55 protein-coding genes (1 of these 55 cut by a window edge) are annotated in these 56935 nt (G+C 44.3%); 25 read left to right on the forward strand and 30 right to left on the reverse strand.

Annotated elements, in window-relative coordinates; all coding sequences use genetic code 11:
- Positions 1 to 384 precede the first annotated feature (384 nt).
- The gene (locus AAA938_RS18280; RefSeq protein ID WP_338230213.1) at positions 385 to 1299 is read left to right on the forward strand and encodes a helix-turn-helix transcriptional regulator; all 915 of its coding nucleotides are present in this window, start codon (positions 385 to 387) and stop codon (positions 1297 to 1299) included.
- An 80-nt stretch (positions 1300 to 1379) separates the two neighbouring features.
- Here the strand turns inward: AAA938_RS18280 and AAA938_RS18285 are convergent, their stop codons facing one another.
- From AAA938_RS18285 to AAA938_RS18300, 4 genes are all read right to left on the reverse strand, one after another.
- Entirely contained in the window at positions 1380 to 2894 is a 1515-nt protein-coding gene (locus AAA938_RS18285; protein WP_338230214.1) for a DUF4301 family protein, read from the reverse strand.
- Positions 2895 to 2994: 100 nt separating this feature from the next.
- Entirely contained in the window at positions 2995 to 3750 is a 756-nt protein-coding gene (locus tag AAA938_RS18290; RefSeq protein WP_338230215.1) for a LytR/AlgR family response regulator transcription factor, read from the reverse strand.
- Positions 3747 to 5459 carry a sensor histidine kinase gene (locus AAA938_RS18295; protein WP_338230216.1) on the reverse strand — a complete coding sequence of 571 codons (1713 nt, stop codon included), beginning with the start codon at positions 5457 to 5459 and terminating at the stop codon, positions 3747 to 3749. The genes AAA938_RS18290 and AAA938_RS18295 overlap by 4 nt, the downstream gene beginning before the upstream one ends.
- 112 nt (positions 5460 to 5571) lie before the next feature.
- Entirely contained in the window at positions 5572 to 6768 is a 1197-nt protein-coding gene (locus AAA938_RS18300) for a histidine kinase (RefSeq protein ID WP_338230217.1), read from the reverse strand.
- Positions 6769 to 7107: 339 nt separating this feature from the next.
- On the opposite strand from AAA938_RS18300, the gene AAA938_RS18305 reads away from it, so the two are divergent.
- From AAA938_RS18305 to AAA938_RS18315, 3 genes are all read left to right on the forward strand, one after another.
- Entirely contained in the window at positions 7108 to 7938 is an 831-nt protein-coding gene (locus AAA938_RS18305) for a hypothetical protein (RefSeq protein WP_338230218.1), read from the forward strand.
- A 58-nt stretch (positions 7939 to 7996) separates the two neighbouring features.
- Positions 7997 to 8662, forward strand: a complete 666-nt coding sequence (locus AAA938_RS18310) for a curlin repeat-containing protein (protein WP_338230219.1) — start codon at positions 7997 to 7999, stop codon at positions 8660 to 8662.
- 406 nt (positions 8663 to 9068) lie between these two features.
- A complete protein-coding gene (locus tag AAA938_RS18315) occupies positions 9069 to 10124 on the forward strand; it encodes a hypothetical protein (RefSeq protein WP_338230220.1) in 1056 nt (351 codons plus the stop codon).
- A gap of 4 nt (positions 10125 to 10128) precedes the next feature.
- Here AAA938_RS18315 and AAA938_RS18320 read toward each other — a convergent pair whose 3' ends face one another.
- Genes AAA938_RS18320 through AAA938_RS18330 form a run of 3 tightly spaced genes read right to left on the reverse strand, consistent with a single transcriptional unit; the run spans position 10129 to position 12406 of the window.
- On the reverse strand, positions 10129 to 10998 hold the full coding sequence (locus tag AAA938_RS18320; protein WP_338230221.1) for a 5-oxoprolinase subunit C family protein: 870 nt from the start codon (positions 10996 to 10998) through the stop codon (positions 10129 to 10131).
- Entirely contained in the window at positions 10995 to 11651 is a 657-nt protein-coding gene (locus AAA938_RS18325) for a 5-oxoprolinase subunit B family protein (protein WP_338230222.1), read from the reverse strand. Before AAA938_RS18325 ends, AAA938_RS18320 begins: the two co-directional genes overlap by 4 nt.
- 29 nt (positions 11652 to 11680) lie before the next feature.
- Positions 11681 to 12406 (reverse strand): LamB/YcsF family protein, encoded by a 726-nt coding sequence (locus AAA938_RS18330; protein WP_338230223.1) that lies wholly within the window; start codon positions 12404 to 12406, stop codon positions 11681 to 11683.
- Positions 12407 to 12505: 99 nt separating this feature from the next.
- Here AAA938_RS18330 and AAA938_RS18335 point away from each other — a divergent pair, with 99 nt between their 5' ends.
- The gene (locus tag AAA938_RS18335; RefSeq protein ID WP_338218539.1) at positions 12506 to 12634 is read left to right on the forward strand and encodes a 30S ribosomal protein THX; all 129 of its coding nucleotides are present in this window, start codon (positions 12506 to 12508) and stop codon (positions 12632 to 12634) included.
- A gap of 32 nt (positions 12635 to 12666) precedes the next feature.
- Here the strand turns inward: AAA938_RS18335 and AAA938_RS18340 are convergent, their stop codons facing one another.
- Together AAA938_RS18340 and AAA938_RS18345 are read right to left on the reverse strand one after the other, a co-directional pair.
- On the reverse strand, positions 12667 to 12966 hold the full coding sequence (locus tag AAA938_RS18340; protein WP_338230224.1) for a hypothetical protein: 300 nt from the start codon (positions 12964 to 12966) through the stop codon (positions 12667 to 12669).
- 174 nt (positions 12967 to 13140) lie between these two features.
- Complete coding sequence (locus AAA938_RS18345; RefSeq protein ID WP_338230225.1) at positions 13141 to 13698, reverse strand: YdeI/OmpD-associated family protein; 558 nt, start codon at positions 13696 to 13698, stop codon at positions 13141 to 13143.
- A 70-nt stretch (positions 13699 to 13768) separates the two neighbouring features.
- Here AAA938_RS18345 and AAA938_RS18350 point away from each other — a divergent pair, with 70 nt between their 5' ends.
- Both AAA938_RS18350 and AAA938_RS18355 read left to right on the forward strand, forming a co-directional pair.
- Complete coding sequence (locus AAA938_RS18350; RefSeq protein WP_338230226.1) at positions 13769 to 14920, forward strand: methionine aminotransferase; 1152 nt, start codon at positions 13769 to 13771, stop codon at positions 14918 to 14920.
- A gap of 5 nt (positions 14921 to 14925) precedes the next feature.
- Positions 14926 to 15783, forward strand: a complete 858-nt coding sequence (locus tag AAA938_RS18355) for a DUF1684 domain-containing protein (protein ID WP_338230227.1) — start codon at positions 14926 to 14928, stop codon at positions 15781 to 15783.
- Positions 15784 to 15828: 45 nt separating this feature from the next.
- Here AAA938_RS18355 and AAA938_RS18360 read toward each other — a convergent pair whose 3' ends face one another.
- Positions 15829 to 16857 carry a sugar phosphate isomerase/epimerase family protein gene (locus tag AAA938_RS18360; RefSeq protein WP_338230228.1) on the reverse strand — a complete coding sequence of 343 codons (1029 nt, stop codon included), beginning with the start codon at positions 16855 to 16857 and terminating at the stop codon, positions 15829 to 15831.
- Positions 16858 to 17089: 232 nt separating this feature from the next.
- Between AAA938_RS18360 and AAA938_RS18365 the strand changes: the two genes are divergently transcribed.
- Genes AAA938_RS18365 through AAA938_RS18375 form a run of 3 tightly spaced genes read left to right on the forward strand, consistent with a single transcriptional unit; the run spans position 17090 to position 19757 of the window.
- A complete protein-coding gene (locus AAA938_RS18365; protein WP_338230229.1) occupies positions 17090 to 17956 on the forward strand; it encodes a TraB/GumN family protein in 867 nt (288 codons plus the stop codon).
- A gap of 13 nt (positions 17957 to 17969) precedes the next feature.
- Positions 17970 to 19016, forward strand: a complete 1047-nt coding sequence (locus AAA938_RS18370) for a sensor histidine kinase (RefSeq protein ID WP_338230230.1) — start codon at positions 17970 to 17972, stop codon at positions 19014 to 19016.
- Between the two features lie 21 nt (positions 19017 to 19037).
- Complete coding sequence (locus tag AAA938_RS18375; protein ID WP_338230231.1) at positions 19038 to 19757, forward strand: LytR/AlgR family response regulator transcription factor; 720 nt, start codon at positions 19038 to 19040, stop codon at positions 19755 to 19757.
- 9 nt (positions 19758 to 19766) lie between these two features.
- Here AAA938_RS18375 and AAA938_RS18380 read toward each other — a convergent pair whose 3' ends face one another.
- The 4 genes from AAA938_RS18380 to AAA938_RS18395 form a co-directional block, all read right to left on the reverse strand.
- Complete coding sequence (locus AAA938_RS18380) at positions 19767 to 20855, reverse strand: formylglycine-generating enzyme family protein (RefSeq protein ID WP_420915752.1); 1089 nt, start codon at positions 20853 to 20855, stop codon at positions 19767 to 19769.
- Positions 20856 to 20904: 49 nt separating this feature from the next.
- Positions 20905 to 21921 (reverse strand): hypothetical protein, encoded by a 1017-nt coding sequence (locus AAA938_RS18385; RefSeq protein WP_338230232.1) that lies wholly within the window; start codon positions 21919 to 21921, stop codon positions 20905 to 20907.
- Between the two features lie 322 nt (positions 21922 to 22243).
- Complete coding sequence (locus AAA938_RS18390) at positions 22244 to 22789, reverse strand: ferritin (protein WP_338230233.1); 546 nt, start codon at positions 22787 to 22789, stop codon at positions 22244 to 22246.
- A gap of 98 nt (positions 22790 to 22887) precedes the next feature.
- Entirely contained in the window at positions 22888 to 24234 is a 1347-nt protein-coding gene (locus AAA938_RS18395; protein WP_338230234.1) for a M28 family metallopeptidase, read from the reverse strand.
- A gap of 66 nt (positions 24235 to 24300) precedes the next feature.
- Here AAA938_RS18395 and AAA938_RS18400 point away from each other — a divergent pair, with 66 nt between their 5' ends.
- From AAA938_RS18400 to AAA938_RS18415, 4 genes are all read left to right on the forward strand, one after another.
- Positions 24301 to 24816 carry a DinB family protein gene (locus tag AAA938_RS18400; RefSeq protein ID WP_338230235.1) on the forward strand — a complete coding sequence of 172 codons (516 nt, stop codon included), beginning with the start codon at positions 24301 to 24303 and terminating at the stop codon, positions 24814 to 24816.
- Between the two features lie 3 nt (positions 24817 to 24819).
- On the forward strand, positions 24820 to 25617 hold the full coding sequence (locus AAA938_RS18405) for a PhzF family phenazine biosynthesis protein (RefSeq protein ID WP_338230236.1): 798 nt from the start codon (positions 24820 to 24822) through the stop codon (positions 25615 to 25617).
- A 3-nt stretch (positions 25618 to 25620) separates the two neighbouring features.
- On the forward strand, positions 25621 to 26340 hold the full coding sequence (locus tag AAA938_RS18410) for a potassium channel family protein (RefSeq protein WP_338230237.1): 720 nt from the start codon (positions 25621 to 25623) through the stop codon (positions 26338 to 26340).
- Between the two features lie 86 nt (positions 26341 to 26426).
- On the forward strand, positions 26427 to 27911 hold the full coding sequence (locus AAA938_RS18415; protein WP_338230238.1) for a S10 family peptidase: 1485 nt from the start codon (positions 26427 to 26429) through the stop codon (positions 27909 to 27911).
- Between the two features lie 65 nt (positions 27912 to 27976).
- On the opposite strand, the gene AAA938_RS18420 is transcribed toward AAA938_RS18415, so the two are convergent.
- Positions 27977 to 28858 carry a glutamate--tRNA ligase family protein gene (locus AAA938_RS18420; protein WP_338230239.1) on the reverse strand — a complete coding sequence of 294 codons (882 nt, stop codon included), beginning with the start codon at positions 28856 to 28858 and terminating at the stop codon, positions 27977 to 27979.
- Positions 28859 to 28987: 129 nt separating this feature from the next.
- Here AAA938_RS18420 and AAA938_RS18425 point away from each other — a divergent pair, with 129 nt between their 5' ends.
- Positions 28988 to 29656 carry a DUF6503 family protein gene (locus tag AAA938_RS18425; RefSeq protein WP_338230240.1) on the forward strand — a complete coding sequence of 223 codons (669 nt, stop codon included), beginning with the start codon at positions 28988 to 28990 and terminating at the stop codon, positions 29654 to 29656.
- Positions 29657 to 29713: 57 nt separating this feature from the next.
- A complete protein-coding gene (locus AAA938_RS18430; RefSeq protein ID WP_338230241.1) occupies positions 29714 to 30445 on the forward strand; it encodes a peptidase associated/transthyretin-like domain-containing protein in 732 nt (243 codons plus the stop codon).
- Here the strand turns inward: AAA938_RS18430 and AAA938_RS18435 are convergent.
- Positions 30442 to 30948: a DUF4442 domain-containing protein gene (locus AAA938_RS18435; RefSeq protein WP_338230242.1), complete on the reverse strand. Its 507-nt coding sequence runs from the start codon at positions 30946 to 30948 to the stop codon at positions 30442 to 30444. The two genes, AAA938_RS18430 and AAA938_RS18435, sit on opposite strands and share 4 nt — an antisense overlap.
- A 240-nt stretch (positions 30949 to 31188) precedes the next feature.
- On the opposite strand from AAA938_RS18435, the gene AAA938_RS18440 reads away from it, so the two are divergent.
- Positions 31189 to 31977, forward strand: a complete 789-nt coding sequence (locus AAA938_RS18440) for a M48 family metallopeptidase (protein ID WP_338230243.1) — start codon at positions 31189 to 31191, stop codon at positions 31975 to 31977.
- Between the two features lie 303 nt (positions 31978 to 32280).
- Here the strand turns inward: AAA938_RS18440 and AAA938_RS18445 are convergent, their stop codons facing one another.
- Both AAA938_RS18445 and AAA938_RS18450 read right to left on the reverse strand, forming a co-directional pair.
- A complete protein-coding gene (locus AAA938_RS18445) occupies positions 32281 to 33087 on the reverse strand; it encodes an exonuclease domain-containing protein (RefSeq protein ID WP_338230244.1) in 807 nt (268 codons plus the stop codon).
- Position 33088: 1 nt separating this feature from the next.
- Positions 33089 to 34444 (reverse strand): UDP-N-acetylmuramate--L-alanine ligase, encoded by a 1356-nt coding sequence (locus AAA938_RS18450; protein WP_338230245.1) that lies wholly within the window; start codon positions 34442 to 34444, stop codon positions 33089 to 33091.
- Between the two features lie 135 nt (positions 34445 to 34579).
- Here AAA938_RS18450 and AAA938_RS18455 point away from each other — a divergent pair, with 135 nt between their 5' ends.
- The 3 genes from AAA938_RS18455 to AAA938_RS18465 all read left to right on the forward strand — a co-directional run bounded on the left by AAA938_RS18455 (position 34580) and on the right by AAA938_RS18465 (position 37936).
- A complete protein-coding gene (locus AAA938_RS18455; RefSeq protein WP_338230246.1) occupies positions 34580 to 35287 on the forward strand; it encodes a lycopene cyclase domain-containing protein in 708 nt (235 codons plus the stop codon).
- Between the two features lie 75 nt (positions 35288 to 35362).
- Positions 35363 to 36934 (forward strand): replicative DNA helicase, encoded by a 1572-nt coding sequence (dnaB, locus tag AAA938_RS18460; RefSeq protein ID WP_338230247.1) that lies wholly within the window; start codon positions 35363 to 35365, stop codon positions 36932 to 36934.
- A gap of 3 nt (positions 36935 to 36937) precedes the next feature.
- Positions 36938 to 37936, forward strand: coding sequence for a zinc-binding dehydrogenase (locus AAA938_RS18465; protein WP_338230248.1), 999 nt, complete (start codon positions 36938 to 36940; stop codon positions 37934 to 37936).
- Between the two features lie 2 nt (positions 37937 to 37938).
- On the opposite strand, the gene AAA938_RS18470 is transcribed toward AAA938_RS18465, so the two are convergent.
- A complete protein-coding gene (locus tag AAA938_RS18470) occupies positions 37939 to 38268 on the reverse strand; it encodes a tetratricopeptide repeat protein (RefSeq protein WP_338230249.1) in 330 nt (109 codons plus the stop codon).
- 74 nt (positions 38269 to 38342) lie between these two features.
- Here AAA938_RS18470 and AAA938_RS18475 point away from each other — a divergent pair, with 74 nt between their 5' ends.
- The 4 genes from AAA938_RS18475 to AAA938_RS18490 all read left to right on the forward strand — a co-directional run bounded on the left by AAA938_RS18475 (position 38343) and on the right by AAA938_RS18490 (position 42055).
- Positions 38343 to 39080, forward strand: coding sequence for an electron transfer flavoprotein subunit beta/FixA family protein (locus AAA938_RS18475; RefSeq protein WP_338230250.1), 738 nt, complete (start codon positions 38343 to 38345; stop codon positions 39078 to 39080).
- A 35-nt stretch (positions 39081 to 39115) separates the two neighbouring features.
- Positions 39116 to 40084, forward strand: coding sequence for an electron transfer flavoprotein subunit alpha/FixB family protein (locus tag AAA938_RS18480; RefSeq protein WP_338230252.1), 969 nt, complete (start codon positions 39116 to 39118; stop codon positions 40082 to 40084).
- A gap of 5 nt (positions 40085 to 40089) precedes the next feature.
- Complete coding sequence (locus AAA938_RS18485; RefSeq protein ID WP_338230253.1) at positions 40090 to 40689, forward strand: bifunctional nuclease family protein; 600 nt, start codon at positions 40090 to 40092, stop codon at positions 40687 to 40689.
- A gap of 82 nt (positions 40690 to 40771) precedes the next feature.
- Positions 40772 to 42055: a NupC/NupG family nucleoside CNT transporter gene (locus tag AAA938_RS18490; protein ID WP_338222225.1), complete on the forward strand. Its 1284-nt coding sequence runs from the start codon at positions 40772 to 40774 to the stop codon at positions 42053 to 42055.
- Positions 42056 to 42278: 223 nt separating this feature from the next.
- Here AAA938_RS18490 and AAA938_RS18495 read toward each other — a convergent pair whose 3' ends face one another.
- The 3 genes from AAA938_RS18495 to mnmA form a co-directional block, all read right to left on the reverse strand.
- The gene (locus AAA938_RS18495) at positions 42279 to 43739 is read right to left on the reverse strand and encodes a M28 family peptidase (protein WP_338230254.1); all 1461 of its coding nucleotides are present in this window, start codon (positions 43737 to 43739) and stop codon (positions 42279 to 42281) included.
- 45 nt (positions 43740 to 43784) lie between these two features.
- A complete protein-coding gene (locus AAA938_RS18500) occupies positions 43785 to 44501 on the reverse strand; it encodes a pseudouridine synthase (RefSeq protein ID WP_338230255.1) in 717 nt (238 codons plus the stop codon).
- Positions 44502 to 44665: 164 nt separating this feature from the next.
- Complete coding sequence (gene mnmA / locus AAA938_RS18505) at positions 44666 to 45877, reverse strand: tRNA 2-thiouridine(34) synthase MnmA (protein ID WP_338230256.1); 1212 nt, start codon at positions 45875 to 45877, stop codon at positions 44666 to 44668.
- A 170-nt stretch (positions 45878 to 46047) separates the two neighbouring features.
- Here mnmA and arfB point away from each other — a divergent pair, with 170 nt between their 5' ends.
- Positions 46048 to 46467, forward strand: a complete 420-nt coding sequence (gene arfB / locus AAA938_RS18510; RefSeq protein WP_338230257.1) for an alternative ribosome rescue aminoacyl-tRNA hydrolase ArfB — start codon at positions 46048 to 46050, stop codon at positions 46465 to 46467.
- On the opposite strand, the gene AAA938_RS18515 is transcribed toward arfB, so the two are convergent.
- The 8 genes from AAA938_RS18515 to AAA938_RS20320 all read right to left on the reverse strand — a co-directional run.
- Complete coding sequence (locus AAA938_RS18515) at positions 46468 to 47349, reverse strand: hypothetical protein (protein WP_338230258.1); 882 nt, start codon at positions 47347 to 47349, stop codon at positions 46468 to 46470. It abuts the gene before it with no gap.
- A gap of 54 nt (positions 47350 to 47403) precedes the next feature.
- A complete protein-coding gene (locus AAA938_RS18520) occupies positions 47404 to 48093 on the reverse strand; it encodes a PepSY domain-containing protein (protein WP_338230259.1) in 690 nt (229 codons plus the stop codon).
- 41 nt (positions 48094 to 48134) lie between these two features.
- Positions 48135 to 48593: a CHY zinc finger protein gene (locus AAA938_RS18525; RefSeq protein WP_338230260.1), complete on the reverse strand. Its 459-nt coding sequence runs from the start codon at positions 48591 to 48593 to the stop codon at positions 48135 to 48137.
- Positions 48594 to 48782: 189 nt separating this feature from the next.
- Positions 48783 to 49361 (reverse strand): DUF3347 domain-containing protein, encoded by a 579-nt coding sequence (locus AAA938_RS18530; RefSeq protein WP_338230261.1) that lies wholly within the window; start codon positions 49359 to 49361, stop codon positions 48783 to 48785.
- Positions 49362 to 49385: 24 nt separating this feature from the next.
- Positions 49386 to 51158, reverse strand: coding sequence for an efflux RND transporter periplasmic adaptor subunit (locus AAA938_RS18535; protein ID WP_338230262.1), 1773 nt, complete (start codon positions 51156 to 51158; stop codon positions 49386 to 49388).
- Positions 51159 to 51166: 8 nt separating this feature from the next.
- The gene (locus AAA938_RS18540; RefSeq protein WP_338230264.1) at positions 51167 to 52675 is read right to left on the reverse strand and encodes a TolC family protein; all 1509 of its coding nucleotides are present in this window, start codon (positions 52673 to 52675) and stop codon (positions 51167 to 51169) included.
- A 4-nt stretch (positions 52676 to 52679) separates the two neighbouring features.
- A complete protein-coding gene (locus AAA938_RS18545) occupies positions 52680 to 56510 on the reverse strand; it encodes an efflux RND transporter permease subunit (RefSeq protein WP_338230265.1) in 3831 nt (1276 codons plus the stop codon).
- Between the two features lie 84 nt (positions 56511 to 56594).
- Positions 56595 to 56935: the 3' portion of an HYC_CC_PP family protein gene (locus AAA938_RS20320; RefSeq protein ID WP_420915753.1), read on the reverse strand. It continues 73 nt past the right edge of the window; the window shows 341 of its 414 coding nt (coding positions 74-414); its start codon lies off the right edge, out of view; it ends in the stop codon at positions 56595 to 56597.

The raw sequence follows: 56935 nt of genomic DNA on the forward strand, positions 1-56935 counted from the left end.
CTGACCGGTATATTTCTTCCAAATCTCAACTTTTGAGTAATTCCCCGAAAGATACTCTTTGATCATTTCTTCCCGTTCAGCCCAACTCAGAGATCCTATTCCTCTTGTTTTTTGTTCTTTTTGTCGTTTCATAGTAGTTTACTTTGTGTAAACTCAATTCAGGACAAGTCAGGTGGATAGAGGAAATGAATCCCCCTTATCACCTTTAAGGAAGGGTGAGTTGGTTCCCGATAATAGTCAAATTTTCTGTTTATAAACAAGCCAAGGATAGAACTAAATCAACTTCCCATTCTTAAACCAAAGGCATTTTTTACCGACAATAACTGTCAATTCCAATCAAGGTCTCCCGGTCTTTAGTTACTTTAGTCATCAATTGTCAAGACTATGGCCAAATCCTCTCCAATCGAACAGCAGAAAATCCTCAGGGTATTTAAATTAATCAACCTCCTGCAGGGTACTATAGGAAAAACCGTGCATCGTTTGGCGGAACTCCTTGAAACAGACGAGCGAACGATTTACCGATACTTCAAGCTCTTGGAAGCTTTGGGATTTGTCGTAGTTAAGGAGTTTAGCAAGTACAAAATCCAGGAAAGGCCGGAGTATCTGCCTCAATCTTCCACTTACAGCACATTCTCCCAAGAGGAAAGTCAGTGGTTGCAGACACTGATCGATAGCCAAGGCAAAGGCAACTTGCTCAAGGACTCTATTCTCCAAAAGCTACAACTCAAGTCTGAGGTCAAAACAGGCACCGAACTTCTATTCAAAGCCAATCTTGGCAGATTTGTGGATTTGATCGGGCAGGGATTGGCTGCAAAAAAGCAGATTTGGCTTAAGGAATATTACAGTCTCAGCAGTGATACGGTATCTGATCGCTTGGTCGAACCCGTGGGTTTTTCACAGGATTATGAAAATATCCATGCCTTTGAAGTGGAGAGCAAGTCCATGAAGGTTTTCAAAATCGAAAGAATCGGGGATGTGGTTCTGTCTTCCACGGCTTGGGCTTTTGAGAAAAAGCACGAGTTGCCCGAACAGCCGCTTTTTGGTTTTTCTGGAAAAAGAGAATTTTATGTCAAGTTGAAGCTTAGCAAGAAGGCATTCCAACTCATGCAGGAAGAGCATCCCAATGCCCGCCCGTTTATGGGAGTGAAAAACCGGAATCACTACTTTTTCGAAGGAAATATCCCTCAGTTGCCCGGATTGGGCAGGTTTATTCTCGGCTTACCCGGAGAGATTAAGGTGGAAGAAGGGGAGGAAATGAAGGCTTATCTGAAAGAACAGCTGGAAAAAGGGCTGTTTTAAATTTTCAATGGCCAATGATCAATTTCCAATACATGTCAAACATCCTTGAAAATTGATCATTGAGTTTGCTCATTGATTATTTATCCCTGATGCTCCTCTCTTAGGAGATCGTTGACCGTTTTTACCGGATTGAAGGTAATCAGAGGTACTTCCACAAAGAGGGTATTCCAACCTGCCATGGCTCCATTCCAAAGCCCGGGCAGCTCCAAAGCTTTCAATTCCCGGCCACTTTTGGATTTTTCGGTGATAAAACCGGTTTGCATATCTCTAAACTTCAGCAAATCAAATTCCCGCCCATGATAATCTCGGGTTCCGCAGACCAAATCCACCGGATTAAAGTGTGTCGAAGCCATCATATGGGCTTTTGACTCCGGGTCATTGAGGTCGATTTGTGCGGTTTCGAGGATTTGCAGGCTGTAGGAACCATCTTTTTCCTCGATCCAGAAAGGTCCTCCGCCTGGTTCTCCGGTATTTTTCACCATACCGCAGACACGGATCGGGCGATTGAGCTTGTCTTTCAAATATTCGGCAAGTTCATGCATATTTTCCGAGGAAACGGAAGGAGGGACTTGCCCGCCCAAATCCTCATTATAGACTTTTATTGCCATCGCCAAAGACTCGTGATTGACGCCTTTTTCCAATGCTCTCAGGGCATCAAAGATTCTTTCCTGCACCTCCAAAAGCAATCCTGCGATGGCCATTTTGTAGGTTTTGGTTGGTTCTTTCAGTCGGTCAGGGACGACATTGTCAATGTTTTTGATGAAAATCAGGTCAGCCTTGATGTCGTTGAGGTTTTCCAGAAGAGCCCCATGACCTGCAGGTCTGAAAAGTAGACTGCCATCGTCCTCCAAAAAGGCTGTATTGTCCATATTCACCGCAATGGTGTCGGTGGTCTTTTTCTGCTGGGAATAGCTTACTTCAAACTCCAAACCTGAAGCAGCTTTGATCGCTGGTAATACCTTGGCTATTTCTGCCTTGAATTTTGACTCATGCTCGGGAGAGACGGTGAAGTGAATTTTGACCTTTTTTCCTCTTCCTACGGCATATTGTACCCCCTCGATCAGATGTTCGTGAGCTGGAGTTCGGTTTTCTGAAGGGTAGCGATGAAAGCGAAGCAGGCCTTTGGGAAGACTTCCGTAGTCCAATCCCTCATGTAGCAATAGTGCCGCCACGATGGCCCGATACATTCCTGCATCCAAGCATTCCTGAAGGGTGTTTCCTTGGGCCTGAAGGGCCTCATCCAGGTCTTCCGCGAAGGCAAATTTTCGGATGTTTTCTATGAATTTCTTGGTAAAGGCGCTTTTTTCCAGATCTCCATCTCCGTCCAAAAAGGAAAAAAGGTCTTTGAACATACGTGATGCAGCACCGGATGCCGGGACAAACTTCACGATTTCCTTCTTGGCTGCCTGGGCAGGGTAGGTCTCTGTGTAATGCTTTAATTCCTGATCACCGAGTACCTTGATTCCATGTCCGGGAGTGGCGGGAGCATGAATTTTGAGAAAAGGGAAGCCATTTTTGAAATTGTCAATCTGCTGGGCGACTGTTTCAGGGTCCATTCCCTGAGCAAGGATCTTTTGGGTTAAGGTGATATCCATGGTTGTATGGGTTTGAAAAGTTTCCGCTTAAGATAGTGGACTTGGAGTCGAAGCTCAAGAAATCTTCGGCTTTTTGTACCAAAAATTCCATGGAAATGATTCAGAATCCCATTCTCTTCAGAAATTCATCTTTTTTGGATGGAGAAAGGCTGACCTGTCGCTCATTGCTCATCAGAATGTATCCTCCTTCGGATCGGACATACTTTTTGACTTTGTCCAGATTGATCAAAAAACTATTGTGTACCCGCATGAAAGAATGGCCTTGGAGGATGTTTTCGTACTCTTTCAGATTTTTGCTTACGAGTAGCTTTCTGCCGTCTTCCAGAAAAAAGCTGGTATAGGCCCCGTTAGCTTCGCAAAAAAGGATTTCCCGTGTGGGAATAAATTCTACTCCCTCAGCCGTAGAAAGAGAAATTTTATGGTTTTCCGGAGCAGGTGTTTTGAGATTGGTGAGGAGGTTTTCCAGTAGTTTTTGTCGGTTTTCCTGCTCCCTAAGCTGGATCGCTTTCTGGACAGCTGCCTGAAGCTCTTCCATGTCAATCGGTTTGAGTAGGTAATCGATCGAGCTGAATTTGATGGCCTTAATCGCATAATGCTCAAAGGCAGTGGTGAAAATCAAATGAAAATCCAGATGATTTACCCTTTGCAGGACATCAAACCCGGTTCCCGTCTGCAATTCGATATCCAAAAAGACCAACTCAGGACGAAGAGAAGAGATTTTGGTCACCGCGTCTTCTACCTGAATAGCTTCTTCGATGAGCTGGACTTCCGGGCAGTAGCTTCTCAAAAACCCTTTTAGGGTCTCCCTGCTGTGAAATTCATCTTCTACGATGATGGCTTTTAGCGGTAAGTTCATGGCTTGGGAAATTTAATGGTAATCCGTGTACCCACGGGCAAGTCGTCTATCTGAATTTGGGTTCCTTTTTTCTCTCTGTTGATCATCCGGAGTCGTTCTTCGGTCAGGGCCATTCCTCTGGAAGGGCGATAATCTGATTTTTTAAGGGCTGAGGAGGCCTTTCTTCCTATTCCGTTGTCCTCTATTTCACATCGGATATGCTGATTTTCTTCGATAAACCGGATAATCAGCTTTCTCTCGCCTTCGGTTTTTGCCATCAATCCATGCTTGATGGCATTTTCCACGAAGGGCTGCACGATCAGCATGGGAACTTCAAAAAAGCTGAGGTCAAAATTGGGCGGAGTTTCAATCGAGTAGCTAAAAGCATGGTCAAAGCGTAGGGATTCCAGGTCAAGGTAGACTTTAAGCAGTTCAATTTCCTTGTCCAGGGTCACATGGACATCGATGGAGTTTTCCAAAACTTGCCTCACAAACTTGCTGAATTTGCTCAGGTAGGAGAGTGCGGCTTCCTTTTGCCCGCTGCTGATCAGGTGCTGGATGGAACTCAGGCTATTAAAGATAAAATGGGGGTTGATTTGTGCCCTAAGCGCTCCCAACTTGGTCTGAAAAGCCTCGTTTTCCACCTTCCGTTTTTCCTGACTGATGACCTTGATTTTGTAAGAAAGACCAAGGGCAAAAATGATACTTTCGATAGAGGAGCCGGCAACCATGTAGTCCAAGTCCAATAAAAACATGGTCATCAAAGCGCCTGTGGTGAATATCAAGGTGGCAGAGATCACAAAGTACTTCAGCCGGTTGGGATAGTAGAAAAACAGATAGCCTACCCCAAAGAAGGCAAATGCAGCCATAAAATACCGTTGAAAATCCATTAAATAAGCCTGAAATAGGCTGTAGGGCTTTAAGAAAATCAATCCTGAATTGACCAAAACAAGAAGGATCAGCAAACCGGCAATTCCCAATACTATTCGGTCAAATCCAGGCATGAGTTTGGGGAATTCCAAAAAGTGACGGATAAACAACAGGTAGGAAAGGTTGATCAGGAGCTGGGCCACAGTAGTCATCCAAAAGTAGAAATAGAGGGTATTGTAGCCGAAGCTGGTGGCTAAATAGGGGCTAATCTGAGAGTAATAGATCAGCTGGAAAAGCAAAAAGGCACCGTAGTAGATGTATTGCTTTTCCCGCATGTTGAAAAAGAGAATCAAATTGAATATCATCAATACAGCAGCGATCCCCAGAAAGAAGAAGGCCAAAACCTGGCTTTTGAAGGAGGATTCGCTGATGAACTGAGAAAAAATCTCATGGGAGCGGGAGTCGGAAAAGCGGATGGTCCGAACATCCAAGTCAGGAGAAGCCCGGTGAAATTCAGCGCGAATCAAAAGGTAATTTCCTTCGAAAAAATCCTTGGAGGACACTTTTACATATTCCAATGAATGAAGACTGGCTCGCTTCAGATCATTGGGAACCAATCGGGTGATATTCAGAGAGTCAATCGATCCATTGGGAGCAAAAAACAACCAGGAAACATCCAGATTTCCCGGATAAATGTACATGGAGTCAGATTCGGCCAGAAGATGGAGGTAAGAGGAAAAATCCAGTTTGAACCAATAGCTTTTTCCTTTCTGAGCAATTCCCACAGCGGGTAGATTAAGAAAAAGACCTTCCTGATTTTTTTGAAGGATATCCTGAATGGTGTTGGGGGAATCTTCCATCCAGATTTCAGGTTTGAGGGGCAATTGAAAATAATATCCCTCTTCCATTTGCCTGGAAAGACCCAAATGTGAAAGGCTGATAAAAATCCAGCAAAAGAAGAAGAGGCAGCGCTTATTCATCGAGGATAGGAAGGATCAAGGTGACGTATTTACAGGGTTTTTGACTTTGTGGACATGGCTTTTCACCGGTTTCGTATTGGATATGAAAGGGCTTGATTTCATTCATCAATCGGACAAAATCCTCCCAAGTTCGGGTAGGCTGATTTCCAGTCTTCCTTTTCTCCACAGTTCCTTTTTTATCGGACTGATTGATCCAAGCTTGCATAGCGACCGCATTTTGGGTTTTTTCAAAGGTGACCAGAAGGGAAATAGCCCCATTGGCGGATTGGATTTGTTCCTCGAGAAGGTTTTCCAATAGATTTTGGATCACCATGGATGGGATTTTGACCCGATCGATTGATAGGCTTTCTTCCGCCTTGATTTCAAAATGCAGACTATCTCCGTATCTCAGTTTTTGGAGCTGCATGTACCAGTTGAGCATCTGTACCTCCTCCTTAAGGGCAGCTTTCTCGAGATGGAGCTGGGAAAGAAAGTACCTCAGGAGCTTCGCAAAAATGCTCAAAAAGCGAAGAGAGCTCTCTTTGTCGTCTCTGAAGATCTGATTCTGAATCGAATTCAGGGAATTGAACACAAAATGGGGGCTAAGCTGAGCTGAAAGTGCCTCCAGCTGAAACTGGTAATTTCTCTTTTGCAGCTCCAGAAGCTTTTCTTGTTTTTCCTGAAGATGTTTTTCTGCCCGGATTCTTGCTATCTGTCCTGAATAAATCGAGGCTACGGCATTGAGAATCCGTACGTGCTGCTCCGTGAAATATCCAGCCTGTGAGTTTTCGCTGTCTATCACTCCGATGACTTTTCCTTCCAAAAGTATCGGGACGGCTACCTCGGAGAGGCGGTACTGATCATCGGGAATGTAGTCGGGAAATTGCCTCGTGTCCTGGATCAGTAGGGGAAGGCCCGTGTTAACTACCTTTCCGGTGACTCCTTTTCCTACCGGAACCCGAATGGCTTGGATGATTTCCCGATTTCCACCGGACTTGGGGCCTAAGGCGGCTTTTTGCTCCAAATATTGGCCTGATTCATCCAAGAGGTAAACCACAGCATCTTCAAAGTTCAATTTGGAAATGCAGTTGCCCACCAAATCCCACAATAAATCCTCTTCCGAATCGATCTCGGTCATGGATTGGGAGAAATGAAGCAGGATTTCTTCCAGTTCTTTGGGAGTGATGATATGCACGTCGGCTGGATTCAAGAATGGGATAAGTTAAGCAATGAAGATCGGATTCGGTAGTCAGCCTAAGGACTAAGCTTTACAAAGTACTGCCATTTTCAAAGGCTAACGTCGAGCTATTGATGAAGTCAGGATTTGAATTTACCGATCGGGGTTTTGAATAGATGAATCCGGGTTTTGAGGGATTACTTTCGATTATCAGGCTGATTTACCCTTCTTTCAATCTAAAGTCTGCATTAATCAATCCTCAACCGGGATGGATCAATCCGGCAAAAATTGCGAGGGGTGTTCGATCTAAGTTTGAATCGTCCGAGGGGAAGTTCCCTTCACCATACGAAACCAATCAAACTTAATAACAACATGAAAAAGTCAATTTTAATTTTCGGAGCAATGGTTCTTTCATTTTCTGCTATTCAAGCTCAGAACACCTCCACTATGTTTCAGACTGGGACAGAAAATAGTGCAGTCGTGAGTCAAATCGGAAAATTCAATGATTCCTTTATTGACCAAAAAGGATCAAAAAATTTAGCAGCGGTTCAACAAGGTGGATTTGGAGATGATGCCAATCCCTCAAACAATGCCAAGGCGATCATCAGACAGGTGGGGTCCTTAAACAATGCATCCATTTCCCAAAAACAAGGCTCTGTCGATGGAAATGCTGTAAGTCAACATGAAGCAATTCAGAATGGAAGGGAAAACTTTGCCAATCTTCGATCTCTCGATGGTGGAAATAAGGGCTATGTCTTTCAAGATGGGATCAAAAATCAAGCCTATGGTATTCAATCCTCATCCGGTAATTCTTTGAAAATCCAGCAATTCGGCAACTTGAATCTGGCTAATGTAGATCAGTTGGCTTCCAGCAATGGGATTTCGGAGATTTACCAGGAAGGAATCAGCAATAATGCAAAAACTCTTCAGATCGGTAATTTGAACAGAGCGGGCATTGGACAGGTGGGAGATAGAAACCTTGCTGTGGAAGTCATCCAAACCGGCAACTCCAACCTTATGGGAATTCGGCAGCAAGGAAATGATAACATTTCAATTTTAAGCCAGGAGGGAAATTTCAACGTGGGTTCTGTAAATATCCTTGGAGATGGAAACTTTACCACGCTATCCCAAACAGGGAATCAACATGTTTCTGCTCAAATCATCGTCGGAAACGGAAATGTGTCCTCAGTAACCCAACAATAATTTATTCAAATATCGCCACTGATCTGTCTTTGCAGGTCAGTGGCTTTTTTATTCAGTCATGAAAGCCCGATTGTATCCTTTGTTTTTTCTGATTTGTCTTTATTGCTTATTGTCCCCCTCATTAGCGCAGGAAAGCGATAGTAAAAATGAAGAGAAACTGAGTCGATCAACAGGAGTAGAATTCTTTTCCGTCTCCAATAACCAAGGAAATGATGCCCGAATCATTCAGATTCAAGATCAAAATAAAGCATATATCCTTCAGCAAGGGCAAAACCAGCTTCAAGTAAACCAAAATGGATTTTCAAATTTTGCCAGCCTAAACCAAAGTGGAAACCAAAATCAAATCTTGGTGGATCAGTATGGGGCAAATAATGAAACTGCCATTTGGACTTTGGGCCAAAATATCCGGATCAACTCAAACCAAATTGGAGATGAAAATCTGATCAGGGCGTTTTTAAATAATCAAGGGAATAATCCCCAAACTGCCCTTTTGAATCAATATGGGAATCAAAACAGAATAGATATCGCCTCAGTATCTGCTGCCGGGGCTCTACGGGAATCGGGTAGGGTCCAGGTTAATCAACAGGGAGATGGAAATGTCTTTTCTGCTTCTTTGGATCCATTTGGCTCCCCGATTTCGGTCACTCAAACCTCCGGGGTCGGAGGGCAAGGCATGCGACTTCATATTTCCACCAATGCTTTTCCATGGACTGGAATCAAATAAACTGACCTTGAATGGACTATATGAGGAATTTCCTCCTTTCCTAGAAGCCTCTTTTCCTTGATGTGGAAAAGAGGCTTTGTTTTGAAAATGGCCTGTTCGTAGGATTCTTCTTTTTCAAAAATAATTGGAATTCCCCAGCTGAAAGAAGCTTCGAGTCACAGAGAAATTGACCGATATGCGCTTTCATTTGACCAGTCCACCCTTTTTATTGACCAATTCATTTTTTGCAAAGAATTAACTCCTTTTTGAGTGATTGAAGCCTGAATCAATTGAAAATGAATAGCTGTAAAGACAAATGGATATTCTATTAAATAGCTTCAATTTCAATGAATTATCCAATCTAAGTTTGAATCGTCCGAAGGGAAGTTCCCTTCAAAACACGAAACCAATCAAACTTAATAACAAAATGAAAAAGTACATTTTGACACTTGGAATCGGGGCTATGTTGCTCCAGGTATCTTGTGATTCTCTCCAGCAGGATGAAGTTTTGCTTGAGGATGATCAGGCACTCTTTGAATCAGAGGAACTGGCAATGGAAGGTGAAAACCTTAGAAGAAAAGGAAATGTGGAAACAACCTGGAAGGTGGAAAAAGGAGAGAAGTTTTATAGAATGACAGAAAACACTTATCTCATGCTACCTTCTTATCTTCCTTTGGAAAAAGCAGAGCGGGTATTTGAGAGCTCAAGAACTCAGGAAGCTTTTGTTGAGGAAATGATTAAGGAGTCATTGAAAGTGTTTGATTCCAATATTTTCAAATACGGTCGATTCTTAAGTCCTCTTGCAAGGAGAAATCATCAGGCTTTAGCGGGCGATGAGCATGAATTCGAGTATGATATCCTTGCAGGTAAATTTCAGGATGATGACGATGCTTTGGCTTCCATGGCAGGGTATATTAAACTTGATGATATTCCGGGTGAGGATAAATCCTTTCCCCTATTCAAATTTTTTGGAAACAATTCCACCAATGCAGGAGGTGACTGTGATGGAAAAGGTCCTTGGTGCGATAGTCTTCCTCCGGTCAAACAACCCCAGCTAGAGCAGATGATTGAAATATTCCCTCTTTTGAAGAGAGGAGGAGGAAAGCCTATCCCGACTGAAGCAGCACTAAATGATTTGAAATCGGGCACCGACTTAGATCCTGTTGCGATTGCACTCCTGCTTCCGGCTGTTCAGAAAATTGCCGATCTTCCATCCCCAAGTGCAGATAAAAATCATGAAAAATGGATTCCCATTCTCAGTACCGGAAGAAGATATGGGGTGGATTTGAGCCAGTCATTAGGCACATTCTTGGCCTTTGGGGCTGGAGGTTCAATTTTTGGATTGATCAATGAAAATTACGACGCCTCAGGCGATATGGATTGGGCTGCAGTTCAATTGAATCGAAGAAGATTTGAATTTGAAATGCTTCTTTTGTGGAGCAAATGGGCTGAAAGCAAAAAAACAGGCACATCAGGGCGCTGAGAGATCAGCCATTCACTTTGGAAAACCGGACCACTTGGCCCGGTTTTTTTTGTGCCAGAATACTTATAGCCAAATCTGTCAGTTGGAAAATGCGGGGATAGCCTCCTGTCACTTGAGCGTCTTGGCCAAGGATGATTACTTTGCCACCGGAGGTCAGCTGTACTGTCCCTGGAAATACCGGGTTGGTAGGTAATTCTGGAAGATTATTTTCAATGGTTTCAAGCAGTTGAGCTCCCATCCGGTTGGTCAGGGGCGAAATATGAAACCTATGCTCCAATAGGTAGCTTTTTTTCTCATTATCCAGCAGTTTCCAGTCTGGGCCGGTATAGACTTCCAACTCCTCCGTTTCATACCAAGTGTGATCCCATTTGGCTTTGGAGTGCAGGATGCCGGAGGAGGAAGGTTCGTCCCAATAGCTGATTTTTCCCTCTTTGCTGAAAAAAGCCAAGGGAGTTATTTCCTTGTAAAAACTTCTTGAACTCAATTCAAGCTGGGATTTGAAACCATATTTTATCCCCAGATAGAGCCTTGCACCGGTTATGAATTGTCCGATTTCCAATTGATCCTTGGTTTTGATAGGAATAAAGCTGGGATTGGGTATCTCTTTCCCGTTTACCTTCACCTGACTCTGGGCACCGGCAATGGAAATAAATGTCGGAGCACTGAAGCTCATGACCAAGCCGGGTTGACTGATTTCCAATACGGCTGAGTCGCTCGGGTTATTCAGCTGGAGATTCACCCAATGAGCGGACTTGGCATCCATACAGCCGGAAATAGGAATTCCGTATTTGCCGTAATCGATCCTTCCCAGATCCTGAATGCTAGTTCCGGGACCTGTTTTAATGATATGCGCAGTAGCTAAGCTTTTACTCATTTTAGGTAGGGGCTGGGAGGATTCTTAAGCAACTTACTCATCTCATCCCCGTCGATGGGGACAAATTCCAGGCTTTCTCCTGCCTGCGCCCAAACTGGGGGATCCTTTTCTATGTCAAAGAAAATTACAGGAGAGCGGCCTATGGTATGCCAGCCACCGGGACTCTCTCTGGGGTAAATTCCAGTCTGTGCTCCTCCGATTGCTACTGAACCTGGGTCAACCGTCCGGTCCGGGAAGGGCTTTCTTGGCGTGTGGAGGACTTCTGGGAGTCCATTGAGGTACATGAAGCCCGGTAAAAAACCGAAAAAATGGATTCTGTAGGTATTTTCTGCATGCAGCTTGATAAGAGAATTAAGCGAAAGTCTCTTGGCTACCGCCAAGCTTCCCAAATCTTTCCCATACTCAGGATCATAGCACACCGGGATCTGCCAGATTCGATCAGAAAGATGAACTCGGCTAAACTTGGTCGTCATGTATTGATTTTTGAAACGGGTCTGGAAGCGATCTTCTTTCCAGAGTATGGCAATGGAAGTAAAACCTTGCCTTATCGTTTCGATATGTTCCTTTTCATGTTGCTCCAGCCACTGGATTATGCCCAGCTGCTGGGCGAGGAGCTCGTCTGAGGGAGATTGCTCCCAGTGAAGTTCTCCCATCTGGGGAGTGATTTCAATATAGACAGGTTTTATTGCCAATACTTTTTTCTTAAAGGAAGTAGAAGTTGCAGAATTTCGGGATTGTCTCCGTGAAAACAAAGAGTTTCTGCCTTTATCGGAAGTTCTTTTCCGCTTTCGCTTATCAGAACATTTCGTGTCAATATTCCTTCCAATTGGGATTCCACTGCTGAGAAATCGGTCAATAAAGCTCCTTCTTTTGATCTGCCAAGCAATTGGTAATCATCTGTATATCTCCTGTCTCCAAACACCTCCAAAAGGAAGGGATGTTGGAGTCGAAGGGCTTCTTTTTCCAGCTCGGAGTGAGGCGGAACTAAAAGGGGCGTGCCTGGGTATTCCTCATGAATAAACTGGATCAATAGCTTGGCAAGTACATGGTATTTTGCTGCATCATTGTACAAGGCTCCATGAAACTTGATATGCTCTAGGGGAACTTGGTTTTGCTTGGCCAGCTTGGAGAAGAGCTGTATTTGATCCCCAAGGGAAAAAATTAATTCTTCATCGGTTATTGAAAGGCTGATTCGGCCGAAATTTTCCCGGTCGGGATAGGAGGGGTGAGCCCCGGCCTTTATCCCGAATTTCTTACAAAAGGCCAGCGAGGTAGCAATACTTTCTTCATCTCCGATATGTCCCCCACAGGCAATGCTTGCCCGGTCTATCCAAGGGAAAATCTCATTTTCCCAGGCCACACCTTCTCCTAGATCACAGTTTATTTCCAGCGTATTGGCTTGGTTCATTGCTCCAAAAATGATTGTTCAGAGATTATTCTTGCGATTTTTTGACTCGTTTTTTTGCTTTTGTAAATTAGTGCATTGTTAACTTAAATCTGAAAAACTATGGGAAAAGGAGACATTAAATCCAGAAGAGGTAAAATCAGCCGAGGTACTTTCGGAGCTAGCCGACCTAAGAAAAAGCAGAATAAGGAATCAAGAAAGGAAAAGCTGGAACTGAAAGACTCAGAATAAAAATCAAGAGGACCCAAAAGGTCCTCTTTTTTTTAAGGTCGGGTTAATTTTTCTATTACCACGCCACGGGTGGGGTCTACGACCACTCGGATCGGCCCTAAGGTGGCATCTTCGGTAGTTCGAAATACAACGAGATAATAGCCGTCCACCCAAGCGGTCACTTCTGCACTTCTCCAATCTGAATCCACCAGAGTTGATTTTTCAGAAACGGTAAGGGAGTTGTAGGCGATTTCCCGGAAGACATCAAGGGGATCTTCATCTCCATCTGAATTACAGGATATCAATGAACTCAAGATAAATAGGGGAAGAAGAAGGTAAATTACTTTTTTCATTTGCGTTGGTTTTGAATGGCAAAGAGAGAAATCTGTCTAACCCAAAGACGGCTTAATATCTATCTCTTTATCTATTTTTTTGTTCTGGGTTTAGTCAAGAAAACGAAAATAATGTAGTTTGAGCTACAAGACTCGGGCAATTTCCATGAATTATCTGTTTTTCCTCAGGGGAGTCTATAAGTTATTGTAGTGCTTGATCCATTCATTCAGCTTCTTGAAATCCAGTTTTCCCTGGGCTGTCTTCAAGTGATGAAGTATGGCCAAGGACTTCCGCATTCTGGAATCCGGATTTTTCACTTGGGTGACCAAATAGATTAGGCTTCTTTGTTTACCGGGAGTGAGCTGACGAAAGAATTTTTCTCCTTCCTCATCTTGGGCTAGGAGCACTTCAAACTCTTCCGGCACTTCATGCCCAAATTCGCTGTGATCCCGTTCGATTTTTACATGTACTGGGTTTCCTTCTTCCAGTTTTAAACTTTCTCTCAGCCGCTGATTGACCAAGATATACCAGCAAGGTTTGGCTTTCATCAGGGCCATGTGGTGGGGACCATTTCCTTCCAGCCAAATCAGCACTCTACGGTGCTTTTCGTCCATCATGGCAGCAGCAACCTCATCCGGCACAGGGACATGGTAGTGCCAATGATTGAAGTCAAATTTTTCCAAAGGACTCTGGAATTCGATAGGCATGGAACTGAGATTTTCAGAAATATACCCAAAATGGAGTTTAGGCATGGAATCTTTCCTATTTTGGAAGGGTGTTTTTCTTTAGGTTTTTAAACCTGATTAGCCCCAATATTTACCCATGGAATCCAAACTTCCGCATATCGGTACCACGATTTTCACAGTCATGTCCAAGCTTGCCTCTGACGAAGGAGCAATCAATCTCTCTCAGGGTTTTCCTGGCTTTGGAGCGGATCCGAACCTCTTGGAATTGGTAGGAAAATATACAATGAAGGGTTTCAACCAGTATCCTCCAATGGCCGGGATACTTGGTCTGAGACAGATTTTGGCTGAAAAGACCCAGCTCACTCAAGGCTATCTCCCTGACCCGGAAAGGGAAGTAACAATAGTTTCCGGAGCTACAGAGGCACTTTTTGCGGCTGCTTCGGCCGTGGTGAGAAGGGGAGATGAGGTGTTTGTTCTTGAGCCAGCTTACGATAGCTACGAACCAGCCATAACCCTAAATGGTGGAAAGCCAGTTTATGTGCCTTTAGAGGAGAAGGACTTTTCGGTCAACTGGCAAAGTGTCCGGGATGCGATTACGGAAAAGACTAGAGCCATCTTTGTGAATTCTCCACATAATCCGAGCGGATATGTGTGGACCAAATCGGATCTGGATGAATTGGCAGACCTAATCAGAGGTCGGGAAATATTTGTGATCAGTGACGAGGTGTATGAGCACATTACTTTTGACGGGAAAAAGCACCTTTCCTTAGGTTCTCATAAGGAACTTCGGGAGAAAACCTTTGTCTGTGGGTCTTTTGGAAAGACATTCCATGTGACCGGCTGGAAAATCGGCTATTGCATCGCACCTCCTGAAATGACAACCGAGTTTCGGAAGATCCATCAATACCTGACTTTCACTACAGTGACTCCCATGCAATATGCCTTGGCGGAGTATTTGGAAAAGCCGGAGCGGTACCTATCCATTCCTGATTTTTACCAAAAGAAGCGAGACTTGTTTATTTCCGGGCTTTCTCAGACCGATTTTCAGTTCCGTCCTTCCAGCGGAAGCTTTTTCCAGTTGGTCAACTTTGGGCATCTGTCCAAGATGGCAGATCGGGAACTGGCTGAGCGGATGACCAAAGAGCTGAAAGTGGCTTGCATCCCTGTTTCGGTCTTTTATTCCGATAAAAAAGACAATCAGGTTCTTCGTTTTTGCTTCGCAAAAGAAGAGGCAGAGCTTTTGGAAGCTCTTGACCGACTGAGAGATTTGAACCGAATCCTTGCTTGATACTCATGAAAAAACTGCTGCTAGCCTCCCTGTTTGTGTTTTGTTCTTCTTTGGTTTTTGCCCAGAATCCTGCCCATGAAGCTTGGAAAAAGGAGAGGGAAAGGGAGCTTTTGGCCGAAGACGGCTGGCTGAATCTTGCCGGGTTGATCTGGATCGATGAAAAGAAGTCCTATTTGAACGAATGGAGCAAGGATAGCTTGGTGGTTGCGGATGAACCATCTTCCAAAAACATCGGAACCTTTCAATGGGTAGGGGACTCCGTTTGGTTCTTTTTCAATCCTAAAGCTTCTCCAAAGCCAAAATCTCAAAAGACCTTGGTCTATCCCCTGGAGTATGGAAAAGGTGGTGGAGCCTATTTCGATCACTGGAAGTGGTCTGTGATCGAGCGTGGAGGGAATTTTGCCCTACGATTAAGGGACTTGACTCATCCTGCTTTGAGTCGATTTGAACCCATTCCTGTTTTTGACTACGATTCAGCATTTAGGGTAAGTGCTTTTTTTCGACCTACTTTCAATCAGACCATGGAAATTCCCAATGTTTTGGGACAGGTAATCGAATGGAAGGTGATGGGAATATTGGAGTTTGAGCTGGAGGGAAAGTCCCGGCAACTGACTGTATTGGATGAATTGGGGAAGTTTTTTGTGATTTTTTCAGATTGGACCAATGAAAAGAATACCTATCCTACTGGAAGGTACCTCTATGTAGACTACCCGGACCGCAGTGGCAATACTGTGATTGATTTCAATTTTGCCTATAATCCTCCTTGTGCTTTTACGCCCTTCGCCACTTGCCCAATTCCTCCCAAGGTTAATCGCTTGGATGTTTCTGTTTTGGCAGGAGAAAAATTACCCAAAGGGCATTAAAAAAGCTGCCTTGGATAAGGCAGCTTGAATGGGATGAAATGAATTTTAGCCCAAAGCTTTTCTGCAAAACTCCAGACACTTCTGCACTTCTTTGATTGCATCTGAACCTTCAGGAACCTGATATTCCAGTTCGATAGTCGCAGGAAACTTGTATTTATTCTTTCTCATGAGCTGAAGGATATCACCGATAGGAGTATCTCCTGTGCCCCAAGCCAAGTTTCCCTTCCCATTGGCAGGAGTTTGTCTGTCCTTGGTGTGCATGCTGAGAATGCGTTTATGCTGCTTTTCGATCAAGGGAATCAAATCGCTATGGCCTGCTGCGATATAATGTCCGGCATCCAGATTCAGGCCGTTTTTGGGACTTTGGGCAATTGCTGTATCCCAAAAGGTAAAAGTCTCCTGCTCGTGACCATGGTAGCCAACTGCCATACCGTGTTGCTCTCCGAGCTTTCCAAGGCGAAGAGTCTGTGCATCGTCTGAAGGGTGCTCTAAGGTCACATGGGATGCTCCAAGGGCTTTGGCGGCCTTCATGCCATAGGCTACTTCCATATCTGAATTGTTCGCACCAAATGCATTGGGCTTGAAGGCATAGATGCTCACTCCGGCGTCCTTGTACATTTTGCGGATTTGTTCAAACTTCTCCATGGGTGCATTAGCTCTCCATTGGGCGACAGTTTGGGCGTAGGATTCGGCTTCCGCTTGCATTTCTTTCAGTTCCTTGGCCTCATCATCTGTAAGGGTTTCTCCGCGTCTTTGCTTTCCTCCCAACTGAAACATCCGGCTTCTATTGATAGGGGATGCGGGTTTGCCGGCAAAAGACTCTGCCGGGTCTCCCATGAGTTCAATGGATGATATTCCAGAATCCACTACGTATTGAAGAGTGGCTTCGGCACTTTGGTCCGGTAGGGATCGGAAGGAGTAGGTGATGCATCCGATTTGGACTCCGTTGATGACAGAATTGGGCTTGTTCAGTGATTTGATCAAGGCAGGAGCACCTTGGAGCCAAGCAGGGGCTGTTACAAGGGCGGCTGCTCCCAAGGCTGTTTTTTGGAGGAATTCCCGACGTTTGTTCATGGTTAATGGGTTTGAAGGTTAAGTATTGGAAGTTAGCTTTTTTTAAGTAAGATCGACTCAAAATGGGTTTAAAGCGGTCTTTCCGGTTATTTTTGGCTTATACCTTTTTTGAGCAGAGGTGCGTAAAATAATTCTTCTTCATTTATCCCGTCTAACCTGCATTGATGGATTGGAAAGCAGGGATATTTTTTAGATTCACTCATCTTTCGATCACAAACCAATTTTATCAACCATGAACACCAAAATGAAACTCAGGTTTTTCTTCGTATTCCTACTTTTGTTGGGTTTAAAGGCTCAACTTGTCGCTCAGGAAAGCTCCCTGCTTTGGAAAATCAGCGGGAATGGATTAGCTCAGGATTCCTACCTTTTTGGAACGATCCATATTATCTGCGCGGATCAGTTTGTGATGGACGAGCGTATTCAGGAAGCCTTTGACCAAAGTGATCAGATTATTCTCGAACTGGATATGGATGACCCTCAGCTTCAGGCACAGATGCAGCAGATGTCCATCAATCCCCAAATGAAAAATATCAGCCAAGACCTGAGCGAAGAGGATGCGGGAGTGATTGATGCTTTTCTTTTGGAAAAATACGGAGCCGGATTACAGCAATTGGGAATCTTGAAGCCGTTTGTTCTTAGCTCCATGGTTTTGCTCAAAAGCCTTCCCTGCGAGCAAATCGAAAGCTATGAAAACTACCTGACCAACCGAGCTCAAGAGACTTCCAAACCCTTGATCGGATTGGAGACAGTGGCTTTTCAGATGGGAGTATTTGATCAGATTCCACAAAAGACACAGTTGGATGAATTGGTCAAGATGATCAAGGAGGAAAGCGCCGATGATGAATTTGAGAAACTGATCAAAGCCTATCAGAGTGAAGATATGGAAGCTTTGTTTGAAGCGATGAATAATGACGGATTTATGGAGGAATACAGAGATTTGATCCTGGACAGCCGAAACAAAGCTTGGATTCCGATTATGGAAAAAGAGATGGCCAACCAATCTGTTTTTGTGGCAGTAGGAGGAGGGCATCTCGGAGGTGAAAATGGAGTGATCGCTTTGCTTAGAAAGCAGGGATATACCGTCACCCCAATAAAATAAAAGATTCGAATTCATGCCTTGGATTAAAGACATAGCTAAGAACAGGCTTTACTGGCTCCTGCAAATCTCCGGCTGGGGTATGATCATCTTTATCGAAACGGTCAATTATACCTTCTTCATCGTTGGCGAGTTTAATTGGGATTTTGTTCAACAGTTTGTCTTTTTAGCCTTTTGCGGATTGTTTGTTTCTCATTTTTACAAAAAAGTGTTTATCAAACCCAAGGTCTTTGACAGAAGACTTTCCACTATTTGGTTCAAGGCTTTACTGGATGTGATCCTGATTACTTTTCTCCTGGTTTCGGTGATATACATTCCTTTCCTCATTGCTGATCCTTCTCTGCTTGATCAAAGGCAGACCTGGATTGGAATTATGGGGCAGTTTATGAATCTGAGCAGATATGTGATCGTCTGGATCATTATTTACTACCTCTACCACATTCTAAAGAAAAATTCGGAGATCGCAGAGCAGAAGCTCACTTATCAAAATGTGGCCAAATCCACGGAATTGGAACTTTTGAAAACCCAATTAAACCCACACTTTCTCTTCAATGCGCTGAACAGCATCAAAGCCCTGGTGCTGATCGATCAGGAAAAAGCAAGGGATGCCATCATCAAACTTTCTGAGCTCCTCCGCTTTACGCTTAATTATGAAAAAGCACCTTTGATCTCACTGAATGAGGAAATCAATGAAGTGATTAAGTACCTCGAATTGGAGAGAATCCGCTTTGGCAAAAGGCTGGATGTGCAGGTGAGAATGCAGGAGGAAACCATGGATATGAAAGTGCCCCCCGCGATGGTTCTGACTTTGGCCGAAAATGCCATTAAGCATGGGATCACTCTCCTGCCGGATGGAGGCCGGGTGAGTATAGAATCCAAATTGATCGACAAAAAGCTGGTCATCGAGGTGATCAATGACGGTGTCCTTCATGTCAATGGAAGCTTGGGGATAGGTCTCAAAAGTTTGGAAAAAAGACTGGAAGCCCTATTCCATGAAAAGGGAGATTTTGAGATTATTCCCTACGGAGAAAAGAAGGTAAAAGCAAAAATCAGTATCGGTTAAAACCATTTTAAAAGATATCTAATGAAAAAAACAGCCTACTTGGTAGATGATGAACTTTTGGCTTTGGAAGAGCTCAAGACACTTTTGAAGCCTTACGATAATTTGGAAATAGTAGGCGCATCTGACCATGTCGACCGCGCGATTAGGGAGTGCAACGAGCTGCATCCTGACTTGATCTTTTTGGATATCAATATGCCGGGCAAAAACGGGTTTGAATTTCTGGAAGCCTTGGACGAGGTGAAGGAAGTCATCTTTGTGACCGCTTATGATCAGTTTGCCATCAAGGCATTTGAAGTAAATGCTTTAGACTACCTGCTTAAGCCGCTAAATCCCAATCGATTAAAAGATGCGATTCAACGCTTTTTGCAAAAAAGCAAAAAGGAAGAAGCTGAAGTAAACGACAGGCTGAGTCCGGATAAAAAGATATTTATCAAAGACGGAGAGTCTTGCCATTTTGTGCCTGTATCCAAGATTTTTCTGATGGAAAGTGTAGGGAACTACGTGCGGGTTTTTTACGAAGACCAAAAACCACTCCTTCATAAATCACTCACTTATCTGGAGCAAAAGCTTCCCGAAGACCTATTTTTTCGGGCCAACAGACAATACATGTTCAACTTGGATTTTGTCACACAAATAGAGCCCTATTTCAACAGTACCTTGCTTATTGTACTGAAATCAGGACATAAAATTGATCTCAGCCAGAGACAAAGTGTGAAATTCAGGGAAATTACCGGGATTTAAGAATTATCCTTATTTCATCCCCAGGGTTTTGCCGGGTGCATCTTTGACCAAACGGAAGCCAACATTGGAAGTGCCGGAATCGTAGGCTTGACCTTGTCTTGCCGATGGTCTGTAATTGACGCAGTAATTGGCAGCACAAAGGAAAGAACCACCTTTGATGACCCTTTCCTGAGCAAAGGGATTGTCAGGATTGTAACAGGGGTTCATGCCTTCATCAAGCTTTGGTGCTTGTCCTGCTATCCGGGCATATTTCAAGGCATCGTACCAGTCAGAAGTCAGTTCCCAGACATTGCCGATCATGTCGTAAAGTCCAAAGGGATTGGGTGCAAAAGCCTGAACCGGACTGGTACCCATGAATCCATCGGTCCCCAGATTTTCATTTGGAAAAGTACCCTGAAAGGTATTGGCGAGGTATTGACCTGAAGGGGTCAGTTCGTCACCCCAGGCAAATCGCTTTCCATTTACTCCACCACGGGCCGCAAATTCCCACTCAAATTCGGTAGGAAGTCTTTTTCCAGCCCATTTGGCGTAAGCTTCTGCATCCTCAAAGGCAATGTGAACCACAGGGTGTTTTTCCATCCCTTCGATGGAACTTCCTGGCCCATTGGGATGTCTCCAGTTGGCACCGGTCACCCATACCCACCATCTTGAGATGTCATTCAGCGGTACAGGATAAGGTGGAGGGGAGAATACCATAGATCCTGGCTGAAGTTGCTCATCTGGAATTTTTGGAGTGCCGGGAGGAAGCTGTTTTTTTAATTCTTCCCAGTCAATAGGCCTCTCAGCTACTGTCAGGTATCCGGTTTCTTCGGTGAATTTGGCAAATTCCTCATTGGTTACTTCATGCACATCCATCCAGAATCCATCCACCTTGACATTTACAGCCGGCTTTTCAGCAGGATAGGCATCTGCTTCATTGGTTCCCATGATGAATTCACCGCCCGGAATCCAAGCCATTCCCTGTTCTTTTTGAGGCGGTTCGGGTTGGGAGAAACTCACGGAAGAAGTAGATTCTTCCGAAGAAACCTGACTTTCAGGCTTGGAACAGGAAAAAATCAAAAGTGAAGAAAATAGAGGTAAAAGGAGGCTTTTATTCATCGGAAAGGGTACTTGGCAAATAATTCTTTGACTTTAATTTTCCTCTAAGTTAGACTTCTGATTGAACCAAAGCGGCTTTTGCCTGGACTTTTTTGCGAAGTTTGTTGAAAAATTGCTTCCTTTCTTTCTCTCCTGTGCCACTTATCAGTGTGGATTTTTTCATCAGGTTTTCCAGATTTTTAAACATCCCCTCGTTGAATCGCTGATCGGTAGAACCCACAAAATACAGCACACTGTGATTGAGGTAGGTGATTTTGTTATCTCCGATTTCAGCCATAAAGGTGTTGTCTCCCAGTACTATTTCATTCAGATAGAGGCGATATTCTGCACTGTCCTCAGTGGGTGCATGTCCCAGCATGGACTTTCTCCCGGTTTCAGCCATTTTTTCAAGATGGTCAATAACTTCTAATACGCACTGGTAGAGTTGCAAAGTAGTTTCGGCTTGATCAATGAGTCCCATTTCGTGGTAAACCTCTATTTGCCTCAATGTGGTATTGAGTCCTTCTTCGTTCCATATTTCTGAGGTAGGAACTTTGTTATACACTCTAAGAATTTTTTGGGTCAGGTCTTGATAGGGGGCAAAGTAGTTTTTGGAAGCAGAGAACTTTTCGTTTTTCAGGCTTTCGTAGTAAAGAATAGACTTTTTCCAAAAGAAGAACTTGAAACCCGCCAACAAAGGATGGTAGTAATGATGAAAAGGTGGCATGTCCTTGACCAGAAAATAGACGTGTTTGTTGCTGAAGCTATTCACCAGATTGAGCTGGGCCAAGACATCTTCCATCCATCTTCCAAAGGCATTTTCGTCATAGTTATTCAGTGTACCATGGAAAAGGATTGCATTGGAAGAAGCACTGAAGAAACGATCCACCGAAATATTGAATCGCTGGCAAATGATATTCAGTTCCTCAAAGTCAAGCAGTTTTTCTCCCCGGATTCGGCGATAGGCGCTGTCCATACTCACCTGAAGCAATTCTGCGATTTCGTCGACAAGTGAAGAGTAGGGTGGGATGATGGATTTCAGTTCCTGAAAAAACCTGGATTGAAGGTTCGTAGTCGGATTGGTCATAGCTTGGGTCTATTCTATAAAAAGTTCAAAAGTCAATGGAAATTAAAAAAAATACTGAAAAATAGATTTTTTAAAAAATTTAAATTTGGGATAATATTTATTATTAAAATATTATTTTGATAAAAGAATTTTTATTATTTGACTTAAGCTAGATTATTTTGAACTTTTCTATTCAGAAAGTTTCCTGAAATATATTGGAACGATTTCAAATTGGATGGTAATTTTTTTGAGATAGGCCTGACAAAAGTGAATTCTTGATAGCTTGTTAAAAAAAAATCGGCTCATGGAGTATGAGCCGATTGGAATTTAATGGGGACTGAAATTATGCACTAGGTCCTTCGCTCGCTGCATGTAGCTTTCCGAGTTCCTGATCGATAGTCCAGAGTCCAATACCTTCCTCGCCGATGATGTCAAATAGCTCCAAGGCTCGTCTTGACATGGTTTCTTCCTCTCGCTGCTCGGTGACATACCACTGCATAAAGCTGAACGTGGCAAAATCCTTCACTCCAAAGGCATGGTCCACGATGTTGTTGATAGACTTCGTGACTTTGATTTCATGCTCCAAAATCAACTCGAATACCTCTCTAAGGGAATTGAAGTGGTGTCTTACCCCTGTGATTTCTGGTTGGATAGCATGACCTCCGGCCTCGTTCACATACTGGAAGATTTTCATCATGTGCATCCTTTCCTCGTCCGCATGGGTGTAGAGATACTTGGCTGCATTTTCATAACCCATCATGTGACACCATGAAGCCATGGATAAGTAATAGGCAGAGGACTTGCCTTCCATTTCAATTTGCTTGTTGAGTAAGGCCTCTGTATCGGGGAGCAAAGAACGCTGAAGCGTTACTATTTCTTTCTGTTTCATTTTGACTGTATTTAATACCTAAACTTAACTATTTATCGGGGTACTTGGGTTTCCCAAGGTCCGATATTCTTCCAAATTTAGAACTGGTTTAAGTAAGCTTATCGGGTCAAGGGGGAAGGAAATACCGGTAAACTTTCCTCGCCATCCTCGGCTACAGACTGTACGGCAAAGAAATAATTATCCTTGCTGTAGGGTAGGGTTAGGTTGGTTTCAGTAGTGAAAAACTTCTTTTCCCACATAGAGGAGGAAGTCTCTCGCATGAGGACGTAATATCCCTTTACCTTTCCGGTTTGGGGAGCTTTCCAAAGCAAAATAGAATGATTGCTCAAGCCTCGTACATCAATCTGAACATCCTGAGGCATATATGCCGAATTGGCCAAAGAAGCGGCAGAAGCCAAATTCACCGCAGAGACTTTTCTCAAATACTCAAAGTCCATGAATTCAGGGAGGTCTCCATATTGAATACCGTCTTCAACTCGGACGTTTTCGTGCTGATGGATGAAGTTTTCGTTCATCTCGGACATTCGCACGGCAGTGTATCCATTTCTCATAAATGGAGTTTGGTCGCCACCTCTCAGAAACCGATCGCTTCTGTAAATCAGTTTGACTTCCATCTGATCCACATATCGCTCACCAACTTCTTTGATATATCGGGCCAGTTGTCGGGATTTACTGTCGTTGTCCGCATTGGTATAGCGACGGATAGAAGCAGCTCTTTCATCCTCTGCCAGAGGAATGGTTTCGGAAAACACGCGCATCTGGGTGTTGTTTTTGATCAGGGTTCCTGAGGATTCGCTATTTCCCACAATGTCATTGTTCAATACTGCTTCGATATTCCAACCCTGCTCTTTAGCTTTGTCAGCAAGGTAAGTAGCGCCTTTGAGCCCTTGCTCTTCTCCTGTGAAAGCGACGAAAAGGATGGTAGCCGAAAATTCCGTTTTTGCCATGATTCGGGCCAATTCCATCACCAAGGCTACGCCGCTTCCGTCATCATTGGCACCCGGAGCAGCTCCCTCGGCATCCATCACGTCCCGGTTTCTGGAATCCAGATGTGCGGAAACAATAAAAACCCGATTGTCATCCGGATTTGTACCTTTCAGTGTAGCTACCACATTGGCCACTTTGGCGTCTTCTTTTATCCTGCGACCGTCTCCCGGAGTGATAAATTCCTCGATTTCAGCACTCATTCGCCCGTTTGATGCTTTGGCCCATTCTTGAAACTTGCTCAGGACATAGCGTTGAGCTGCAGGCATTCCATTTTCAGTATTGGTATTCAGGGTATGCCTGGAGTTGAACGAGGTTAATTCATAGATGTATTTTTTAAGAGAATCAGCAGAGACTTCTCCCACCATTTCGGCGATTTGGGGATTTCTGATGATGGCTTGTTGGGAAAATGAGATTTGGGAAAGGAATCCCAAAAGGAGGGTGAATAAAATTTTGCGCATCGTAAGGTTGTTTTTAGCTTAGGCCTAAATTTATCCGATAGCACCCGATTCGCTAAACAGTTTTACATGAATACCTTCTCATTGCCAAACAAAGGAGATTATCCGGTTTTTTTTGAAACCTACATTTCCAAGCTTTCACAGGAAAACTACTCCGAGCTGATTCAAAAACAATTGGAGGAGCTAAAATCCTACTTCTCTACAAAACCCGATGGATGGGAAGACAGAGGCTATGCCGAGGGCAAGTGGACACCAAAGGAGGTTTTGGGACATATTATAGATACTGAGCGGATTATGCTTTTCCGTGCCTTGTGCATCGCACGGGGTGAAAAGCAAATGCTTCCCGGCTTTGATCAGGATCAATATGTAGTAGAAGGGAGATTTGCCTCAGTTTCATTTTCTGATTTGATCCGCGATTTTGAGATGCAAAGACAAGCTTTATTGAGCTTTATCCCCACCTTGTCTGAGGAGGTTTTGGATTGGGTGGGTTCTGCCAATGGCAATCCTATTTCTCCAAGGGCCTTACTTTGGATCATTCCCGGTCACTTGGAACATCATCTTCGGATCTTTAAAGAACGCTATTGAACCATGACTACGCTGAAAATTGCAGTGATTGACGCTTTTACGGATACCCCATTTTCAGGGAATCCGGCAGCAGTTTGCCTTTTGGAAGAGTCACTTCCCAAAGAAACCATGCAGGCAATCGCCATGGAAATGAACCTAAGTGAAACTGCATTTGTGGAGAAAACCACAGAGCCGGGATACTTCTCCCTTCGATGGTTTACTCCGACGTTGGAAATTGATCTCTGTGGTCATGCGACTCTGGCATCTTCCCATTGGATGCTGCTTTCCGGATGGGCAAAAGAAGGAGAACAGATGCATTTCGCTACCAAAAGCGGGGAACTGAGAGTAAAAAGTGAAGCAGGGTTTCTCCAGATGGATTTTCCGCTTATTCCTACTTTTACGGATTCGCATCCTTCGTTTCCGGACGAGATTTTCGGAAAAAAGATTCTCCACGCGGCCCAACTGCGCAAAAACTGGATTTTTGAATTGGAGGATGCTAAAGCCGTGCGAGACTTGGAGCCGGATTTTGGAAAAATAGCTGCGAATAGTGAGGAGGGATTTATCATCACGGCTGAAGGAGATCAGGGATATGATATCGTCAGTAGGTTTTTCGGTCCCAATGTCGGAGTGCCTGAGGACCCTGTCACCGGATTTGCTCATTGTGCTTTGATGGACTACTGGAACCAAAAGACAGGCAAAACCCAGCTCAAAGCCTTTCAAGCAAGTAAAAGAGGGGGAGAGCTATATTTGGAAAAGCACGATGACCGGGTTCTGATCCGGGGCAAAGCAGTCAAAGTCTGGGAGGGAGATCTTACATTCTAAACTATGGAACAGACGACAAAAAAAAGAGTGGGAGTGCGTAGAATCATGAAGCATCTCAGCGATTATTGGTTGAATGACTTCAGCTTTGTTACTCTTTTGGTTGCCTTGGTTTTTACAGTTTTTATCCTTCCTGTATTGATAGAATATGGGCATGTAAGCCTCCTATTCGTCAATTTGGTATTCATTTTCCTGTTTTTTACGGGTATTTGGTCTTCGAGCAATCCTTATTTGATTTTTCTCACCACCACCTTGTTTATTCTTCAGTTGGGCTTAAGAATACTGCGCTTTAGCGACCTGCCTGTGGAATTCTACTTATGGGAGAGGATTGTGGGTTTGATGAATATGGGGGTTTTCATCTATGTCAATCTGCGCTTGTTGTTTAGAAACAATGAAGTGAACCTCTACAGGGTGATTGGTGCGATCAATGTCTATCTACTATTGGCGATTCTGGGAGCATTTGGATTTGAGGTAATCCATTTGATTTTGGGATCCTCTATCAGTGGAGTATCTGATTTGTCAGATAGAAATATTTTAATCGGATTGGATGAGGACTTTTCTACCTATGTTTATTTCAGTTTGGTTTCCTTGACCACAGTGGGCTTTGGTGACTTTACCCCGGTGAATATCATGTCTAAAATGTTGGCTGTCTTTCTGTCCACCATAGGGATACTTTATCCCGCAGTAGTTATTGCAAAATTGGTTGGATATAGCACCAATAAGTAAAAACTGTACTTTTCCACTCCTGTAATTTTCCTCCTCAAAGACGATCAAAACCTGTTATTTACTATCGTATTTAACCTGATCTATCTATGAGAAAAATTTACCTTAGCTTCTTGCTGCTTTGGTGTGTGAATTTGGCCTTTTCACAGACAGAGCGCAAAATCGAGGTGGAATCCAAAGTAGAAACCACTTCTGAAGTCACCATCAAAGGCAAGAGAGTTCCATACAAAGCGACTGCCGGCACCCAGCCTGTTTGGGATGCCAACGGGGATCCCATTGCCTCTCTTTTCTACACCTATTACGAGCGGACAGATGTGACTGATAAAACCAAAAGACCTCTGGTAATCAGTTTCAATGGAGGTCCGGGTTCTGCGTCCATTTGGATGCATTTGGCCTACACCGGCCCGGTTGTGTTAAATATTGACGATGAAGGCTATCCAATCCAGCCTTATGGAACCAAAGCCAATCCGCATTCTATTTTGGATGTGGCTGATATTGTCTATGTGGATCCGGTCAATACAGGCTACAGCCGAATTGTGAAAGAGGATACGCCTAGAGGTACCTTTTTCGGGATCAACTCTGATATCCAATACTTGGCTGACTGGGTCAATACCTTTGTTACCCGACAAAACCGATGGACTTCTCCCAAGTACCTGATTGGAGAGAGCTACGGAACTACCCGCGTCGCCGGTTTGGTTTCCCGACTTCAGAATTCCCATTGGATGTATTTCAACGGGGTCATTTTAGTGTCTCCTACTGATATGGGAATCGATCGGGGTGGTCCGGTGAAAATGGCTAATTACTGGCCTTATTACGCTGCTACGGCTTGGTATCACAAGGCGCTTCCTGCGGAGCTTCAGGCTAAAGATCTGGATGAAATCCTTGCCATCGTGGAGCCTATGGCTGTCAATGAAATTCTTCCAGCCATGACCAAGGGGGGAATGCTTTCAGAATCTGAGCGGGAGGCCATTGCTACCAAAATGGCTTATTATTCAGGTCTTAAAAAGGAAGCCATCTTGCAGTACAATCTGATGGTTCCCACCAGTTTCTTCTGGAAAGAATTGCTCAGAGAAAGAGACGGGATGACGATCGGGCGATTGGATAGTCGATATAAGGGTTTTGACCGAATGGAAGGAGGAGAGCGATACGACTTCGATCCTGCACTGACGAGCTGGAATCATGCTTTTGCTCCGGCTTTTAATCACTATGCTAAAAACGTATTGAAGTTCAATACCGACTTGACATACAATCTCTTCGGACCGGTCAATCCTTGGGACAGAAGTAACGAAACCACCGGCTATGACTTAGGTACAGCCATGCGACAGAATCCTTATCTGCATTTGATGGTGCAGTCTGGATATTTTGATGGAGGCACGGACTACTTCAATGCCAAATACAGCACCTGGCATATCGATCCCAATGGAAAAATGAAGGATAGGATTGATTTCAAGGGCTATCGCTCCGGTCACATGATGTATCTGAGAGCAGAGGATTTGGAAAGATCGAATGAAGATATTCGGCAGTTTATCCTCAAATCATCCGTGGCACCGGGTCAGCCGGCCAAATACGAGTAAGACTCTTAGATTTAAAAATTTCAACTCCGAAACCTAGTTCAATCAGTTCTAGGTTTCGGAGTTTTTTATTGGGGGAGAAAAGCGGAGGAGAATTCCTCAAAAGAGTGGATGGGCTCTTTTTTTCCTGCCCATTGGCCTAAGAGCAGGAAAATATCCTGCAAGGTTTTTCCTTCTTTCCGGAGGAATTGTAGGGAGGTCGAATCGGCCGATTTGCTCAGTTTCTTCTTATCTGGCCCGTTTAGCAGGTCATGATGATGAAAAGTGGTTGTTGAAAAAGAGGAATCACCCAAAAGTCTTGCTAAATCCAATTGGGCAAAAGTGGAAGAAAGCAAATCCTTTCCTCTTACCACCAAGTCCACTCCGAAGTGCAAGTCATCAACCAGACTGCTGAGATGATAAGAGGGAATACCGTCCTTCTTTCGGATCATATAAAATGCTGCATCCTCCGGAATCAATCCTGAAATTTTCCGATCAGGATATTCTTTAAACTCAATAAAATCTGAATCCAGGGTATCGATACGCCAAGCCGTTTCTTTTCGGTCCAAAGGAATTCTCCTGTCAAGGCACTGCCCCAAATAATAGCCCTGAGGGCTCATCTGCTGGATTTTCTTTCGGGAAAAGTCACAGGCAAATACTTTTCCGGAAGTTCTGATTTTTTCCAAGGCCTCTGCATATATATCCATTCGATGGATTTGGGACCACTCGGACTCGAATTCTTGGAGATTTTTTGGACCCATGTGAATGGGGATTTCGAGAAAATCCAAAGTGTCAAAAATATCCTTCACATACTCCGGACGATACCGCTCCCGATCCAAATCATCAATCCGAAGTAGAATTTGAGCTCCATGCCTCTCTGCCAAAGCCTTGGTGAGTAAAAATGAAAAGGCATTGCCTAGGTGTAAATATCCGCTCGGGGTTGGAGCTATCCGGGTGAGATTGAATTTCATGTGTTTATAATTAGTTTTTTAATGGCCACATGGAATCTTCGCTTGCGTTATAATCATCCCTCTGAGTATCTCTTAGGGTCATGGTTGATTTCATCCGCCGAAATTAAGTAGATTGTCAAGAAAAAAGAGATGCGGTTATTGACTTATTTGGCTGTTTTTGCTCTGCTTACCTCCTGTTCTTTCCCGGTTTCTTTCCCCACTACAGGTAAAGAATGGATAGAGGCATCCATTCGATATCATGATCCAAACGGAAAGTGGAATTCTTTGCGAGCCGGATTTTTGGTGGAAGACAGTTTGCCTCCCGGAAGAGATTCCCGCTCTTACACTTTTAGCCTGGATAATTCCAAGTCCCAATTTATTTACCGATTCAAAGATTTGGAATTTGAAGTAATCGGGGATTCGCTGCATGTCCAGAAGGGTGAAGTGGACAAAGAAAGAGCACTCCGACTTCGGAATTACTACACCTTTTTGTGGGGCTTGCCCATGAAACTGATGGATCCAGGGACGGTAATCGAGGATTCTGTACGGGAAGAAATCCTTCAGGGAAAAACCTACCAAGTGGTCCGGGTGCCCTATGAGAAGGATATTTGGTACTTCTACCTCAATCCCGAAAATTACCGAATGGAGGCCTATAAGTTTTACCAAGATGAGCCTCAAGGAAAGGGAGAAATCATTTATCTGGAGGGAGAATATGATTTTTCGGGAATGAAGATTCCCAAGAATCGAACCTGGTATCGAACAGAGAAGCCTGAGTTTTTGGGGACAGATATGCTTAAGTCGGTTGATTCTACCGATTAAGTTTCTTTAACCGCAATAATTTTTTGAAAATGCCTCATCCAAGTAGCTTTGTTTAGAATGAAGCGGCTATCCCTTTTATGTATTGCTTGGTTGATTTCCGGCTGGGTTTTCGGACAGGTGACCTATTCCGGAAATGTGATCGACGCGATAGACAAAAAATACATGAAAGGGGTAGAGGTCCGAGTGGGAAATAGGGAGCCTGTTATTACCAATGAACGGGGACATTTTAGCCTTAAGGCCAATGCGGGGGATACTTTGAAAATCAACTTTCCCGGATTTGTGGCAAAAAGACTGGTATTGGGATTGGAGCGGATACTTTTGATCGAAATTCAGGATCAGGCAAGGCTTCTTCCAACCTTTGAGGTTCGGTCTGAGCTTTTTCGCTATCGCTTCCAAGACGGGCGTTTGGTTTTGGTAAAAGATGAGCCTGAGGGAGAAAAACCGCTGAGCAGGCAAGCCACCACTGCTTCTGACAAGTCTTCGCTTTATCCCAATTTTTCGATTTATGGGCCTATCAGCTATTTCACAAGAAGAAACAGACAGCTCAGGAAATATGAGGAAAAGCTGGATACAGAACGAAGGAGGGCAGGATATTTGGCTGTGATTGATTCAGATTCGATTCGCAGAAGTCTGATGGAAAAATACCAGATGGATCGGAAGTCCTGGGACGAAATGATTATTCGATTTAATGAATTTCACCGCGCTCACCAATTCTTGGACTGGTCCAGTCAGCGGGTTTTGGCCCAACTTTCTGAATTTATCCGATTGGAAACCTATTTGGAGGATTAGCTTTTTCGCTTAAAAGACCAAGTCACGTAAAACTTGGCTACGATTTCATCTGATGTATTTTTTCCAGTGGAAATCATAGTCAATTGGGCTGTATCACCGGGGTTGAGTCCTTCGATAAGTTCAAACAATTCAGCCCCCTGATCGCAGGAAAAGGAGATTTTGGTGTTGGCTTTTTTGAAATATTCTGCGCGAAAATCCACTACCAGCATGCTAAAACTTCCCCTTCCGGCCAAAGCCAATTGGCAAAGCGCCCCGGTACTCAATTCTGCTGCACCGGCCAAGGCAGCAAAATAGATGGACTTGAAAGGATTCTGCGTACTCCAGCGAAATGGGATAGAAACATTACACTTTTCTCGGTCTAAGGAAAGCATTTTAAAACCCCAAAAAACGGCAGAAGGCAACTTCGAAAGCATAGCCATTCGAAATACTGCCGGGTTGAGCATTTTCTTTCGGTAATCCTCGGCTTCAGGAGAAAGGGAAGTAGCTGTGATTTGGGTTTCCATCTTTTTCTTTTTTTGAAAAATAGAAATTTAGAAGGGAAAATTAGCCTTCGTTAACTGGTTTTGTTTGAAATTTGAATCAGCCTACATGATGGTTACTGCTCTTTCTGATTTTCAAAAAGGATTATTCTCCTTTCCCTGAGAGAATGTGTAAGCTCTGTTTTGGTATTATATCGAATAAAAAATAGCTTTCATTTTTGGTTTGGTACCCGATTTGAATAAAACTGAAAAAACAAAAGGATTATGAAAAAGACGATAGCAATACTGACACTCGGATTGATGGTGTATGCCTGTGCCAAAGTTCCTTTGACGGGAAGGATGCAGTTGGCTGCCGTGTCCAATGAGGAGATTATGCCTCTTGTCAATGAGGAATATTCCAAAATCAAGAAAGAATCGAAGGTTTTGACTCAAACTCCCCAAGGACAGCAAGTAGTCAATGTAGGAAAGCGTATATCGAAGGCTGTTGAAGACTTTTTGCTTCAAGAAGGATATCAGGATTTGGTGGCCACTTTCAATTGGGAATTTAATCTATTGGAAAGCGAGCAGGTCAACGCCTGGTGTATGCCAGGGGGAAAAGTGGCATTCTACACGGGGATTATGCCGATTTGCCAGGATGAAACGGGCATTGCGGTAGTTATGGGCCACGAAGTAGCTCATGCTGTGGCTTCTCATTCCAGAGAAAGAATGTCCAACGGAATGTTAGCTAACCTTGGAATTTCAGCCATTTCAGTGGCCATGGGACAAAACCCTACCTTAACCGAACAGATTTTTTTGCAATCGATCGGGATGGGTTCTCAATTGGGAATGTTGAGCTTTTCCAGGAAACATGAACTGGAGGCCGATGAATTAGGGTTAATTTTTATGGCTATGGCAGGATATGACCCAAGACAGGCCCCACTTTTTTGGGAAAGAATGGCAGCTGTAGGAGGAGAAGCCCCACCGGAATTCCTTTCTACTCACCCGGGCCCCGACCGAAGAATTGAGCAGCTCAATTCCAAAATGCCGAAGGCGCTCGAGTACTACAATAAGTAGGCAGTGGTCAGTAGGCAGTTTACAGATGGCAGTAGGCAGTAGACAGTAGGCAGTAGACAGTAGGCAGTAGGCAGTAGTTAGTAGTCAGGTTTTAGTCTGAGCAAAATTAGGTTAAAGATTAAGGGTTAATAGTTAAATCCAGTTTCAGATTTCAACCTTCTGACTTAAAAGCTGTCTCACAGATGTCACAGATTCCCACAGATAAAATGGCTTTTAGTTTCAGCTTTCTGACTTAAAACTTCTCACTTTTAACTGCAAGTCCTTCCTCCAGCTTACTGCCCACTCCAAACTGCCTACTGAAACTCACATTCCACCAAAGCCCCTCAGCTTAATCTGTGTCAGTTTGCGCTTGGTGTCCAAAGGAAAATCACCCTTCATCATCCAGTCGTAGTAGGAAGGTTCTTCTTTGAGGGCTTGTTCTACAGTTTTGCCTTTGTGCTTACCAAAATTGAAGATTTCCTGACCTTGGGAATTGAAAACAAACCGACCCGCCAAGTCCACCATTTTCTCATTGACCATTTCGTGGATTTTCTTCATGTCGTTTTGAAAAACTCCAACCCGGTTTCCTTGAAGGTCTTCAATCTCCTCTCCCTGATAGCGTTCCACTTGCGCTTGGAAAACATCCAATGTGGCTAGAGTATCAGCCTCAGCACTATGAGCATTCTCCAAGGTTCGGTTGCAGTAGAATTTGTAAGCTGCGGTGAGATTTCTTTTTTCCATCAGGAAAAAGATCTTTTGGGCATCGAGTAGATTCCGGTTTTCCAGATCAAAATCAATCCCCGACCTTAAGAACTCTTCCACTAGCAGAGGGATATCGTACTTCAGCACATTGAACCCGCCCAAATCCGCTTTTCCGATAAACTGATGGATATCCTTGGCTATGTCCTTAAAAAAGGGTTCGTTTTTCACGTCCTTGTCGTAAATCCCGTGAATAAGGGAAGCTTCCAAAGGAATCGGGATGCCCGGATTTACTTTTCGGGTGTAGATTTCCCTTCCTTCATCCGGAAAAAGCTTGACGATTGAGATTTCTACAATCCGGTCCGTTCCCACATTGGTTCCGGTGGCTTCTAGGTCAAAAAATGCAATAGGGTTTCTAAGGTTCAATTTCATTTTACTTGAATTTGGCTTTCAATGGTTCTAAGTCCAAGTTGTCATAATTCCCAGAACTCATCAAAAGCAGATTGGTGTTTTGGTAATTCAGGCCCAAAAGGTAGTCTTTTAATGCTTGACTTTCGGTAAAAACTTGAATATCGGCACGCTTAAATCCTTCCCGAAGAGTTTTTTCATCCATCAATTCAAGCTTTTTCAAAGCAACCGCATGCGGATTCAAATAAACGATCGCTACATCTGCCTGATCCATAGAATGGGCATAATTGGGCAAAAAGGCTTTATTCAGGGAGGAATAGGTATGGAGTTCCTGAACAGCCACCAAGCGTCTATTGGAAAACTGATTTTTGACTGCATTTACTGTGGCTTTCAGTTTTGACGGAGCATGGGCGAAATCCCTGAAGAGGATCCCGGAGTCATTTTTGGCTAAAATTTCCTGTCTTTTAGCTGCACCTTTGAAGGTCTGAATAGAACTGTAAAACTGCTCAGCTGAGATTCCCAAGTCCTGACAGATATGAAGTGCCCCTTGAAGATTTTGAAGATTATGCTCTCCAAAGATTTCCAGTTCCACCGGACCTTTTTCTGCGAGCAGGTAGGTTTTTCCTTCAATTATTTGAGCAGGATGAGCATGATAGGGGATTTTTTGACCTTGAGTTAATGCCTTCTCAGCCGCTTCCTTGACCAAAAGATCCGAAGCGCAATAGATCAATTTCCCATGCTTGGGAGTCATTTCCATAATTTTGGCAAACTGGGCTTTATATTCTTCAAAATCAGGAAAAACATTGAAATGATCCCAAGCAATGCCGCTGACCAAGACCACGTCATGGTGATAGTGGAAAAATTTGGGAGTACGGTCAATGGGAGAGGTGAGGTATTCGTCTCCTTCGATCACGATCACTGGAGCATCCGAAAGCCTTACCATCAAATCAAACCCATCGATTTGAGCGCCGACTAGGTAATCAAAATCCACTCCCTGATCTTTCAGGACATGAAGAATCATGGAAGTAATAGTAGTCTTACCATGAGATCCTGCAATGACCACTCGCTTTTTGCTTTGGCTTTGATTGAAGATGAATTCCGGAAAGGAATAGATGGGAATCCCCAATTCCTGCGCACGAATGAGCTCCGGATTATCTATTCGGGCATGCATCCCCAAGATGACTCCATCCAATTCCGAATGGATTTTTTCCGGAAACCAACCCATCTCAGAGGGAAGTATACCTGCCAACCTAAGCCTGGTTCGGGAAGGCTCATAGATTTCATCATCGCTGCCGGTGACGGAGTAGCCTTTTTCTACTAAAGCCAGAGCTAAGTTGTGCATCACAGCACCTCCGATGGCGATGAAATGGTAGTGTTTCATAGTTGGGAAAAATCAATTGAGATTCAGAATCCAAACTTATAAAACTCCCGACCCGATAAAAACCTAATTTTAGAAGGAATAGATTTTTTGTGACCTAGGCTTTTGCCTATTTTCGCCCAAATCTTTTTTAAGCCCATGTTTGACGATAAATATGCCTATCTGACTCTCTCCTTGCTTTATCTTCTGGCTTGGTTGGTGGTATTTGCCAAAAGTCCCTGGAAAAAAGGCATGATCAAAGTAGGTGTAGTCGGAGGAATAATGGGCATTATTGCTGAGGTTTGGTACTTTCATGACTATTGGCGACCTCCAATGGTTTGGAAGACGGGATGGCCGGGAATCGAAGACTTCATTATCGGTTTTGCCATGTTTGGAGTAGGTGGGTATATTCATTCGGCATTTACCAAAAGAGAGATCGATTACGAAAAGCAGACGGGGGCTAAGAACAGGGACTTTTTCTTTTTATGGCTGATCGGATGTGCCAGTTTGACGATTTTCAGTATGGTTTTCAAAATCCATTCAGGTTACGTCACTTTCCTCACTTTCATGGGCTTGGCCATTTACATTTGGATTCAGAGGCCGGATTTGATTGGGCTTTCTTTGATTTCAGGGGTTTCGACCTTAGCCATTGTCATCGTGATCTATTACATCACGTTTGGTATTCTTTACCCTCATTTTTGGGATACCTACGGGATGCTAAACGATGAACCCATTTTAGGCTATAAAATCATGGAAATCCCCGTTTCTGAGATGTTATGGCACTTTGGATGGGCAGTGCTCTGCTCCATGTTTAGAGGCTATAGAAATGGGGTGTATTACAAAAATCCCCTTCCATCGCAGGCTTGATTTTTGCTACTTGCTGTTGATAAGTTTTGGAAAAGTTGTTCAAAACTCCTGCACATTTGCTGATACATTTGTTTTATGACCGAGAATACCAACCAACCAAGAATCACCCGTAAAAAACCCACTTACGAAAACCCGACTAACTTTCTGGGAAAAGTCCCTCCTCAAGCAGTAGACTTGGAGGAAGCTGTCCTTGGGGCTTTGATGCTGGAAAAAGATGCTTTGACCAATGTCATCGATATCCTAAAAGTGGAGAGTTTCTACAAGGAATCTCACAAAGTTATTTTTCAGGCTATCCTCGACTTGTTTACTGAAAGTCAGCCCATTGATATGCTTACCGTCACTTCCCAACTCCGGAAAAATGGGGCTTTGGAAGTAGCAGGAGGGGCTTTTTACATAGCTGAACTTACTTCCCGAGTAGCTTCTGCCTCCAACATAGAGTATCATGCCCGAATCATCACCGAACAGGCGATCAAGCGGGATTTGATCAGGATTTCTTCTGAGGTGCAAAAGGATGCCTTTGAGGATACCACTGACGTATTTGAGCTACTGGATAAGATGGAGCAGTCTCTTTTCGAGATTTCGGAGAAAAATATCCGTAAAAACTACTCCGATATGCGGTCCATCATGCGGGATGCCATAGCGGAGTTGGAGGAAAGAAAAAATCAAAAAGACGGTCTTACAGGGGTTCCTTCGGGTTTTACAGCCTTGGACCGGGTCACCTCAGGTTGGCAAAAGTCCGACTTGGTCATCATCGCTGCCCGACCTGCGATGGGTAAAACTGCCTTCGTTCTTTCGGTGCTTCGAAATGCAGCTGTAGACCACACACGACCTGTGGCGATATTCTCACTGGAAATGTCCGCGGTTCAGTTGGTCAACCGATTGATTTCTTCTGAGGCGGAATTGGATTCAGAAAAAATCAAAAAAGGCTCTTTGGCTGACCATGAATGGGCTCAGTTGGTTCACAAAACAGCCAAGCTTTCCAAAGCCCCCTTGTTTGTGGATGATACACCGGCACTTTCCATTCTTGAGTTGAGAGCCAAAGCACGAAAATTGAAAGCACAGCACGATATTCAGATGATCGTGATTGATTACCTTCAGCTGATGTCGGGGGATTCGAAAAGTGGTGGACCTGGAGGAAACAGGGAACAGGAAATTGCGAGTATTTCCCGTGCGCTGAAGAAAATCGCCAAGGAATTGAGCATTCCTGTGATCGCACTTTCTCAGCTTTCCCGTGCGGTGGAGACTCGGGGAGGAGATAAGCGTCCTCAGCTATCCGACCTCAGGGAATCCGGTGCTATCGAGCAGGATGCCGACATGGTGATGTTCCTTTATCGTCCTGAATACTACGGAATCACCCAAGACGAAGACAATAACTCCACTGCTGGTGTCGGCGAGGTTATTATCGCCAAGCACAGAAACGGTTCTCTGGATACGGTCAAACTTCGCTTTATCGGCCGCTATACCAAGTTTACCGATTTGGACTTCGGGGCCAATTTCCAGCCCAATCAGCCTATTGAAGCTTCCTATCAGAAATTCACATCCGGAGCTTCCGGGGCAGCCAGTTTTGATACTGGCAGCATGATGAAATTGCCGAGCAAAGCCAACGACGATTTGCTTCAGGGTGACGGAGGTTCAGTTGATTTTTAATTTATGAAAGCAGTAGTTCTCAATCAGGATTCTCAGGATAAAATTCAGGTGGTTGATCTTCCCAAGCCTTCAGTTGGGGAAGGGGAGGCATTGGTGCGCATTCACGGGTCTGCACTCAATCACCGGGATGAATGGAGCCGTAAAGGCCTTTATCCCAATTTGAAAAATGGAATTATTTTGGGTTCAGACGGAGCAGGTGTGGTTGAGGCAGTGGGCTCTGAACAAGATTCAAAATGGCTCAATCAGGCTGTAATTATCAATCCGGCTTTTTTTTGGGGCGATGATCAAAAAGCCCAAAGCAGGCAGTTTGAGATTTTGGGCATGCCCCGCAACGGGACTTTTGCGGAATATGTCGCAGTACCCGTAGATCGATTGGTTCCCAAACCAAGCCATCTTTCTTTGGAAGAAGCTGCGGCACTTCCTTTGGCGGGACTTACAGCTTATCGGGCATTGGTTTACCAAGGCCAAGTAAAAGAAGGAGAGCAAGTTCTGATCACAGGAATTGGTGGGGGGGTAGCACAATTTGCTGCGCAGTTTGCCCATGCCATAGGAGCAAATGTTTTTGTCACAAGCAGCCAAGCGGAAAAACTTCAAAAAGCAAAGGAATTGGGCTATCGGGGTGGATTTAACTATCAGGATAAAGATTGGGTAGCAAAAGCCTTGGAGCTCACAGGAGGATTTGACCTGATTATTGATGGAGCTGCAGGTGATGGGATAAATGATCTGATTCAGGCCTGCAAACCTGGGGCAAGAATCGTTTTCTATGGAGCCACAGCAGGCAATCCTGGGAAATTGGAAGCCAGAAGGATATTTTGGAATCAGCTGAAAATCATGGGTTCTACCATGGGTTCGGATGAGGATTTCCGATCCATGATTGACTTGGTGGAATCGCATCAACTTCATCCTACTGTGGACCAAGTATTTCCCTTGGGTCAAGCTTTGGATGCTTTTGATCGCATGAAAGCCGGAAAGCAACTGGGAAAAATTATCCTGAAGCCCTGAAATTAATCCTCTGTTTCGAAAATGAAGTTTTGATAGGCATTGCTCAATTCTTGCCGAGCTTTGCCATTATTTTGGTTTTTTGCAAGGGCTATCCCTTTTTCAAAAAAGTCCTTAGCCAAGCTTAAGTCCTCATTTTCCCAAAAAAAATGGGCGGCAGGAAAATACATTGGCAGATACTCTTCATGGTTTTCCCGAAGGAATAAAAAAAGATTCCTGGCCTCTTCAGGCTCATTATGCTGAATCTCCAAGGCCAATGCGTAGTAGTTGAAGGGGTTTTCTGCTTCTTCAAGAATAAATTTTCTCAGCGCCTCAATCCGGGCCAAATTGCTCATGAATTGTTTTTTTAATTAGCCTTTGCCTGTTATTTTCACGCAAAATAAATCTAAAATAATCTAACTCTAAACCAATGAAGATTCTTGTTTGTATCACCCACGTACCGGATACGACTTCCAAGATTCAGTTTACTGCCGACAATACCAAGTTTGATACCGCTGGTGTGCAATTCATCATCGGTCCCTATGACGACTACGCACTGGCGAGAGCTGTGGAACTTCGGGACCAAACGGGAGGAAAGCTGACTGTTTTGAATGTAGGAGAAGCGGAATCCGATCCTACTTTGAGAAAAGCCCTGGCCATCGGTGCTGATGATGCCATTCGGGTAAATTCTTTTCCTAAGGACTCCTATTTTGTAGCTCAACAAATCGCTCACTATGCCAAAGAAGGCGGATATGACCTAATCCTCATGGGCCGTGAATCCATTGATTTCAATGGTGGAATGGTGCACGGAATGGTGGGTGAGCTTTTAAATATGCCTTCCTTCTCTCCGGTGATGAAACTGGATGTGGAAGGAAATACAGTGAAAATGGCTCGTGAAATCGAAGGCGGAAAAGAGTATTTGGAAGCTCCACTTCCTTTGATTGCAGGCTGTCAGGAGCCGATCGCTGAATGGAAAATTCCAAATATGAGAGGAATCATGTCTGCCCGTACCAAACCATTGAATGTGGTGGAACCGGTATCTCATGATACGCAGGCAGAAGCTAAAAAGTATGAATTGCCGCCGGCAAAAGGTTCTGTCAAATTGGTAGATAAAGACCAAGTTGGAGAATTGGTGAAATTGCTGAAAAACGAGGCAAAAGTACTTTAATTAATAAAATTCAAATTATTTAAAATCAAGATATTATGTCAATTGTAGTATATATAGAACACGCAGAGGGGAAAGTAAAGAAAACCAGCTTGGAGGCGGTGTCATTCGCTCAGGCACTTGCTGCACAGACTGGTGAAGGCGATGTGGTAGCTGTGGCCTTGGGTACTATTGCTTCAGAAGAATTGGCTGCAGTGGGTAAGGCAGGAGCGGCTAAAGTCCTTCATGCTTCAGATGATAGACTGACTGCGGGGGTGATTCAAGCCCATGCTTCTGCTGTGGCACAAGCTTTTAAATCCGTAGGTGCAAAAACCTTGGTTTTGGCCAAATCCTCTCTCGGGGATGCTGTGGCAGCTCGCTTGGCAGTCAAATTAGGAGCAGGATTGGTCTCCAATGTTGTGGAATTGCCTCAGACCTCTGGCGGATACACCGTAAAACGAAGCATTTACACCGGAAAGGCATTTGCTCAGACTGAGGTAACCACTGAGAATAAAATCCTTGCTATTAAAAAGAATGCGATTGATCTCAAGACAGACGGAGCAGATGCATCAGTTGAGGCTTTTACAGTAGACATTCCAGATACTGACTTTGCTTCCAAAATTACCTCTACCGACCGAGCTACAGGGGAAGTACTTCTTCCGGAAGCGGATATTGTAGTATCCGGAGGTCGAGGAATGAAAGGACCTGAAAACTGGGGAATGATCGAAGACCTGGCTAAAACACTCGGGGCGGCTACAGGTTGTTCCAAGCCTGTTTCTGACATTGGATGGAGACCTCACCACGAGCACGTAGGGCAGACCGGTGTAAAAGTTGCACCTAGTTTATATGTTGCTGTAGGAATTTCAGGAGCGATTCAACATCTTGCGGGGGTTAACTCTTCGAAGTGCATCGTGGTAATTAATAAGGATCCTGAGGCGCCATTTTTTAAAGCAGCCGATTATGGAATTGTGGGAGATGCTTTTGAAGTGGTACCAAAACTGACCGAAGCACTTAAAGCCGAACTTTAATTTTTGTGGAAAAACACATAGAACTGGAGATTCTCGGACTTTCGTCCAATCATTCCCAATCAGGGTCATTTACCTTGGTCATGGGGGAAGTCGAAGGGAATAGAAGATTGCCTATCGTGATGGGAATGTTTGAAGCTCAGGCAATTGCCATTGAGATTGAAAAAATCATTCCCAATCGCCCGATGACTCATGACCTGTTCAAGTCCTTTGCGGAAAGCTTTCATTTTGAGATTGACAGAATTTTGATCTCTGATATGAAAGAGGGGGTATTTTATGCCAAAATTATCTGCAAAAGCGAATTGACTGTGGTAGAGATCGACAGCCGACCTTCGGATGCTATCGCAATTGCCGTTCGGTTTAATGCTCCGATTTTCTGCGCAGAAAAGGTGATGACAGAGGCTGCGATCGAATTTACTGAAGAAGATCGCAAAATTGCCGAAAAGGAAGAAGCCAAGGCTCCGGCTCAAAAGGTGACTACTCAAAAAGAAAGTTCCCTCAAAGACTTCAGCTTGGATAAGCTGAATCAGATGCTTGAAAAGGCAATCAACAATGAGGATTATGAAAAAGCAGCCCGAATAAGGGATGAAATCAATAAAAGAAACTAAAAACGGAAAGTCCTGAGAAATCAGGACTTTTTTTTGGTTTGGCTTTAGCCTATTTTTAGCCCTTCGATTCAAAAAATACCCGATGGATTATTTAAGAGGGGCCTTTGGCTTAGCTATAATTATTTTCCTTGCCTTTATTTTTTCAAACAATCGCAGAAAAATAGACTGGAGGCTAGTCATCATTGGAATTTCCCTTCAATTGGTTTTTGGTTTTCTGATCACCAAGGTGGAGTTTGTCAAAGATGGTTTTCAGTTGCTTTCTGAAGGATTTGTAAAGTTTCTGAGCTTCAGTGAAGCAGGTGCAAGATTTATCTTCGGTGATCTGGCTGGTGATAGTTTCGGGTTCATCTTTGCTTTCAAGGTACTTCCTACCATTATCTTCTTCTCTACCGTTTCTTCGGGGCTTTACTATTTAGGGATTTTGCAAAAGATCGTCTATGGTATTGCTTGGGTGATGGCTAGAACCATGCGTCTCTCCGGCCCGGAATCACTTTCTGCTGCAGGGAATATCTTTCTAGGACAGACCGAAGCCCCGCTTTTGGTCCGCCCCTTCATCCCTCAGATGAGTAAGTCCGAACTGATGTGTCTGATGACAGGAGGAATGGCCACGATTGCCGGAGGAGTTTTGGCTGGGTATGTGGCTTTTTTGGGAGGAGACAGCTTGGAGGAGCAAAGTAAGTTTGCGGCCTATCTGCTGGGAGCTTCAATTATGAATGCACCTGCGGCCATCGTTTTGTCTAAGATTTTTATCCCTGAAACAGAAAAAGAAATCAAACAGGACAAACTGGAAGTCAATGCTGAGGCTATGGGTGTCAACCTAATCGATGCAATGTCTATCGGTGCAGCCGAGGGTTTGAAATTGGCCCTGAATGTGGGAGGGATGCTTTTGGCTTTTATCGCGGTCATCGCTGCGATCAATTATGGCCTAAGCGGATTGATTGGTGAATATACCGGACTGAATGCCTGGGTTGCGAGTACCACAGGAGGACAGTTTACCGGTTTTTCTTTGGAATACATCTTTGGTCAGATCTTCCGCGGCTTTGCTTTCGCCATTGGTGTGGAATGGACCGATACTCTTCAAGTAGGAAGCTTGCTGGGACAAAAAACGGTGATTAATGAATTTGTGGCTTATCTGAGCCTTTCTGAAATGAAAGCTGCAGAAAGCCTCAGTCCAAAATCGATCGTAATTGCTACCTATGCCCTTTGCGGCTTTTCCAACTTCAGCTCCATTGCGATTCAGTTGGGTGGAATTTCCATCATTGCTCCCAATCAGCAGGGGAATCTAAGCCGCTTGGGCTTAAAATCACTGATGGCAGCTTCCTTGGCTTGTCTGATGACTGCTACGATTGCGGGAATGCTTTTTTAAAATAGACATTAGACACAAGACGCAAGACGCAAGACGCAAGACAAAAGAAATAAGACTCGGACAGAATGTTGGAACTTAGGTGACTAGATCTAACTCGATTCTATGGTGCATTGTGCAATTAAGGAAAAAGTCAGAATCACTTCTGGCTTTTATCTTTTAATCACTTAATGTTTGATTTTATCAAAGTCTATTGTCTTGTGTCTAGAATCTAGTGTCTCCAATTCTACTTTCCATACAACTGCTTTCCTGCTTCCTCATACTTATCGCCTTCTTTCCACTGAGGTTGTTGGTCCCAATTGGCGATTTTTTGAGCAGCCAGGATGTAGGATTTCCAGTAAATCTGTGCGTAGTCCAAGTCGAAGTTATCCACTTGATCCCCAGGCTTGTGGTAGTATTTATTGATCTGATCGTCAAAGGCAGTAAAGCCCAAAGAGAAGGTAGGTGCAGGGATTCCTTTTCTTGCAAAATTCACATTGTCTGAGCGGTCATAAAGGCCCTGCTCGGGTGCTGCATCTGCGATTGCTTTTACCCCAAATTCCGACACAGCCTCTTCAATCAGGAAATCAGCGGTAGTTCTGCCCAATCCGATTACTGTAATTACAGAGGTGTCGTTATATCCACCATTGTCAATGTTCAGATTATAAATGATTTGATTCAGTGGAATCAGTGGATTATTGGCAAAGTAAGCGCTTCCTAAAAGGCCTTTTTCTTCAGCGGTCCAAAGCGCGATAATCAAAGATCTCTTGGGAGGATTTTTTGCAAAATACTTGGCAGCATTCATTACGGCGACAGTTCCCACGGCATTATCCCGTGCGCCATTGTAGATGGAGTCACCTTGGGCATCAGGAGTTCCTACACCCACATGGTCGTAGTGGGCAGAAAGCAAGACGTATTCGTTTTTCAAAACCGGGTCAGTTCCTTCGATCCAGCCAATTACATTCTTTCCTTCTACCGACTTATTAACTTTACCTTCCACCTGTGCAGTGGTAGTCTGAAGAGCGTCACCAGTCAGTGTATTTTTAGCGTCTTCTACCCAGAGGTAAGGCAATTCACTGGCGGCACCTTGATCCAAAGTCATTTGGGTGCGGTTCAGAAAATTGGAAAGCAACTGCCAAGGTATAGAAGGAATGTTGAATCGCTCAATCAAGGCTACAGCGCCAGCTTCTTGAGCTCTTTTTGTTTTTTCTCCACCTAGGGAAAAAAGATCCGCCGGATTCATGCGATTAGGCGCGCCCACATTGGCAATCGCGATTTTTCCCTTCAGATCTTTTCCTTTGAAATCCTCTTCCAGTCCAAATCCAACATCAATCAATTCATAGCTTCCAGAAAATGACTTTCCATCCAAAACGAGCATGTTTTGCCCTTGGGAATAGGTTTTGTCACCAATCTTTATTGAACCTGACTTGGGAGGTGAGGACATGCGAAAAGGGATATTTTGGAAGTATCCATCTGCGCCGGGAATTGGCATGACCTTATAGCTTTCCAGCTGTTCTGCAATGTAAGTATAAGCCAATTCCATCTCAGGTCTAGCTGGGTCGCGTCCCATGAGTTCGTCAGATGCGAGATAAGTAAAATCTTCGATCGCTTCTTTGGCCTTGAATTTTTTCTCGATGTCCTTCTTTTGGGCAAAAGTCAAAGTGCCAAAAGTCAGGACTAATCCTAGGGTAATTAAGGGTTTTAGCATATTCTGATAGTTAAACTTCGGACGAATCTAACCAAAATCCGGGCTTTATTTTGTGGCAAATAAAATTTCATTTGGATTCCAGTCCAAAATCTTCATGATTGTTCGGAAGTGTACAGGGGGAGGGCAGGAAATCTCTATTTTCTCAGACGTAATCGGGTGGTTCAAGCTGATTTTACCCGCGTGAAGCAAGAGGTTTTGGAGTCCAAATTGCTTTTCGAAAAAAATGTTCTGCTTATTGTCTCCGTGCTTTTTGTCCCCAATGATGTAGTGCCGGATATGTGCCAAATGCCTTCGGATTTGGTGGGTTCGTCCGGTCAAGAGTTCCACTTCCAAAAGGCTGTAGCGGCTAGTGGGGTATCTTCCGGTAGAATTAAATGGGATCTCCGTTTCTGCCAGCACCTTGTATTTGGTTTGGGCTTCTTGCAGCCTTTTGGATCGTTCACTTTCCAAAGGATGATCGATCAAGCCTTCCTTTTCTTTGGGAATTCCTCTGACGATGGTCCAATAGAACTTTTGAACTTCCCGCTCCATAAATTGGGCTTTAAGCGCAGGAAGGATTTTCTCATTTTTTGCAAAAAGTAAAATCCCACTTGTTGCTCTGTCCAGTCTATGCACAGGAGCTACCCAAGAACCGATCTGATCCCGAAGCTGAATCAAGGCATTTTCCTCTTCACCATAGGCTTGTCGGGTTCTGTGTACCAAAAGACCGGCTGGCTTGTCAATCAGAATAAGATTTTCGTCTTCGAAGAGGATATCAAGCATGTTTTTTCAGCATAGAGTTCTCAGAGAAAAAAGTAGAGTACTCAAATAAAAGGATTAAAGAATACTTTTTCCCACAGATTTACACCGATCAAAATCACAGATTCTACAGATAAAATAATCGGTGAAAATCTGTGATTTTTCCGTGCTAATCTTTTGGAAAAAAGTCAAAAGATCGTCCCTGAACCGATACATTCCTCACCCTGATACCAAGCCACAAACTGCCCTGAAGCGATGCCTTTTTGAGCATTTTCAAAAAGCACGTACAGGCCATTGTCTCTCATGACCAAAGTGGCTTTGCTGAGTGCTTGCCTGTATCGGATGCGGGCTTCGTATTCTGCAGACTCTCCGGGGTTTAGGGCCAAATCTTCCCGAATCCAGTGGATTTGGTCTCTTTTGACAAATAATCCAAATCTGTTTAGGCCGGGATGATCTTCACCCAGTCCGGTATAAATCACGTTCTGCTGCGTGTTAGTTTCAATCACAAATAGCGGTTTTCCTGTACCACCCACTTGCAAACCTTTTCTTTGGCCTACAGTGAAATAGTGCGCTCCATTGTGCTCTCCCAAGACTTTTCCCTGATCAGGCTGATAATGTATCGGCAAGCAAACAGCATCCAAAGTTTCCTGGTCCCAATCTTGGGATTGGATACCTGCAGGAACCTTCACCTGATCAAAAACAGGCAGGTTTTCTGGGATTTGAATGATTTTCCCTTTTTTGGGCTTGAGTTGCTGCTGAAGAAAGTCTGGAAGTCTTACTTTCCCGATAAAGCAAAGTCCCTGAGAATCTTTCTTTTCGGCAGTAATCAAGTCGGCTTCTTTGGCGATTTCCCGTACTTGAGGTTTTTGCAAGTGACCAATAGGAAAGAGTGCTTTAGCCAGTTGTTCCTGAGAAAGCTGACAGAGGAAATAGCTTTGGTCTTTATTAGGATCTGCACCGGCGATCAGCTGATAGACAGGCTTACCGTCTACTTCGATTTCACCTTTTTGGCAATAATGACCTGTGGCCACAAAGTCGGCTTTGAGCTTTTGAGCAGCTTTCAGGAAAATATCGAATTTGATTTCCCGATTGCAAAGGATGTCAGGATTGGGCGTACGGCCAGCCTCGTATTCGGAAAACATGTAATCCACGATCCGTTCGCGGTATTCTTCGCTCAGGTCGATGGCTTGGAAGGGAATGCCGAGTTTTTCAGCAACCAGCATCGCATCGGTGGAGTCCTCCATCCAGGGGCATTCGTTGGAGATGGTGACGGATTCATCGTGCCAGTTTTTCATAAACATGCCGATGACCTCGTAGCCCTGATCAATTAAAAGTTTGGCAGCCACGCTGCTGTCTACACCGCCGGAAAGCCCGACGACTACTCTAGGTTTTGTCTTCATAAGTAATGATTAATGGATTCAAGGTCCATTAGGTTACGGGAAGGAAACGTCGATTTGATTTCAATAAGTTCGTGAAGGTAAGTTAAATCTGTTGGAAGGTTGCAAAGTGGTAAAGTTGTAAAGTTGTTGGCTAACTTTGCCACCTTACCATTTTCCAACTTTTGAACCTGATGAATTCCCTCGACCAACGCATACAAAACGGTTCATTTTTACCTGAATTGCAGTTTCAGACTGCTCGGAGCAGTGGACCGGGTGGGCAAAATGTAAACAAGGTCGAAACCAAAGTTCAGCTCAAGTTTCATGTCAATGACTCTTTGGTTTTAAGTGAAGAGGAGAAATTGACTTTGCTTCAAAAAGCTTCAAATAAGATCGATCAGGAGGGTTTTTTGAATCTTTCCTCTCAGGAAAAACGATCTCAAATTCAAAATAAGGAGCTGGTCATCCGGAAATTTTACGATCTGCTTAAAACTGCTTTTCACAAAAAGAAGATCAGAAAAGCTACCAAGCCCAGCAAAGGGGCTATTGAAGACCGACTCAAGGCGAAAAAAGCCCAAGCTGATAAAAAGGCCAATCGAGGGTGGAAATGGTGATTAAATGCAGTTTGGGGAATTTTCGGAGTCGTTGGTTCTGAAGTATCGTTCTCCGTTCAGGTAGAGCTTGTTATCTTTAAACTCCAAGCGATAATCTCCAATTTCCCCATTGTAATAAGTTAGACGAAGGATGGGGGTGCCATTGTTTCCTGTCAAAATCTCCCAAGTTCCATCACCTTTCTGATTGTTGCTCGAATGTCCCAAACCATCCATGGTAAAGCTGCTTGAACCAGAGTAATTGAAAAATCCCTGAGGGCATAAATCAATTACCCTTCTCAGTGAATAGCCTCCGGAAATACCCCCATCTGAGTAGCTAGGGGAGTTGTACGATTCCATATAAGTCAGCCTCATGCCTGACAGCCAGGATTTCCACTCGGCCAACTCTGAAGTACGGTCCACCTTGGTGAATTCAAAAGAATCAGCTAAATCTTTACCGGCTTTTTTCAAGGCCTCCGAAAACTGCTGAGGCTGCGCAGCTACCAAAATAGTCACTCCCAATCCACCCGTTGGATTTTCCAAGGCGATGATGTAGGATTGGGCAGGACTACCTTCCAAAGTGCCCTGATAATTGCCCGCAATGGAATGAGGACCGAGATTATCCAGATTTCCTACCAGTTGGAGCATTGTTCCCTGACCGTCATTGATTCCCTGACTTCCTTGAGCCTTTAGCTCGGCTATTTTTTGATTGTGAGTAGTAATCAAAATAATCCCGGGGATACTCTGACTTTGGAGAAGTACACCTTCTCCGTATTCTTGCCCTTGCCAAGCATTGGGAATGGTAAATGAAATACCCAACTGGGAATAGTTGACTCGGTTGTTTTCTTGTGCCATCGCTAGTTGAAGAAGGAAAAAGAAAAGGAAAAATGAGAGTGTCTTTTCCATAGCGTTTTGAAATACAGTAAGTTAAGGTAAAAAAATAAATTAAAAAGGCAAATGCTAGGGCTTCCTTTTCTTTTTGGTAGTCATAAAGAATAAGGTGAATCCTGAGGTGATCGTAAGCATTCCGAATAAGGAAAAAGCTCGAAGCAGCAGGTTGTTGAAATTATCTCTCCCGGCATAGTCCATCGTATGAAACATCCAGAGAAAGTCAAACACTCTCCAACTGCTGTGTCTCACCCGCTCAAAATTTCCACTTTTAGCATCGATGTATGCGGTGAGTTTTTCAGGATGATCGAAATGAATTGCCCAAGCGGGTAGGGGTCGGCCACGGTATTCGTGATGTGAACCGGCTTCCGTGAGGTATTCTGCCTCTTTTATTCCGTAGTTTCCTTTAATGTAGATTTGGGCAATTTCCTTGGCCTGCTCTTCGGTGATTTCAGATTGTAATTCTCCAGTTTGAGCATGAAAGAGTTTTTCTCCATTGACCCAATAGTAGGGCTGGTGTCTGACAAATCTCAATTCCATAGTGGCTACTTCCAAGGTGGAATCAAGCGTACTGGGAGGCACCAAATTGGTTGCGGGGCTATGCATCATGTGTTCCGAGTGGAAATGATCTCCATGAATCTCATCAATATCCGTCCAAGAGAAATACAAGCCGGAAAGTGTCCAAAAGAAGAATTGAATCCCTATAAATACCCCTAGAAACCGGTGGATTTTTCGGGTATAGTACTGATTATTTTTTCTCATAAGGCTGGGTGATAAGGGAACTGGTATTGGAGAATTAGTGACTAGTTAAAGGGCGTTTCGCCTTCCTTTGTCGGTCTCGTGTCTTCGGTTTCAAAGTACAAATGGTAATGCTTGCTGCATCCCGGGTTGAACTTGGACTGGCAATGCGGGCAGGTGTTGTTGGAGTTCATGTATTCTTGGATTCCTAATTCATTTCCGCAAATCCCGCAAAGAATGGCCTTTTGGTCAAATTCAGCCTTTGGCCAAACTTGATGGGCGTGGTCTGCTTCTTCCTCATGGCAGGAAAAGCAAGGATAGTATTTGTCGCAACATTTGAATTTGATGGCAATGATATCCAAATCTGAATGCCAATGCACACAGCGGGTTTGGTTGTCCACGGGTTTTCCAAAAACATTGATTCCCCGGATTTGGGAAACTTTCAGCGGTTCCAGTACTTTTTCCTGTGCTTTGGCCGAAATCTCAAAAACCAAAAGTAAGGATAGAATAAGGGTGATTTTCATTTTCATTGGGTAAAATTAAAAAGAGGCTGTCTCATAAATCGTTTCGTTGTCAGCGTGACCCTTCGATTTCGAGACTCCCGTCTCTCAAGTGCTCAGGGTGACAGGAGTCGAAGGCCATTTCCAGCTTTCCGGACGACATTTCGACTTCGCTCAATGTGACAAACTTCACTTTTAAGACAGCCTCGTATATTATTTCAAAGCTATTGTTTCCTCCACTCGACCACAAGTCAACATGGAGCTTCCAAACAAAGGATTTTTGATGTCCTCATTGGCGCTCAGCCACATGCCACCTGTATTTCCTTTGTACATAGGGCAATATTGATGGTAAAGGGTTCGGTCGGTTCCGGCAATTTTTAAGAAATCCTTCAGCGTCACACTCAAAGCCTGGAAGCTTTCTCTTTGGGAAGCAATATCCTCAGAAGCTAACTTTTCTGCGAAAGCAATAGCCTCGACTTGCAGCCTTTCCAATTCTTCCAAATCTTCTGCCTCAGTGCTGGAAATATCAAACGATTTTAAGGATGCAACTAAGGCTTGGCTTTTGGAGGCCGCTTCCTGGGCATTGTCTCCAACCAATGCATCTTTCACTGCAAGGTAAGAATCAATAATCGCTGAAGTGGCAGCTGAACTGGCCACAGCACTTGTAGAAGCCGCAGAAGCATCACCAGAGGCATGCTCCATGCTGTTTTCCTCGTGGATTTCTTCTGTTTTTCCTCCGCAGGAGAAAAGAGCAATTGAAAGTGCAAAAGCGAATAATAGGGACTTTTTCATAGGTATAAATTGAATTGATTTGAATTAATGATTATGTGAAGAAACTGAACTTGAGGTGTTCGCAGACAGATTCATCACCGGCTGACCTCTTAAATAGGTCTGTTTGACTTCTCCACAGGCAAGCATGGAAGCGCCGAAATAAGGATTGGTGATGTCTTTTTTCTCAGAAAGCCAATAGGCGCCCTGATCTTCAAACGCCATTGGGCAATAGTCTTTGTAAACCACATCCATATTCAGCCCAAAGGTCTCTGTCATCTCCAAAATATGGTAGGAAAGCATAGAAAAGTGCTTTCTGGCTTCTTCGATATCTTTGGCTGTCCCCATTTTTGTTCGGGCATCTTTCATTCCTTTGAGGATTTCCATCCAGCGATCATGGGCCTGGTTTTTGACCAAAGTCATATTCACTTTAGAAAGGCTTTGATCCAAGTTGGTTAATGCTTTTTGGGAATCGTTCAGTTTATCCTCCACCAACGCATTTTTTACTTCAAAATAAGCATCTGCCACCGTGGTAATCTGACTTCTGAACTCTTCCGACACCTCCATGGATTTGGTTTCCGGGCGATTCATCATGCTAAACTGACCCGAAAGTTGTGCAGCTGCGTCGATGGCAAAAGCCCCGTTGGTGACGATTTCCTCTCCTGCTTGCAAGCCCGATTCGATCAGGTAGTTTTCTCCCATTCTGGCCCCCAAGCTTACTTCTCGCATTTCAAAGGAAGGCCGTTCGGCTGCCGGTACTTTTACATATACAACGGATCGTTTGCCTGACCAAAGCACCGCGGTCCGGGGAATGGTAATTTCTGAGGAAGTCTTTCCAGCTTTAGTTTGAATTTTTGCCGTAACAAACATTTCTGGCTTGAGTTTTTGACCTGAATTACTGATTTCAGCCCGAACTGAAGCCGCCCGGGTACTAGGGTCGAGTAGGGGATCGATAAAAGAAACCCGAGCTTTGAAAGTTTCTCCAGGAAGTCCCGCTACCGAGAATTTGATCTCATTTCCGACTTGTAGGAAATTCAAATCTGACTCGTAAGCATCCAGTAAAACCCAAAGTTTATTCAGATTGACCACATTGAATAGCACTTGTCCGGTGTTTACATAGTCACCGACGGCAATATTTCGTTGGGTCACCACACCGCTTTGATCCGCCAAAATGTCGATCTGGTCTTGAACCTGCCCATTTTGTTCAATGGCCTGGATTTGGCTTTCCGTCAGCTTCCAAAGCCGGAGCTTTTCTTTTGCAGCTTGATACAACTCAGGAAAGCTGCCCTTGCTTTTCGCTGCTTCCAGAAGTTCTCTCTGGGCGGTGAGGAGTTCTGGAGAATACAAAGTGGCTAATTTTTTACCTGCCTTTACCTGCTCTCCGGTAAAGGTGACGAAGAGTTTTTCGATTCTTCCCGGGAATTTTGCCGTGACAGAAGCATTTTCCCGTTCATCAGTCTGGATTTTTCCGGTAAGGAAAAGTTCTCCCGAGGTATTGGCACCCCCGACTTTGGTCGTATGGATTTGTGCCAAAGCAACAGCTTCAGGTGTCATTTCATAGACCAGCGGATTTCCTGAACCGGAAGGCATTTGCGAAGCTGGAATCAAGTCCATCCCACAAATGGGACAAGAGCCTGACTCTCCTAATTTAATCTGGGGATGCATGGAACAGGTCCAAAGTGCGGTCTCACCTGCCTCTGCACTATGCTCATGTGCCTCTTCTTGGTTGGATCCTGAAGGCTTCAGAATCCAGCCAATCAATCCTCCCAAAACCAGCATGGAAAGGATCAGAACAAGTTTATTTTCAAATAGATTTTTCATCGGATTTCTTAATTAAGCGGGATCGAACTGGCCGAAAGCATTTCTAGCATGGCCAAACTTTGGTATTGAAGGTTGATCGCGTTGAGCTGCTTCAATTGGTAATCCAGCAATTGCTGCTGGGTTCTCAGGACTTCTTCAAAGTCCTGTCCGTTGGCGGTATAGTCCGTGATCAATAAGTTCAAGCTCTGTTGGGTTAGGGCTGTTTGTTCGGAGTAGAGCTTGATTTTTCGCTCCGCATCTTCCCAATCCCGAAAGGCATTAGCCCATTCCATGGCGAGTAAGTTTTCGGTTTTTTGCTTCTCCATCAAAGCAGCTTCCTGAAGCAATTCGGCCTCCTTGATGCGGGAATTGACCTTTTTCCGATAGATCGGCAAGGTCATGGTCACCATGGGCATGACCATGTCATTCCCACCCATCATCATTCCGTTTTCTTCCCGTGCGGTGAAAGGCATGTAATTAACTCCGGCACCCAGCATAGGACGTCCGTCCAGTCGGGCCATTTTGGCTTGCTGCTCATAGGCAGAGAGCTCTGCATCATACATGGCCAGCATGGGATTGTTGCTGCGAATGCTGTCCAAAACCTCCAATTTTCCTTTTTCCAATTGGATTGGTGAAAAGCTTTCAGGAGTATTGATTTCTGCTCGGATTTCCCGGTTGAGCAATTGATTGAACTTGATTTGCAGAGGTTCCAGATTGGCTTCCAATTGCGCAATGGAGTTTTCAAGTTCCCGCATGGAAATACGGATTTGCAAAACATCCCGCATGGAAGAACCTGAAGAGGCCATGGTATTTCCTCCCATGGAATTGGCAGAGGTTGAAGCCGAACTCATGGTCGAATTTGCTGATCCACCCATATTTCCCATTCCGGAAGCTCCAGAAGAAGTAGAGGTGGGAGATGCTGTGGGATTCATGGCAGAACCGCCTGAAATGTTGTTTGGATTTCCTCCTGCAGCCTGAAATTTAATCAAAGCCAATCGCTCGTATTTCTCAAGAAAGACAAGGTTCTCTTTGGCAATTTGGATTTCATTATTCAGTCGGATCAACTCATACCAAGTGGATTTTACCTGGAAAAGTAATTGATTTCTTTCTTCCAAAAAGAGCTGATATTGTGCTTTGGCCATGTAATTGGCTTCCTCTTTTTGGGTACCGATCATTCCAAACCAGGGAAACATCTGCATCAGCTGTAGGTCAGCCTGCTGATTTCCCATAAAACGCTCCATAGGGCGAAAGAAGAATCCAGCGCGAAGTTCCGGGTCAGGAAGACCAGGTTGGTTGATTCTCTCCAAAGCGGCTTCGTATCGGGCATAGGATGCCTTCAAGCCGGGATTGTTTTCAGCCGCTAGGATGAGGTAGTCGTCCAGGGTTTGGGCTTTTGCCATTTCTGAAAAAGAGTTCAGTAAAAGAAGGAAAGCCAAAGCCAGAAATCTGAAGTCTGAAATCTGAAATCTGAAATCCGAGATCCAACCTTCGAAATCCGAAATCCGAAATCCCAAATGGTATAGGGTTCTAATTGTCATGACTTTATGCGTTTGATTCCTCAGTGAATACTTTGGAGTTGTTTTTCAATTTTCTTTCAGCCCACCAGCAGTAAAGAGTAGGCACCAGAAATACAGTGGAAATTTCCAAAACCATTCCTCCTACAGAAGGGATAGCCATTGGAATCATGATATCCGATCCCCGGCCTGTAGAAGTCAGCACGGGAACCAGCGCCAAAAGGGTAGTGGCAGTCGTCATCATACAAGGAAGCACACGTCTTTTTCCGGCTTCTAAAACTGCCTCTCTAACCTGTTTCACCGTTGTCGGTTGGTTTTCTTTGAAGCTTTGATCCAAATAGGAAGCAACTACCACTCCGTCATCTGTGGCAATGCCGAAAAGGGCAATAAATCCTACCCAAACTGCCACACTGAGATTATAGACCTTCATTTGGAACAGATCCCGTAGATTGGTGCCAAATAGATTCCAGTCCATAAACCAATCCTGCCCGAAGAGCCAAATCATGATAAAACCTCCAGAAAAAGCCATTCCTATTCCCATAAATACAAACAGGGAAGTGGAAACAGCCCGGAACTGGAAATAGAGAATCAGGAAAATCAGAATCAAACAAAGTGGAACCACAATGCTTAGGCGCTTTTCTGCACGAACCTGATTTTCATAGGAGCCCGAGAAAACAAAGCGGACTCCATTCGGGACTTTCAGTTCCCCAGAATCGATCTTCTCTTTCAGGTAGTTTTGGGCGTCTTCTACCACCGTCACTTCGGAAAATCCAGGCATTTTGTCCAGAAGCACATAGCCCACCAAGAAGCTGTTTTCTCCCCGAATCATATCCGGTCCGGGACGATAAGAGATTTTGGCGACCTGACTCAATGGGATATAATTCCCCAAAGGAGTGGGGATTTGGAGATTTTCTATGGCGTAAGGATCATCCCTGAATTCTCTTGCATAGCGTACCCGAATCGGAAAGCGCTCTCGGCCTTCCACCGTGGTGCTCAGCTTCATTCCGCCTATAGCAGTTTCGATGAAGTCCTGTACGTCGACCACATTCATTCCGTAGCGGGAGATTTGATCCCGATCAATGTCCAATTCCAGATAAGGCTTTCCTACAATCCGGTCTGCGAAAACGGCTTCCTTCTTGACGGAGGGGACCTCTTTCAGGTATTTTTCCAGCTCTAAGCCAAAGCTTTCAATGGTTTGTAAATCTGGTCCGTAAACTTTGATTCCCATCGGAGCTCTCATGCCGGTTTGAAGCATGACAAGGCGGGTTTCGATAGGCTGTAGCTTGGGCGAAGAGGTCACTCCGGGAATTTGAATGACTGAAACAATCTCATCCCAGATATCATCCGGACTTTGGATATGGGATCTCCACTGCCGGAAATACTCTCCGTCTTCATCCTCCACTAAATCCTGAATCCGAATTTGATTGGGAGTCATGGTTTCCGGATCAAAGAGCGAACCGTCTTTTAGTTCGTATTTGCCATCCACTACTTTAAAGCGTAGCCGATTTCCATTGATATCCGTGGCGTATTCGCTTTTGTAGTTAATGGTGTTTTCAAACATGTTTATTGGTGCGGGATCGATCGCCGTTTCGGCTCTTCCAGCTTTACCAACCACGATTTCCACCTCAGGAATCGCTGTCACCAACATATCCAATTGCTTCAGTACTTCTTGGTTCTCCTGAACTCCCGCATGGGGCATGGTGGTAGGCATGAGGAGAAAAGATCCTTCATTCAGAGAAGGCATAAATTCTTTTCCCAATCCAGGGAAAGAATGAGTCAATCCCGACCAAAAACCAGAGGTGCGAATATTGACACCAATAAGGTCAAAAGTCTTGGGAACAAAGCCAAAGACCCGATTAAAACCAAGCCATACACTCGATCCCATCAGAAGCACCACCATTGGGAAAAGGATGAACTTCCCTTTGTTATTCAGGCACCAAGTGAGGATTCTGGGATAGATTCGAATAAATCCTGCAAAACCTCCCAAGACAATAGCTAGAAGTAAAGCGATAAACCCAAAATTGACCACTTTGCTCACCGAAACTCCCAAAGGCATCCAAAGCCCAGTCAAAAGCCAGGTGATAAACAGGAGGGTAATTCCAATGACAGCCAAGTTCTTATGCGGCTCAACTTTTTCAGGAAATTGGTCTGCCAAAACATTCAATAAGGCAAAGGCAAACAAAAACCACCCAGCCCAAGACCAAACGGTGAAAGCGATTATTGGCCCCAGAATTAGCATTCCCCAATTCAAGAATTTTCCAATTTTTCCTTTTAGCTCTCTAATGGAGAAAATCCAATGAGAAAAGGCTGGCATAATCAGCAAGGTGAAAATCACTGCCGAGATTAACGCAAAGGTTTTGGTGTAGGCTAAGGGACCAAAGAGCTTTCCTTCGGCTGCTTGAAGGGTAAAGACCGGAAGGAAACTGATGATCGTGGTACTGACTGCCGTGATGATAGCACCTGAAACTTCCGCAGCTGCGAGATAAACGGTTTTGAGCTTGGATTGGCCTTTGGGAGCCATTTCCAGATGCCGAAGGATGTTTTCATTGAGAATAATTCCCAAATCCACCATGGTCCCGATGGCGATGGCAATCCCTGAAAGCGCCACGATATTGGCATCGACGCCGAAATACTTCATGAATATGAAGCACATCAGTACCGCCAAAGGCAGCAAGGCGGAAATCAGAATGGAAGCCCGAAGGTTGTAAACCATCACGATGATCACCAAAATGGTCACTAAGATCTGGAGATTGATGGCTTCGTAAAGCGTACCCAAGGTTTCGTAAATCAACCCGGTTCGGTCGTAGAAGGGTACCAAAGTAACTTTGGAAACGGTACCGTCAGCGAGAGTTTTGGTAGGAAGGCCCTGAGAAAGCTTCTCGATTTCGGCTTTTACTCCCTCGATTACCGCCAATGGATTGTCACCATAGCGGGCGATGACCACGCCGCCTACTGCTTCAGCCCCAGCTTTGTCCAGAATTCCTCCCATATTTCTGGGCTGAGGGCCGATATTGACCCGTGCAACGTCTTGGATTCGGATGGGAACGTTGTTGGTGACTTTGACTACCGCTTTGTCCAAGTCGGACAGCTCTTCGACATAGCCTAAACCCCGGATAAAGTAATCCACTCGGTTGACTTCGATGGTATTGGCGGAAACGTCCAAGTTGGATTTGCGGACGGCTTCCATCACATCCATCAGGCTGACTCCATTAGCTTTTAATGCCGCAGGGTCTACGTCTACTTGGTATTCTTTGACATATCCACCTACGGAAGCAACTTCGGCGACGCCTTCCACCGCAGTCAAGGCATAGCGAACATAGTAGTCTTGAATGGTTCGGAGTTCATGGATATCCCAACCGCCTGCCGGATTTCCATTCTCATCCCGTCCTTCAAGCGTGTACCAGAAGACTTGCCCAAGAGCGGTAGCATCCGGTCCCAGTTTGGGTTGAACGCCTTCCGGCAATAGTCCGGCAGGGAGAGAATTGAGTTTTTCCAAAACCCGGGAACGGCTCCAATAAAACTCGATGTCCTCGTCGAAGATGATGTAGATGCTGGAAAAGCCAAAGGCCGAGCTGGAACGAACACTTTTTACCCCGGGGAGACCTAAAAGGGAGGTGGTGAGAGGATAAGTGATTTGGTCCTCCACATCCTGAGGAGATCGGCCCATCCATTCGGTAAAGACGATCTGTTGGTTTTCGCCGATATCCGGAATGGCATCGACAGGAACTGGATCTCTTGGCAGGAAATCCACATTCCAATTGAATGGTGCGGTGACGATTCCCCAGCCGATAATCAGCAGGAGAAAAAGCACAGTGACCAGTTTATTTTCTAAGAAATACTTGATGATTCGATTAAGCATAAATCAAGGGATTAAAATATAAATCACTGAGCCAAAATGAATTAGCTCGAAAGATTCATGCAGGACAAGCCTGCTTCCCGAGATTTAAATCAAGAAAGTTTGATGCAGCACCTGAAGGTCCTGCTCAATTGGGGGAGGGTAATAGGTTGGTAAAGGGCTTGTTTCAGATGAAACTGGATCAAGGCCAAAAACGAAAACCTGAACAAGCGCAACTGCGAAATTCAAGTTGAATTGAATCTCAGCTTTTTTCAGCGAAACCTCATCATCTACCTGCAAGTGGGTGGTGACATTTTCGCAGCAGGATTTGGGATCTTGGTGATTATCGTCCTGGTTTTCCTCATGGTCCATAGGCATATTCATACCGCAGTCCACATGTTTTTCACCAAAACCAATCTCCGATTTCATCTCCATGCCCATGCAAAAAT

The sequence above is a fragment of the Algoriphagus taiwanensis genome (genome assembly GCF_036245645.1).
GTDB classification, from domain to species: Bacteria; Bacteroidota; Bacteroidia; order Cytophagales; family Cyclobacteriaceae; genus Algoriphagus; species Algoriphagus taiwanensis.

Bases quoted from the DNA above. Each gene is read 5' to 3' on its own strand.
- AAA938_RS18495 (WP_338230254.1), bottom strand. From the start codon at position 43,739: ATGCTAAAACCCTTAATTACCCTAGGATTAGTCCTGACTTTTGGCACT.
- AAA938_RS18285 (WP_338230214.1), bottom strand. From the start codon at position 2,894: ATGGATATCACCTTAACCCAAAAGATCCTTGCTCAGGGAATGGACCCT.
- AAA938_RS18360 (WP_338230228.1), bottom strand. From the start codon at position 16,857: ATGAACAAACGTCGGGAATTCCTCCAAAAAACAGCCTTGGGAGCAGCC.
- AAA938_RS18340 (WP_338230224.1), bottom strand. From the start codon at position 12,966: ATGAAAAAAGTAATTTACCTTCTTCTTCCCCTATTTATCTTGAGTTCA.
- AAA938_RS18355 (WP_338230227.1), top strand. From the start codon at position 14,926: ATGAAAAAACTGCTGCTAGCCTCCCTGTTTGTGTTTTGTTCTTCTTTG.
- AAA938_RS18500 (WP_338230255.1), bottom strand. From the start codon at position 44,501: ATGCTTGATATCCTCTTCGAAGACGAAAATCTTATTCTGATTGACAAG.
- AAA938_RS18490 (WP_338222225.1), top strand. From the start codon at position 40,772: ATGGATTATTTAAGAGGGGCCTTTGGCTTAGCTATAATTATTTTCCTT.
- AAA938_RS18450 (WP_338230245.1), bottom strand. From the start codon at position 34,444: ATGAAACACTACCATTTCATCGCCATCGGAGGTGCTGTGATGCACAAC.
- AAA938_RS18380 (WP_420915752.1), bottom strand. From the start codon at position 20,855: ATGAATAAAAGCCTCCTTTTACCTCTATTTTCTTCACTTTTGATTTTT.
- AAA938_RS18310 (WP_338230219.1), top strand. From the start codon at position 7,997: ATGAAAGCCCGATTGTATCCTTTGTTTTTTCTGATTTGTCTTTATTGC.
- AAA938_RS18335 (WP_338218539.1), top strand. From the start codon at position 12,506: ATGGGAAAAGGAGACATTAAATCCAGAAGAGGTAAAATCAGCCGAGGT.
- AAA938_RS18430 (WP_338230241.1), top strand. From the start codon at position 29,714: ATGAAGCGGCTATCCCTTTTATGTATTGCTTGGTTGATTTCCGGCTGG.
- AAA938_RS18385 (WP_338230232.1), bottom strand. From the start codon at position 21,921: ATGACCAATCCGACTACGAACCTTCAATCCAGGTTTTTTCAGGAACTG.
- AAA938_RS18480 (WP_338230252.1), top strand. From the start codon at position 39,116: ATGTCAATTGTAGTATATATAGAACACGCAGAGGGGAAAGTAAAGAAA.
- AAA938_RS18280 (WP_338230213.1), top strand. From the start codon at position 385: ATGGCCAAATCCTCTCCAATCGAACAGCAGAAAATCCTCAGGGTATTT.
- AAA938_RS18415 (WP_338230238.1), top strand. From the start codon at position 26,427: ATGAGAAAAATTTACCTTAGCTTCTTGCTGCTTTGGTGTGTGAATTTG.
- AAA938_RS18540 (WP_338230264.1), bottom strand. From the start codon at position 52,675: ATGACAATTAGAACCCTATACCATTTGGGATTTCGGATTTCGGATTTC.
- AAA938_RS18475 (WP_338230250.1), top strand. From the start codon at position 38,343: ATGAAGATTCTTGTTTGTATCACCCACGTACCGGATACGACTTCCAAG.
- AAA938_RS18515 (WP_338230258.1), bottom strand. From the start codon at position 47,349: ATGGAAAAGACACTCTCATTTTTCCTTTTCTTTTTCCTTCTTCAACTA.
- AAA938_RS18395 (WP_338230234.1), bottom strand. From the start codon at position 24,234: ATGCGCAAAATTTTATTCACCCTCCTTTTGGGATTCCTTTCCCAAATC.
- AAA938_RS18405 (WP_338230236.1), top strand. From the start codon at position 24,820: ATGACTACGCTGAAAATTGCAGTGATTGACGCTTTTACGGATACCCCA.
- AAA938_RS18470 (WP_338230249.1), bottom strand. From the start codon at position 38,268: ATGAGCAATTTGGCCCGGATTGAGGCGCTGAGAAAATTTATTCTTGAA.
- dnaB (WP_338230247.1), top strand. From the start codon at position 35,363: ATGACCGAGAATACCAACCAACCAAGAATCACCCGTAAAAAACCCACT.
- AAA938_RS18330 (WP_338230223.1), bottom strand. From the start codon at position 12,406: ATGAACCAAGCCAATACGCTGGAAATAAACTGTGATCTAGGAGAAGGT.
- AAA938_RS18315 (WP_338230220.1), top strand. From the start codon at position 9,069: ATGAAAAAGTACATTTTGACACTTGGAATCGGGGCTATGTTGCTCCAG.
- AAA938_RS18325 (WP_338230222.1), bottom strand. From the start codon at position 11,651: ATGGGAGAACTTCACTGGGAGCAATCTCCCTCAGACGAGCTCCTCGCC.
- AAA938_RS18370 (WP_338230230.1), top strand. From the start codon at position 17,970: ATGCCTTGGATTAAAGACATAGCTAAGAACAGGCTTTACTGGCTCCTG.
- AAA938_RS18400 (WP_338230235.1), top strand. From the start codon at position 24,301: ATGAATACCTTCTCATTGCCAAACAAAGGAGATTATCCGGTTTTTTTT.
- AAA938_RS18455 (WP_338230246.1), top strand. From the start codon at position 34,580: ATGTTTGACGATAAATATGCCTATCTGACTCTCTCCTTGCTTTATCTT.
- AAA938_RS18375 (WP_338230231.1), top strand. From the start codon at position 19,038: ATGAAAAAAACAGCCTACTTGGTAGATGATGAACTTTTGGCTTTGGAA.
- AAA938_RS18530 (WP_338230261.1), bottom strand. From the start codon at position 49,361: ATGAAAAAGTCCCTATTATTCGCTTTTGCACTTTCAATTGCTCTTTTC.
- mnmA (WP_338230256.1), bottom strand. From the start codon at position 45,877: ATGAAGACAAAACCTAGAGTAGTCGTCGGGCTTTCCGGCGGTGTAGAC.
- AAA938_RS18295 (WP_338230216.1), bottom strand. From the start codon at position 5,459: ATGGAAGATTCCCCCAACACCATTCAGGATATCCTTCAAAAAAATCAG.
- AAA938_RS18390 (WP_338230233.1), bottom strand. From the start codon at position 22,789: ATGAAACAGAAAGAAATAGTAACGCTTCAGCGTTCTTTGCTCCCCGAT.
- AAA938_RS18290 (WP_338230215.1), bottom strand. From the start codon at position 3,750: ATGAACTTACCGCTAAAAGCCATCATCGTAGAAGATGAATTTCACAGC.
- AAA938_RS18435 (WP_338230242.1), bottom strand. From the start codon at position 30,948: ATGGAAACCCAAATCACAGCTACTTCCCTTTCTCCTGAAGCCGAGGAT.
- AAA938_RS18425 (WP_338230240.1), top strand. From the start codon at position 28,988: ATGCGGTTATTGACTTATTTGGCTGTTTTTGCTCTGCTTACCTCCTGT.
- AAA938_RS18350 (WP_338230226.1), top strand. From the start codon at position 13,769: ATGGAATCCAAACTTCCGCATATCGGTACCACGATTTTCACAGTCATG.
- AAA938_RS18440 (WP_338230243.1), top strand. From the start codon at position 31,189: ATGAAAAAGACGATAGCAATACTGACACTCGGATTGATGGTGTATGCC.
- AAA938_RS18320 (WP_338230221.1), bottom strand. From the start codon at position 10,998: ATGAGTAAAAGCTTAGCTACTGCGCATATCATTAAAACAGGTCCCGGA.
- AAA938_RS18345 (WP_338230225.1), bottom strand. From the start codon at position 13,698: ATGCCTAAACTCCATTTTGGGTATATTTCTGAAAATCTCAGTTCCATG.
- AAA938_RS18410 (WP_338230237.1), top strand. From the start codon at position 25,621: ATGGAACAGACGACAAAAAAAAGAGTGGGAGTGCGTAGAATCATGAAG.
- AAA938_RS18465 (WP_338230248.1), top strand. From the start codon at position 36,938: ATGAAAGCAGTAGTTCTCAATCAGGATTCTCAGGATAAAATTCAGGTG.
- AAA938_RS18305 (WP_338230218.1), top strand. From the start codon at position 7,108: ATGAAAAAGTCAATTTTAATTTTCGGAGCAATGGTTCTTTCATTTTCT.
- AAA938_RS18535 (WP_338230262.1), bottom strand. From the start codon at position 51,158: ATGAAAAATCTATTTGAAAATAAACTTGTTCTGATCCTTTCCATGCTG.
- AAA938_RS18525 (WP_338230260.1), bottom strand. From the start codon at position 48,593: ATGAAAATCACCCTTATTCTATCCTTACTTTTGGTTTTTGAGATTTCG.
- AAA938_RS18520 (WP_338230259.1), bottom strand. From the start codon at position 48,093: ATGAGAAAAAATAATCAGTACTATACCCGAAAAATCCACCGGTTTCTA.
- AAA938_RS18420 (WP_338230239.1), bottom strand. From the start codon at position 28,858: ATGAAATTCAATCTCACCCGGATAGCTCCAACCCCGAGCGGATATTTA.
- AAA938_RS18445 (WP_338230244.1), bottom strand. From the start codon at position 33,087: ATGAAATTGAACCTTAGAAACCCTATTGCATTTTTTGACCTAGAAGCC.
- AAA938_RS18365 (WP_338230229.1), top strand. From the start codon at position 17,090: ATGAACACCAAAATGAAACTCAGGTTTTTCTTCGTATTCCTACTTTTG.
- AAA938_RS18545 (WP_338230265.1), bottom strand. From the start codon at position 56,510: ATGCTTAATCGAATCATCAAGTATTTCTTAGAAAATAAACTGGTCACT.
- arfB (WP_338230257.1), top strand. From the start codon at position 46,048: ATGAATTCCCTCGACCAACGCATACAAAACGGTTCATTTTTACCTGAA.